The sequence below is a fragment of the Bordetella sp. 02P26C-1 genome, assembly GCF_009763255.1.
Lineage (GTDB): Bacteria > Pseudomonadota > Gammaproteobacteria > Burkholderiales > Burkholderiaceae_B > Bordetella_A.
Window position 1 is genome coordinate 1 of the sequence record NZ_WSJB01000025.1, and the last position, 57,043, is coordinate 57,043.

Here is a 57,043-nt window from a genome sequence, read left to right on the forward strand (position 1 = left end):
GCCGATGATAGTGAACATTCGTTTGTGAAAGTAGGTCATCGTCAGGCTCTTATCCTCAAAACCCCATCGGAGATCTCCGGTGGGGTTTTGTCTTTGCGGCGGTGCCTTAGACACGCCCAAAGACTCGGCATCTCCATGCCATAGAAAACCCCTCCCAATTCCATATAAAAAGCCCGACGAAACGACTCGTCGGGCTTTTTGTTTGCCTACCGGGGACCGTTAGTTAATCATTGTAAAAGCCGCTACCTTCCGCGTTTCACTTCGCTACTATGTCGGCGCTGTAAACAGTTCTCTCAATAATCAGAATGGATAAAGATTCATGGCAACTTATGAGACCAGCTTTGCGAGCGCACTGATGCGCATGGAAAATGGCAGCTTTACGGTGCTGGCCACCAGTGCTGCGCAAAGCACGGCAATCGAATCAGTCGGCGATGGCGTATTTGAGCAGGGTGAACTGGTAACGATCGACACCACCATTAACGACAGTCAAATTCAGACCACCATCGAAGGCTTGTTTGAAGACGGTTACGTTATTTATGCTGATGGCGGTTACGTCCTGTTTACCAACACTCAGTACGAAGAGGGCACGACTTTTACCCTGGAAAGCGGTGAGGAAGGTGGCACGCCTGGCTTGCCGGTCTGCTTTACTGCTGGGACATTAATTGACACTCCGCAAGGCCCCGTGGCAATTGAGGAGTTGAAGGTGGGTGACGTGGTATTGGGCGCTAGTGGTCTGCGCACAGTGAAGTGGGTGGGCTGGCGCCATTACCAGTTGCGTTCGCCGCGTTTGACCGAGGCCGATCGTCAGGACATTATGCCAGTGCGCATCAAGGTTCACGCGCTGGCCGATCAGGTCCCGGCCCGTGACATCGTGCTGTCGCCGTGGCATCACGTCTTCATCGACAATGTGCTGGTCAAGGCGAATCAGTTGATAAATGGCCACAGCATTGTCCAGGAAACCCAGCTGTCGCGAGTGACGTATTTCCATCTCGAACTGGATCAATTCGATGTGGTGCGCGCGCACAATCTGTATTCAGAATCGTGGGCCGATGGTGGCAACCGTGACTTCTTTGAAAACGTAGATGTGGCCACGCTGCGCCCTGAGGATCAGATGCGCCGTCGCGCCGTGCGTCCCGGGTTCACCGTTCTGAGCGGCAATGATGCGCGCTTGGCTGCGATCCAGGCGCGTATAGCGGCTCGTGTGGCAGACGTCGCCGGCGCGTCGCGTATGGAGAAGGCGGCGTAAGCTCAGCTCCGTTGAAGGGAGGGTGGCGGCGTAGGCACGTCGCCCACCTGCCGGTTCCCGCTCAGCCGGTAGCGCGAAATCGGCCCTTCGGTGCAGGGGGCTTGTCTCGTAGGAGAAACGAGCCCCAGAACAATGAGACCGTCGGTCTAGCTTAAGGGCCGCATCCTCGGATGCGACTTAAAGCTTATGGCTGTAATAAGACCTGTGGTCACAACGAATACGCAGAACACGCATACCGCCACATTCATCCCCCAATAGTCCGCGATCCAGCCTACCCCGATCATCGGAACCATGCTGCCGATATAACCGATGACGAGATAGGTGGCCAGCAGTCCGGCGCGATTCTCGGCGGTGGCGATGCGGTTGATCATGCTCATGCCAGCCAGCATGCACCAGCCGTGTCCGGTGGCGGTGAAAAGTACGCCGAGCGCGAACAATACGCCGGAGGATGCCCACAGGTTGGTCATCAGCAGCGCATTGCTGACGACGAGGCTGAGCAGACCCAGCATTCCGCAGAGATGGACGCGCAGTCGCCGGGATAGCATTTGCGTAGTGGCCGACGCGAGCAGTATCGATGCGATAGCCGTGCCGCTGACGACGGGGCCATGCCAGGCAACGAGTTCGTCCAGGAACAACGGCGACATGGCCGCGTACAGTCCGAATACGCCAAAGGCCAGGAAGGGCAGGCAAGACGTCAACGCGAACGCTTTGATATCTGAGGGCTGCGGCAGTGTCAGCTTGGGCAGTATGTCGCGCAGACCCACAGGTAAGCGTTTGTGGACTTGCGCAGAGTCCGGAAGCCGCAATCGGAGGATGCCCGCAATCGCGACTAAACCCAGCACTAATGTCGGGATATAGGTCGTGCGCAAGGGAGCCGGTGCCCATTGACCCATGATGCCGCCGACAAGAGGTCCCAGACCGAAACCGACCGCGAGTAGAAAGCCGCTCATCACGGCGGCGCGCTGCGTTTGCCCGGGCGGCGCGAGCCGCATCATGCCGGCGTTGGCGCTGGTGGTGACTATGCTCGAGGCCACGCCTACGATAATACGACCAAAGCATAAGCTGGCCACGTCCCAAGCGTAGAGGCTGATGGCTGTCCCGATGAACATGAGAATCAAACCGACAGACATCATCGGACGGAATCCCACGCGGTCTGACAAACGGCCCAGAAATAACAGGCCGCACATCGCGCCAGCCATGTACATTACATAGATCAGCGAAATATCGCTGGCCTGCAGCAGCCATGTCTCTCGGTAGAGTGCGTACAACGGGCTGATTAAGGCGGTGCCCATGACACCCACGATCATGGCGAAACTTAGCCACAGGAATGGAGAGAGGCGACGCTTCATTTGAGTTTAATGGCGGTACTGAAAGAAAGGGGAGAGATGCCGATCACAAGGCACAGCTTCAGGGCCAGATCGCGCAACCCGTTGTTCGCACACTTAGTCGCCAAGAGAATCGAAGCGCCGCGAAATACTGTGCAGGCTGCCGCGCGTGACGGACAACTGTTCGTCGCTCAGATCCGCCAGTATGGTCTGCTCGATCTCAAGACTACGCGCCAGAATCTGAGACGCGATATCAACGCCATGGGGTGTTAAGGCGATTCGTTTGCTACGGCGATCCGAGGGGTCGGTGGTCCAGTCAATAAAGCCGGCTTCCCTTAAAAACGCCAGTACCCGGACCAGGGACGATGTGTCCAAAAACAGCGCGTCGGCGAGGTCCTTCTGGCGCAGCGGTTCGCCGCGGGCGTACAGTTCGAGCAGCGGCATTCGGGTCGCGTCCGATAAGCCTAGCGGCTTAAAGCTGAGGTCGATTTGTCGACGCCACTGGCGATAGACGCTACCCAGCAGACTACCCAAGCGCGCATTGACGTGCTGGCTTGGCAACGGCGGCGTCGCGTCCGGAGTCGGGAGGGGCTTTGTTTGCATACAAAGCAGTTTACTACGGGTTTTCCCTTATATCCATAGTGAATTTTTATCCCCGCTGGCGGCCCGTCGTCAGGCGGGAGCAGCGAGGTAACCCGGAGGGCGTTGCTCGAGCCGCTTCACTCGTGCAGGCTAGGCGGCGTCATGACAATTCGATTTAGCGTTTGCCCGCAGCGCTGAATTGCTCGCACATCTGCGTGCGCTGTTGTGCGGTACCGCTGGCGATCTTCTTTTGAGTGGCCTGAAGGCCTTGTTGAAATGCGGTTTCGAATTCCGCAGCCGATAAGCCGCTGGTCGCCATACTGCGCTGCTGTTCGGCCTTCATCTCGCTGAGTTGGCTGGGCGTATAGTCGCCGCAGGCCACGGCAACAGCATGCATTTGACCACCGAATTCGGCAAGTTTCTGGGCCGTGGCGGCATCTTGAGCCAAGGCTGGGCCGGCAAGGCTTATCGTCACAGCAGCAGTCAGGAAATTAAGGCGAAGAGAAAAAGACATCGGGTCGTCCTTGAAAGTGAAGAGAAGAAGCAAAAAGTTTGGTTCCGACAGGGCCCGTGTGGCGCGTCACCCGGCCGCTTGTTCACTGAAACTCGCCATCGAGATAAAACCAGCGGCCTTCCAGCCGTTCGAAGCGGCTGTGTTCATGCAGGCGCGTAGCTTTGCCTGCCTGGCGGTAGCGCGCAACAAACTCGACGGTTGCGTGGTCAGCGTCCAGTTCGATGTGGTTTTTAATCTGCAAACCGAGCCATTTGATATCGGGTGGATTCGGTTCGAGGGTCGCGGGACGCGTCTGCGGGTGCCAAGTGTCCAGCAGATAAGACAAGTCATCCAGCACGAACGCGCTGTAACGGGATCGCATCAAGGCCTGTGCGGTGGGCGCTTGCAATCGTTGCGGTCCCTGATGCCAGCGTTGGCAGCATTGCGTATAAGGTAGAAGGCTGTCACAAGGGCAATTCGCCGGCATGGTTCAGGCGACCAGATCCTGGTATTCGGTGTGTCGTGCAATATAGGTGACGGCGTACGAGCATAGCGGCAGCACGCGCCAGCGGCGAGCGCGAGCGGTGTCGAGCGCGTGCCGCGTGAGCGCCGCAGCGATGCCGCGTCCACCGACTGCACCCGGTACGCCCGTGTGCTGGATGATCATGGTGCCATCGCGCAGTTGGTATTCCAATACGCAGGCATAACCGTCCACGCGAGCTTCGAAGCGGCCATTGGATTCGTCGTGCTTGATCGTCAGTGTGGTGTTAGTCATGGCGCGGTATTGTCAGGATCAGGGGCGGCCGGCCCTGGCGGTGACTCAACGATACATGAACAGGATAACCCATACGGCGATCATGGCGACCAAGCCTACCCAGCACGAGGCCCAGAATCCTACGATAGGAATCTTGATGCCTAGCGGCACGTCGCGCGGCTCGATATGTTTGAGCTGCTCGTTGGCGTACCGGAATACGCCGAAGTGAAAGCCGGGAAATGCCAGCCGGAAAAAATAGTCCTGCAGAATCGATGTCTTAATGACAAGAGGAAGCTGCCGGAACGAGCCATGCTTGAGCAAGGGATGCTTCAGCGTGTCGTTGACCTTGTCGGTATAGACAAAGAAGAGCAGCACACCACAGACACAGCAGACCAAAAAGCACAGCGTGACGAGACTAAATGCGTAAGCGAGAACTTGCGACGGCATGGGGTTCCAGAGTGCGATAACGTACTGACAACAGATGACAAACGGGGCTTAGCCGCGGGTTTGGCCTTCGCCCGTCAAGATCCATTTCAGGGTGGTGAGGCCTTCCAAGCCAACGGGGCCGCGTGCGTGCAAGCGATTGGTCGAGATGCCGATTTCAGCGCCCAGGCCATATTCGAATCCGTCCGCGAAGCAGGTCGGCAGATTCACATAGACCGAGCTGGAATCGACTTCGCGCTGGAACCGTTGGGCCACCGAGAAGTTCTCGGTGACGATGGAATCGGTATGGCCCGAGCCCCAGCGGGCGATGTGCTCGACGGCTTGGTCGTAGGTGTCCACGATACGTATGGCCAGGATGGGCGCCAGATATTCTTCGGCCCAGTCGTCCTCGGTGGCGGGTTTCGCGGCGGGGACGAGTTCGCGTGTGCGCTCGCAGCCGCGCAACTCTACTCCATGGGTGATGAGCGCGTCGGCGAGCTTGGGCAGGATGGTGGGGGCGACGCTGGCATCGACCAACAGGGTTTCCATCGCGCCGCAGATACCGTAGCGGTAGGTCTTGGCGTTAAAGGCGATGGTATGCGCTTTTTCCGGATCGGCGTCGGCGTGGATGTACACGTGGCAATTGCCGTCCAGGTGCTTGATCAGCGGGACGCGCGCTTCGCGCGACAGGCGGGCGATCAGACCCTTGCCGCCTCGCGGCACGATGACGTCGATATGCTCGGTCATGGTGATGAGCTTGCCGACGGCGGCGCGATCGGTCGTGCCCACGACTTGGACGGCCTCGGCGGGCAGGCCGGCCGCTTGCAGGCCGATTTGCACGATTTTGCCCAACGCGACATTCGAATGGAATGCCTCGCTGCCGCCACGCAAAATGGTGGCGTTGCCGGACTTCAGGCAAAGCGCGGCCGCATCGATCGTGACGTTAGGGCGCGATTCGTAAATGATACCGATGACGCCGAGCGGGACGCGCATCTGCGCGACGCGCATGCCATTGGGGCGTAGCGTGCTGGCGGTGGTGCTACCGATGGGGTCTGGCAGATTGGCGATCTGGCGCAGGCCTTCGGCCATTTTCGCCAGGGCCTTATCGGATAGGGTCAGTCGGTCGAGCAGTGCCGGTTCCAAACCGTTGGCGCGTGCCGCCTCCAGGTCGCGCGCATTGGCGGCCTGCAAGGTCTCGCGGTGTTCCAGCAAGGCGTCGGCCATGGCGAGCAGGGCCTGATTCTTGGCGGTGCCCGTGGCTTGCATCATGACTCGGGAGGCGCGCCGGGCGTTTTCGCCCAGGGCCAGCATGGCGTCGTCGATATCGGTATGGGACATGATGGTGTCTGACATGATTCGGGGGAAGGGCCTGGTGCGCCCTTCATAAAGTCTAAGTGTATCGTGCCGCGCGGCTCAGGCGCGGCCGCCAGCGGCAATGCGTAAGGCCAGACGGATCATTTCTTCCCACGGATCCGACAGGCGGCCGGCGACGGGCAGGCCTTTGATCAATCGGTCGACCTCGTGGGCATGCTGCACGGCCATCGGCCAACTGTTGGCGGGAACGCGCGCCAAGGCCTGCAGCGCGAGCTTTTCATGGGCGCCGAATATACGCAGGCGCCGCATCAGCGCGCCGCTGTCCTGACCAGCGGCGCGGGCTTCGGCCACGCGGGCAAGCAGGCGGATTTCGTCGCCGACTGCCCACAGAACTAGGGGCAAGGCTTCGCCTTCGGCGCGTAAGCCTTCCAGCATGCGCACGGTACGGGCCGCATCGCCCGCGAGCATGGCATCGCGCAAGCCGAATACATCATAGCGGGCGACATTGAGCACGGCGCGTTCGACGTCTTCGGCCGAGAGCTGCCCCTCGGGATAGAGCAGGGCGAGCTTTTGGATTTCCTGATGTGCCGCTAACAGGTTGCCTTCGACTTTGTCGGCCATCCATTGCAGCGTCGCGGAATCCGTGCGCTGCTGCTGACGGACCAGACGCGCGCCGATCCACGCGGGCAGCCGCGTGCGGTCGATGGAGGCGATGTCGACCATGATGCCGCCTTGCGCCAGGGCCTGCACCCATTTCGATTCGCGCGTGGCCTTGTCCAGCCGCGGCAGCGAGACGACGATCAGCGTATCCGGGTCTGCTTGTGCGGCGGCTTGGGTGGCGAGTTTGCCGAGCGTCTCGGCACCAGTCTTGCCGGGCTTTCCCGTCGGAAGTTTGATTTCAAGCAGACGTTTGTCGCCAAAAAGCGAGACGCTTTGGGTGGCCGCGAACACCGCGCTCCAGTCGCTGCGCGCATCCATTACCAGGGATGTGCGCTCGGTGTAGCCGGCTTGCCGCGCCGCGTGACGCAGGGCGTCGCCAGCTTCGACCACCAGCAAGGGCTCATCGCCAGACACCGTGTACAACGGTGCCAAGTGTTGTCCGGCTCGTTGCAGATGATCGATCAGTCGGTCAGCGTCTAGCGACTGCCCCATGTCTCACCACGAGCCCGTGCCGGGCGAACCGGGCGTGCGCCAGCTGTCGGGCCGATCGTCTTTGATCTCGACGTTGGGATCGTAGACGGGCGCGTCGGGGTTGTCTTCGCCGCGTTGAATGGCTTCGTAGCTGGCTTTGACTTCGGGGGCGGTGATGCGTCGGACCACGCGGCCCACCAGCGATTGCTGCATGGACTGGTAGAGGGTTTCCATTTGCACTTCCTTGGCCTGGACGAATTGATCGTCATAGGGCATGTCGCGGTACACAGACAGCGTGGTGTCGGGCAGGATGGTCGCACCCTTGTTGGTGATCAGGCGGAAGGAAAAGTCGATGCCCAGCTCGTATTCCTCCACGCGTCCTTGCGCGGTGAGCGACACTTCGCGCAGAGAACGCTCATTGCCGATCACCTGCAGAATGGCTTCGCCATCGGTCGGTTTGTCGACCAGGCGCGTATCGGGCGAGGCGGCACGGATAGCGCGCCGCAACTCCGCACCAAAGCGCGTATTGTCTGGCGCGCCGACATACAACGTCTTGAACGGGAGTGGCGTGACGCCACGCAGGGCAAAGCCGCAAGCCGCCAGCAGCATGACGGCCGCCAGGGCGGTGGCGCGCAGCCACCAGCGGGAGCGGAGATGGTGCAGGCGGAATGCGGCGTTTTGCATGCGTGGCCTCTTAACCGACGACGTTGACGAGTTTGCCTGGAACCACGATCACGCGCTTGGGCGGACGGCCTTCCAGGAAGCGAGCGACTTCCTCCTGCGCGGCGGCGATCTGTTCGATCTCTGCCTTGGAGGCCTGGGCGGCGACGCGGATGGAGCCGCGCAGTTTGCCGTTGACCTGCAGCATGAGTTCGACTTCATCGGCGACCAGTGCGGCCTCGTCCACCGTAGGCCATGGAGCGTCCAGCAGGTCACCGAAAGTGCCGGCGTAACCAAGATCGCGCCACAGCAACCAGGTGATGTGCGGGACGACCGGGTATAGCACGCGCAGCAGGATGCTGATCGCTTCGGCACGGGCGGCGTCGGCGTGATCGCCGTCGGGCAGCTCCGCGCCGTCGATCGCGTTCAGCATCTTCATGCTGGCGGACACCACGGTGTTGTACTGGATGCGTTGATAGTCGTAGTCGGCTTGCTTGAGCAGGCCATAGACTTCGCGGCGCAGATCCTTGACGGGAGCGGGGGCGCCGCTCCAGTCGATCTTGAGCGACTGCGCGCGGGCGATGGTTTCGCGTTGCCCATGGCAGAGCGCCCAGAGGCGACGCAGGAAGCGGTTCGCGCCGTCTACGCCGGAATCCGACCATTCGAGCGTTTGCTCGGGGGGGCTGGCGAACATGACAAACAAGCGCGCGGTGTCCGCGCCCAGCGTGTCGATCAGGGCCTGTGGGTCCACGCCGTTGTTCTTCGACTTGGACATGGTGCCCACGCCGCCGTACTGGACGTCGGAACCGTCGGACTTGAGTTTCGCCCCGATGATCGCGCCCTTGGCGTCGTATTGGTTCTCGACTTCTTCGGGCCAGAAATACTCGATGCCGCCCTTGGCGTTCTTGCGCGAGTAGATATGGTTGAGCACCATGCCCTGGCAGAGCAGCTTCGTGAACGGCTCGTCGAATTTAAGCAGGCCCAGATCTCGCATGACACGCGTCCAGAAGCGGGCGTACAACAGGTGCAGGACTGCGTGTTCGATGCCGCCGATGTATTGATCCATCGGCATCCAATAGTCGTTGCGGGCATCGACCATGGCTTGATCGTTGTCCGGCGACGTGTAGCGCATGAAATACCACGAGGAATCCACGAAGGTATCCATCGTGTCGGTTTCGCGACGCGCGGGCTTGCCGCAGCTGGGGCAGTGGCAGGACAGGAAGCCCTCGTGTTTGGCCAGCGGGTTGCCGCTGCCATCCGGGATGAGGTCTTCGGGCAGCACGACCGGCAGGTCTTTCTCGGGCACCGGCACCGGGCCGCAATCGGCGCAGTGGATGATGGGGATCGGGGTGCCCCAGTAACGTTGGCGAGAAATACCCCAGTCGCGCAGGCGCCACGTGGTCTGTTTTTCGCCCAGGCCCTTGGCCGACAGATCGGCGGCGATGGCGTCCACGGCGTCTTTGAAGGACAGGCCGTCGTATTTGCCGGAATTGATGGTGCGGCCGCTTTGCTTGTCCGCGTACCATTCTTGCCAGGCGTCGGTCGAATAGGTCTTGCCTTCGACGGCGACGACCTGCTTGATCGGCAATTGGTATTTCTGGGCGAATGCAAAGTCGCGTTCGTCGTGGGCGGGCACGCCCATCACGGCGCCGTCGCCATAGCTCATCAACACGTAGTTACCGACCCAGATGGCGATTTGTTCGCCGGTCAGGGGGTGTGTGACGGACAGGCCAGTGGGCATGCCCGCTTTTTCGCGAGTGGCGATCTCGGCTTCGGTGGTGCCGCCGAGCTTGCATTGTTCGATGAACGCGGCGAGCTCCGGATTGGTCTTCGCGGCGTGCGCGGCCAGGGGATGCTCGGGAGCGACCGCGCAGAAGGTCACGCCCATGATGGTGTCGCCGCGCGTGGTGAAGACGTAGAGCTTGCCATCCTGGATGAGATTGCCGTCTTCGCCCTTGATCTCGTGCGGGAAGGCAAAGCGCAGGCCCTCGGATTTACCGATCCAGTTGTCCTGCATGAGGCGTACGCGTTCCGGCCAGCCGGGCAAACCATCACGGACGTGTTCCAGCAGTTCCTCGGCGTAATCGGTGATGCGCAGGTAGTAGCCGGGGATCTCGCGTTTCTCGACGAGCGCGCCCGAACGCCAGCCGCGGCCGTCGATGACTTGTTCGTTGGCCAGTACGGTCTGATCGACCGGGTCCCAGTTCACGACCTGCGTCTTGCGATAGGCGATGCCTTTTTCCAGCATCTTCAGGAACAGCCATTGGTTCCACTTGTAGTATTTCGGATCGCAGGCGCACATTTCGCGCGACCAGTCGATTGCCAGCCCCATCGCCTTCATCTGCTTTTTCATGTAGGCGATGTTGTCGTAGGTCCACTTCGCGGGCGGCACCTTGGACTTGATGGCGGCGTTTTCGGCGGGCATGCCGAAGGCGTCCCAGCCCATGGGCATCAGCACGTTATAGCCGCGCATGCGCAGCTGGCGCGCCATCATGTCGTTGATGGTGTAGTTGCGGACATGGCCCATGTGCAGTTTGCCGCTGGGGTAAGGCAGCATGGAACACGCGTAGAACTTCGGCTTTTCGGAGCCATCGGCATTCACGGCGTGCTCGGTGACACGGTAAGCGTCGCGCGCCTGCCAGTCTTGTTGGGCGGCGGCTTCGACGGCGGTGGGGCTGTAACGTTCCTGCATGGGCTCGTGCACGTATCTCGAAAGAAAAGGGGCCGCGCTGCGATCTACAGCGTCGGTCAAACCGTTGATTATAAAGAGTCCCTAGCGCTCGGGGGCGGTGGGGTGGTTTTCGGGCAGGCGCGCCGATGGTGAGCAAAGGGCGTACACCAGGCCGATGACGCAAACGAGCGCGCCGCCGGCACACACGGCCAGCCAGCCCGCCGCTGCATAAAGCGCGGATGCGGCCATCGACCCGGCGGCGCCACCGAGAAAATACGAAGTCATATAACCGGCGGTCAGACGGCCTCGGGCCTCGGGCTGCAGGCGGTACAGGCTGGTTTGATTGGTGATGTGTACGCCCTGAATCATCATGTCGAGCACGACCACGCCGATGATCAGCGCGGCGAGGTAATGCGCGCCGAGCGCGAGCAGCAGCCAGGAGGCGGCCATTAGCGCCAGACCGAGTCGCGTCGCCAGATTGCCATGGCCCTGATCGCTTAGCCGTCCGAAGCGATTCGCCGCCAGGGCACCCGCCGCGCCCGCGAGGCCGAACAAGCCGATGGTGCCGTCGGAATAAGAATAGGGCGGCGAGGCCAGCAGAAACGTCAACGGTGTCCAGAACATGCTGAACGCGGCGAACGTCAGCGCGCCCAGCAGCGAGCGCGCACGGAACTGAGGCTCGCGCGCGTAGAGATGAAAAATCGAGGCGAGCAGGCCCGTGTAGCTGAGGTGGTTTTGCGGCTTATGTCGCGGCAGAACACGCCATAAGGCGCCCGTGGTTAACACCAATAACACGAACGCCACCCAATAAACGATCCGCCAGCTGCCCAGATTGCCCAACCCGCCCGCGACCGTGCGAGCGAGCAATATGCCTAGCAGCAGGCCGCTCATGACGGTGCCCACGGCTTTGCCGCGCTGTTCTGGCGCGGCCAGCGTCGCGGCAAAGGGAACGAGTACCTGTGCGACAACCGACAAAATGGCCGTCAATGCCGTGCCGATCAGCAGCATGGGAAAGCTGTTGGCAAAGCCCGAAATCAACAACCCGCACGCGCTCAACAGCGTCATGACCACGATCAGCGAGCGCCGTTCGACCATGTCGCCCAACGGCACCAGCAGCATCAGACCTAGCGCATAGCCCAGTTGCGCGGTCATGACGATGGCGCCGGCTGCGGTCTCGCTCAAGCCGAATTGCTGGCTGATCGTATGAAGCAAGGGCTGCGCGTAGTAATTGCTGGCCACAACCAGCCCCGTCGCGGTGGCCATGAGCAAGACGATGGGCGTGGTCAGTGCCGGCGTGGGCGTTTTTCTCGGTGTGGAAGCAGACATCGGTGGGCCAACTGTCAGAAAAAGAATAGCGCGCGTTGTCCCGCGCGCAAAAGCGGCAAGGCCCGTCGCTTGCGAGACGGGCCTTGTGGTGTAGCGTCAGAACGGCGACAGTTTATTGTGCAGCGTCTTTCAGTTTCTTCAGCGGGCGAACCTTAACCTTGACCGAAGCGGGCTTGGCCGGGAACCAGCGCTCTTCGCCGGTGAAGGGGTCTTTGCCGAAGCGCTTGGCCTTGGCGGGGACCTTTTGCACGGTCACTTTCATCAGGCCGGGCAGCGCGAACTCGCCAGCGCCTTTCTTGTTGACGGAACCCAGGACGGTTTCTTCCAGGCTTGCCAGAACGGCCTTGACCGCCTTGGCTTCGACGCCCGATTGCGCAACCAGGTGAGCAACCAACTGAGACTTGTTCAGCGCTTCTTTGACGACGGGGGTCTTCTTCACTGCAGCGGTCTTAGCGACGGTTGCCTTCTTTGCGGGTGCTTTCTTGGCCGCAGCCTTGGTGGCGGGGGCTTTGGCAGCAGTCTTGCTGACTTTCTTGGCGGGAGCTTTTGCTTTGGTAGCCATGGTCGAAATCCGTATGTTGAGAACACGAGATAGCCGGGTACCGACGGCCGGCACGGGACATCTCGCGGCCGATGATAGCGGAACTTCAGGTCTGTGCGCGCATTTCTTTGCGAAAACCCCTTAAAACATGTTGTTTTCGTGACATAGGTGCCGTTCTATGCCGTGTTTTCAGTGCGTTTGATGCGCCGTGATACGATAGTTTTCAGCAGTCGACTCGCGTTACGCTGACGGGTAGGTCATGAAGAGTCGGCCAATACCAATAGGGCCGATCATGGCTATCGATATACCGGGATATTCGTCACCCGCCGCAGGGCTGGATACGCCATTGGCGCTGCTGTCAGCCTGTCACGAACGTATGACGCGCCAGTGCGAAACGCTGCTGCGATTGGCCGCGCATGTCGCGCAACACGGATCCGACGAGGTGGCCCAAACGGCCGCGGCGAGCGTGATGCGCTATTTCGATACGGCGGCGCGGTTGCATCATCGGGATGAAGAAGAAGACCTTTTTCCTGCATTGATCGAGTCCATGTCGGGCAGCGATGCCCGCTGCATTCACGAGATCGTGGATGCCCTGACGCAGGATCATCGCCGGCTGGAACGGCTATGGGACGGCTTACATCCCGCGTTGGAGGCGATCAGCGCCGGCCGTCACGCACAAATCGATAAAGCTCATGCCGAATGCTTCTGCGCGGAATACGCCGCGCATTTACGCCGTGAAGACGAAGAGCTGTTGCCCATGGCGTCGCGTTTGCTGGACGATGTGGCGCTGTCGGATATGAGCCAGGCAATGCGCGCACGGCGCGGTGGCGATGCGAGTTGATCGAAGGGATGTGGCAGGTGTGAATAAGATCGCGAGTCGCTTGTTTGGCACGTGGGTTCAGGACGTAACGCCCGCCACATTGCGTGCCGACGTATTGGCGGGATTGTTGGGCGCGTTGCTGGTGCTGCCGCAAGGGGTGGCGTTCGCCACGCTCGCGGGTTTGCCGCCCCAGTATGGTTTGTATTCGGCTATTGTGCCTTGTGTGATTGCAGCGTTGTTCGGCTCCAGCCGTCACGTGATGTCGGGGCCCACGAACGCGAATTCGCTGGCTTTATATGCGGTGTTGGCGCCGCTGGCGCTTGCGGGCAGTCCTCAATATATCCAGATGGCGTTGGCCGTCACGATCTTGGTTGGCGTGCTGCAGTGGCTGGTGGGCGCGCTGCGTCTAGGGGCGCTGGCGAACTTTATTTCGCCTTCCGCGTTGTTCGGCTTTACCAGTGGTGCGGCGGTGTTGATCGCGGTGCACGCATTGAAAGATGCGGTGGGGCTGCGCGATGTTCATACACACGGTGCTTTTGGCGTGCTGCGTAGCGTGTTGGGCGGCTGGGCGCGATGGCAGGCGGGTGCGGTGCTGGTGGTGATCGTGACGATGGCGGTGGCGTTGTGGGCGCGGCGCTGGGATCCGCGCAAGCCGCATATGTTGATCGGACTCGTGGCGGGTACTGGGGTGGCCGCGATGCTCAACGCGTGGGTTTACGTTGATGCGGCGCAGGGAATCAGCACGCTTGGAGTTTTACCGTCGCCGATGCCGCCTTTTCATGTGCCGCGCATCGAGTGGAGCATGTTGCCGGATCTGCTAGGTCTCGCGTTTGCGCTATCGATCGTGGCGCTCGCGCAGTCGATTTCGATTGCCAAAGTCGTGGCGGCGCGATCGGGGCAGATCATCGATGCAAATCGTGAATTTCGGGGTCAAGGTCTGTCGAATATCGTGGGAGGATTTTTTTCTTCCTATCTGTCTTGCGGTTCGTTGAATCGTTCGATTCCGAATTTTGAAGCGGGGGCGCGCACGCCCCTGGCATCGGTGTTTTCGGCGGTGTTGTTGTTGGTGCTGGTCATGGTCAGTGCGCCGCTACTGGCGCGCATTCCGTATGCCGCGATCGCGGGTCTGCTGTTGTTAGTGGCCTGGAATTTGTTTGCGTGGCCCCAATGGCGGCGGTTGCTGCGGGTGCAGCGCAACGAGTTTTATATCGCGCTGGCGACCTTGATTGCGACCGTGACGATACGCATGGAAATCGCGATCTTGCTGGGCACCTTGCTGTCGCTGATGGCGTACCTGCATCGAACGTCGCACCCCGCGATGCGCGTCATGGGGTTTCGCGCCAGTGATCCGGATCGGCATTTTGTGGTGTTGGAAGGGCATCCGGACGAGTTGCCCGAGTGTCCGCAATTGAAGTTGCTGCGTATGGAAGGGTCTGTCTATTTTGGCGCCGTGGCGCACGTGGCGGATCGTTTGCAGGCGCTGCGCGCCGAGCCGGATGCGCCGAAGCATTTGCTCGTCATGGCGAAAAGCATGAACTTCATCGACCACGCCGGCGCCATGGTGTGGGAGGTCGAACTGCGCAAGCGGCGTGAAATGGGCGGCGATCTGTATTTCCATCGTCCGCGACCGGCCGTACTGGAGATGTGGCAGCGTACCGGTTTTATCGAGGAGTTGGGCGAAGACCATATTTTTCCCGACAAGGCGACGGCCATCGCGAGCATCTACGAACGGCTGGATCCGGGTATCTGCGCGGGCTGTACGGCGCGCACCTTTCGCGAATGTTCGCGCCGCGCTGCGCAGGCCCAGTCAGGGGTTTCGGTGTTGCTGGATCCCGCGCGGTTATCGTCACAATCCCATCGCTGAGCAGAGAGCGGCAATAGGCAAAAAAAAACGGCCTCGCAATAGCGAGGCCGCGGTGACTACGGACCACCGGCTGAATTACTTCAGCTTGGTTTCCTTGTAGTCCACATGCTTGCGAGCGACGGGATCAAATTTCTTGATCAGCATCTTCTCAGGCATGTTGCGCTTGTTTTTGGTGGTCGTGTAAAAGTGGCCCGTGCCGGCAGTCGACTCGAGCTTGATCTTTTCGCGGATACCTTTGGCCATGTCTTGCTCCTAGAATGTGATGGGCCGGATCAGGCCACTTCGCCGCGAGCGCGCAGATCGGCCAGGACGGCGTCGATGCCGTTCTTGTCGATGATGCGGATAGCCTTGGCGGAAACACGCAGACGAACCCAGCGGTTCTCGCTTTCAACCCAGAACCGGCGCGATTGCAGGTTGGGCAGGAAGCGACGCTTGGTCTTGTTGTTCGCGTGCGAAACGTTGTTGCCCGTCATCGGGCCTTTGCCAGTTACTTGGCATACGCGTGCCATGGTGTTTTACCTCTGTTCTGGCCGCGTATGGCGAAGCTGGGGAAGGAAAGTCAGGTAGATGGGCTAGGTGCCCGTGCTTATACCCGCTACCCGCCGCCCGCTGTACCTATACACGGGGTGCTGGTCGAAAGTGGTAGCTACAAAGCATAGTAGGCTACTCACGGGAAAAACTTCTTGCGAAGCTCGCCATTCTAGTATGAAAAGGGGAAAACAAGCAAGCGTTCCGGCGCGGAGTGTCTCGGGAAAGCCGCTGTGACGTTTCCCTGTGACAGGCGCGTGGGTCTGCTGTAGCACCCGCCTGTCTCTGTTTACACCGGTGTTGGCTCTTATCGCCGGGCAATGCGGCCCGACAACCAGGATAGCGTGGCGCAGAAGGCGAGCACCGTGGTCAGCGGCAACGGCCCGTCGGTCTGCCAGACGCTGACCGCGGCGCCGGCGAGGGCGCCGCAGCTCATCTGCAATGTTCCCAATAACGCGGACGCCGCACCCAGTCGCATGCCTTGTTCGGCCAAGGCGAGGGCGGCCGAATTAGGGTTGACGAAGCCCTGGCTGAACATATACCCGATCAAACACACCATGAGAACAGGCAAAGTCATGGCGCCGGTCAGCGTCCACGCCAAAGCGATCAGACCGGTGCCTGCCAGCGCGTACTGAGCCGCGCGTTGCAGTTCTGCGGGCTTGCGGTTGCGCAGCATGCGCGCGCTGACCTGCGAGCCGACAATCAGGCCGGCGGCGTTGGCTCCAAAGAGAAAGCCATAGTACTGAGGCGCCACACCATAGTGGTCGATGAATACGCGCGGCGAACAAATGATGTAGGCGAACATGCCCGCCGATCCCAGGCCACCCGCGAAGCTATGCGCCATGAATCGCCGGTGCCGTAATAAGGCCAGATAATTGCGCGCGATCGATCGCGCGCTCAATGGCTGCACGCGTGCGGGAGCAAGCGATTCATGCATGATGAAATGTGCCGCGATCAGCATGGCGAGTGATACGGCCGCCATCAGCCAGAACAAGCTGCGCCAGCCCATGAAAGCCAGCAACTGGCCGCCGGCGAGCGGCGCCAGGATTGGCGCCACGCCCATGATCAGCATCAGCATGGACAAGGCGCGCGCGGCGTCTTGGGTTTCGTAATGGTCGCGGATCACCGCACGGGGAATGACGATCCCGGCCGCGCTGCCCATCGCCTGCAGCACGCGGCAAAGGGTGAGCATGTGAATGCTATCGGCCATCGCGCAGCCCACGGACGCGGCGGTATAAACCGCGAGGCCACCGAGCATGGGCAGCTTGCGGCCATAGCGATCTGCCAGCGGGCCATAAAACACTTGCGCCAGCGCCAAGCCCACCAGATAGGATGCGAGGGTTCGTTCGACATCGCCACGAGAGACTTGCAGGCCCTCGGCGATGGCGGGAAACCCGGGCAGATACATGTCCACCGAAAACGGGCCGATGGCCGTGAGCACGCCCATCAGTATGAGCCAACCTGGCAGGCGACGCGACAAGGACTGCGATGGCATGAACGAGTAGGAGCGACCAGTGAGCGGGGATCGCACGGCACGCGCTGATCTGCATACAGGGGCCGCGCGGCGTGACCAATCCGAAAGCGAGTCAGGGATACTAGCACGCGTCAAGGGCTGGCCGATTCCGATCGTTTTCGGCTAGAGTTGCTGGGTTCGTTTACACAGGGGAGAAGCTGTGAATCCGTTGCTGTCCGTAGTTGAACGCAAGTTGAATGCCTTGCCCGTGACTGTGCAGTTGCAGATGCCCGATGGCGCTATCGTCGGGCCGAACGATGCTCAAGTGCGCTTTGTCGCGCGCGAAAAGTCCGCGCTGGCGCATCTGGCCGAGGGGTCGGTTGGTGTGTTGGGGCAGGACTATGTCGAAGGTCGCATCGACATACAGGGCAATATGCGCGATGTTATGGCCGCCGCGGCGGCGTTATTGCCGGGCTCGCCCGTCGAGGCGGCAAAAGGGGGATGGCTCACCGAACTAGTACGAAAAGTCGCATCGGTGTGGCGTCACTCCATCGAGCGTGATGCCAAGCAGATCGAGTTTCACTACGATCTGTCGGACGATTTCTATGCATTGTGGCTGGACCCGCGCCGGGTCTATTCCTGCGCGTATTATCGGACGCCCGAAATGACGCTGGCGCAGGCGCAGGAAGCCAAACTGGACCACATTTGCCGCAAGCTACGTCTGCAACCCGGCGAGCGCTTCCTGGATGTGGGCGCGGGCTGGGGTGGGCTGCTGCTGTGGGCCGCGGAAAACTACGGTGTGGACGCTACGGGTATCACCTTGTCGCGCAATCAACACGCCTATGTCAACAAGCTCATCGAAGAAAAAGGCTTGTCGGGCCGTGTGCGGATGGAGCTGCTCGATTACCGCAAGCTCGACGAGTCGCAGCCTTTCGACAAGCTGGCGTCGGTGGGTATGTTCGAGCACGTGGGTCGCGCACAATTGCCGGGCTATTTCGCCAAGCTGCGTCGCCTGGTCAAGCCCGGCGGGCTTATCATGAACCACGGGATCACCGCGGCCGGCGTCTATAACAGCGAGCTGGGCAGCGGGATGGGCGAGTTCATCGAAAAATATATCTTTCCCGGCGGCGAGCTGACGCATATCAGCTGCGTGATGGAGGCGATGACCCACGGTGGTCTGGAAGGCGTGGACGTGGAAAACCTGCGTCCGCATTACGCGCGCACCTTGTGGGCCTGGAGTGATGCCTTGGAGGCGCGCCTGGAAGAGGCCGCGCAGGTTCTCAAGGGTGAGCAAGGGCAGCGCTCGTTGCGTGCCTATCGCCTGTACCTCGCCGGGTGCGCGATGGCCTTCGAGCATGGCTGGATCGCGCTACATCAGGTGCTGGGCACAAGCCCGGCATTTGGACGTGCGGACGAACTGGATAATCCGCCGGATCTGGCGTATCCGTGGCGGCGGGCGTACATGTACACGGGCCAGTAAACCGTAACCACGACGTAACTCGTCAGCCCGCCCTCAAGCGCCCGATGCTCGGTTGTTCTTCCGATAGCCGGTCGCCTGAAAGGCGGGCTTTTTGCTGCCAGTACAGTAATGACTACGGTCAAAACGTAACTTTGTGTGTTTGTGACTTATTGCAATGCAGCATAGGTATGCCGGGGCGTTGTCGCTTGGGCGAGGCCGGCGTTGCGCCGAAATCTCATCCTATTTATGACTAAATGTGTCGATCTGGGCTTGGGCGTTTCGGGAAAATCCGTTAAGATGCTGTCTTCTTCATTTAGTTGTGCTCAATTTCTGTCAGCCTGCGCGTGAGATTTTTCACGCACGGGCTCGCTGTCCACGGGGTCGACGTCCGCTTTGACGCACGACCCTGCTGCTAGTGTCGGTTTGTATTGGCGGTTCTGCCCGTCTTCCGCACAACCCCCTTAGCTCCACGGCACCCACGGGCGCTTTGTCCGGCGTGGTGTCCCTGAACCTATGGAGGCAAAAGCCATGCAATTCAATGTTGTGAAAACCCTCTCCGCCGCGGCGGTGTTTCTTGCTTTCGCGGGCTCGGCTCAGGCCGCCGATGCGACTTGCGAGGTGAACCGGCCGGTGAAGTTCGGCGGTATGAACTGGGAGTCCAACCTCGTCTTAGTCGATGTCGAGCGTTTTATCCTGGAAAAAGGCTATGGTTGCGAGACCGAGACGCTGCCCACCGAAACGCTGCCCGCTTTGGCCGCGCTCGAGCGCGGTGATCTCGATGTGAACACGGAGATCTGGCTCAATAGCGTCGCCGAACCGTGGGAGAAGGCCGAGAAGACCGGTAAGGTCAAACGCGTTGGCGAACTCTATCTGGGTGGCGAGTCCTGGTTTATCCCGCGCTATACGGCCGAACGCCTGCCGGAGCTGAAGTCCGCGGCCGATCTGCCGAAGTTCAAGGACGAATTCAAAGATCCGGAAGAGCCCTCGAAAGGCCGTTTTTACGGCTGCCCGGCGGGTTGGGGCTGTGAGGTCACCAGCACGAACCTGTTCCATGCGTTAGGGCTGGACGATACGTATACCTTGTATTCGCCCGGCACGGGTGCAGCGCAGAAAGCGGCGCTGACCTCGGCGTATAAGCGCAAACAGAACGTGGTGTTTTACTACTGGTACCCCACGCCGCTGGTGGGCTCGATGGATCTGGTCAAGCTGGACCTGCCGGCCTATGACGCCGAAACGCACAAGTGCCTGACTTCGCCGGATTGCAAGGATCCCAAGCCTAGCGCCTATCCGGAAAACCCGGTGTTTACCGGCGTGAACACGAAGTTCGCCCGAGAGGCGCCCAAGCTGACCGAGTTCTTCTCCAAGGTGGCCGTGCCGTTGCCCGAGATGGACGCGACGCTGGCGCACATGGAAGAGTCCGGCGATGACGCCGCCGATGTGGCCCAATGGTTCCTCAAGAATAAGGCGGATGTGTGGACCAAGTGGGTGCCTGCCGAGGTGGCAGAGCGGGTGCAGGCCGCGCTGTAAGCGGCATTGATAAGAATGCGGCCGGGCACGCACTGGCCGCGTTGGAAAGCGTTGTCGGGCACCGCGCCGAAAGCGCCGTACGTGGCGATTCGTCTTCATTTGCGGGTATCGCCCCAGCGCTTTCCCTGAATCGTTTTTCGCTGCAGCACACTTTGCATAGCGCCGGAATGCCCGGAACGTTCTGTAGATGTTCGCAGTCGGGCGTGACTAGGGTCATGCGGCTGAATGCTTGTTTCTCGGCCGCATCGCTCTACGGCATGCCGTAAGGAGGTTTTTATGTTTCCAGAGATTATTCCACCACGCGCCGTGCGTGGTGCGATCGACGGGTTTGTCGATCATCTCGTCACGCAGTACGCCGATACCTTGGAGGCGTTATCCAAGCCGTTTCTAAGCGCGTTGGTCTGGCTCGAACAGGTATTGCGTGGCGCGCCTTGGTGGCTGGTCGTGCTGGCTACCATCGCGATTGCGTGGGGCGTGAGCCGGCGCATCGGGCTGAGCATCGCCATGGGGGCGCTGCTGTGTGTGATCGGTGTGTTGGGTCTGTGGGATGCTGGCATGCAGACCTTGGCGCTCATGATCATGGCGGCGGGCCTGTCGGTGATTATCGGCATCCCGGTCGGTATTCTGATGGCGCGGGTGAACTGGCTGCGCGCGGTCATGCTGCCGGTGTTGGACGTCATGCAGACGATGCCGAGTTTTGTGTATCTGATTCCGGTCGTGATGCTGTTTGGGCTGGGCAAGATTCCGGCCATCATCGCGACGGTGATTTACGCGGTGCCGCCGCTGATTCGTTTGACGGATCTGGGCATACGGTTGGTCGATCGCGAGGTGCTGGAAGCCTCGCGCGCCTTTGGCGCGAATGCCCGTCAGCAGTTGTTTGGCGTGCAGCTGCCGCTGGCACTGCCCAACATCATGGCGGGCATTAACCAGACGACGATGATGGCGTTGTCGATGGTGGTGATCGCTTCGATGATTGGCGCACGCGGCCTCGGTTATGAAGTACTGTTAGGTATCAATCGTCTGGAAGTCGGCCGAGGGCTCTTGGCCGGCCTGGGCATCGTGGTGTTGGCGGTGCTGTTTGACCGAATCACGCAATCTTACGGACATCGCGTCCGCCAAGGAGGCCAACGATGAGCAAGATTGAAGTCAAGAATATTTATAAAGTCTTTGGTCCGCATCCGGCAAAATGGCTGTCGGCCGCGCAGGGCGGCATGAGCAAGGAAGAATTGCTCGCCAAGAGCGGTCACACGCTAGGCTTGCGCGACATCAGCCTGTCGATTGAAGAGGGCAGTATCTACGTCATCATGGGCTTGTCGGGCTCGGGGAAATCGACCTTGATCCGGCACTTTAATCGTCTGATCGAGCCCAGCGCCGGGCAGATTCTGGTCGATGGCGTGGACGTGGTGAGTCTGGGCAAGCGCGAACTCGAGACCTTCCGTCAGAAAAAGATGAGCATGGTGTTCCAGCGCTTTGGGCTGTTCCCGCATCGCACGGTGCTTGAAAACGCGGCGTATGGGTTGACCGTGCAGGGCGTGCCTAAAGCGCAACGCGAGGAGCGCGCGCGTCACTGGTTGGATCAGGTGGGGCTCAATGGTTTCGAGGCGCAGTATCCGCATCAACTCTCCGGTGGGATGCAGCAGCGCGTTGGATTGGCGCGAGCGCTGGCCACGGATGCAGAGATTCTATTGATGGACGAGGCGTTTTCCGCGCTGGATCCGCTTATCCGTCGGGAGATGCAGGATCATCTGTTGCAGTTGCAGGCCAAGCTGAACAAAACCATTGTGTTCATCACGCACGATCTGGATGAGGCGCTGCGACTTGGCAACCGGATCGCGATCTTGAAAGATGGCGAGCTGGTGCAGGAGGGCACGCCCGAAGATATCCTGTTGAATCCGTCGAATGACTACGTTCAAGCGTTTTTGCAGGATGTGAACCGCACCAAGGTGCTCAACGCGGCGCATGCCGTGAACCCGACTCGCTTGACGCTGACGATGCGCTCGCGCCCGGCGCATGCGTTGGACCGCCTGCACGCATTGAACTACGAGTATGCGCCTGTTCTGGACGGCAAGCGATTGGCGGGGGTGCTGACGGAAGCCGCGGCGCAGCGCGCCGTGCAGGCTGGCGCGCGCGACGTGTCCGCCTATGTCGAGGACTTGGCATCGATTCCCGCGACTGCCGGGCTGGACGAAGTCCTGGCCCGACTCGTCCATAGCGATCAGCCGGTTGCCGTGACGGGCGAGGATGACGAGTTTCTGGGTATGCTTTCCCGGAAAAAAGTGGTCGATCTCGTCACCCCGGCCTTGCAGGAAGGCAGTACCGAGACGCCCGCGGCGGCGTCAACGCCATCGCCCGAGGCGGGCGCCGCTACAGAGCCTGCCGAGCCGATTTCCCGGCACGCTGCCTGAGCGATTTGATCGATCGCTGCACAGCGCTAACCTGCATCGATCGCGCGCTTTTTTCGCTATGATGACTGATGTTTTTCACCTAAACGCGGAAGTCGTATGCCTATCTTGAAAGTGCAAATCGTGCAGGGCCGCTCGGCCCAGCAGAAGCAAGCGTTGTTGACGAAGGTGTCGCAGGCGGTGGTCGATAGCATCGGCGCGCCCTTGCCGAGCGTGCGTGTGATGTTGACCGAGATCCCGGCCGAAAATGTGATCGTGGCCGGCGAGCTTGGCAAGGATGCGGCGCTGGTCATGGCGATGCTGATCTCTGGCCGCACGGAAGAGAAAAAGGCCGCGCTGATTGCGGCGGTAAGCCGTGCAGTGCATGAAAGCATCGACATTTCCGAGCAAGATGTGCGCGTGATCGTGCGCGATGTACCCAACACGGATATGGGTATGGCGGGCGGCGTCACCGCGAAGTCCGCGGGCCGCTAGCGCACAGGGCATAGGCGCGGGTCGCGGACTACGCGCCGCGCGTCGCCCGGCATGGAATACAAAACTGGAGGAACAACATGAATGAAGTCGTCGTAGTCGCGGGCGCCCGTACCGCCATCGGAGATTTTGGGGGCGCGTTAAAGGACGTGCCGCCGGCCGAGCTGGGGGCCACCGTTATCAAGGAAGCCCTGGCCCGCGCCAATGTGGGCGGCGGCGAAGTCGGCCATGTCGCGGTCGGACATGTCATCAATACCGAACCACGCGATATGTACCTGTCGCGCGTGGTCTCCATGAATGCCGGTATCGGCAAGGAAACGCCCGCGTTTAACGTCAACCGCTTATGCGGTTCGGGCTTGCAGGCCATTGTGTCGGCCGCGCAGACCATTATGCTGGGCGATGCGGAGATCGCGATAGGCGCGGGCGTGGAAAGCATGAGCCGCGCCCCGTATATTTCGCCGACCCAGCGCTGGGGCGCCCGCATGGGGGACGCGCAGCTCGTGGACATGATGACCGGTGCGTTGTCGGATCCGTTCGAGCGTATCCACATGGGCGTGACGGCGGAGAACGTGGCCGCGAAGTTCGGTATCAGCCGCGAGGACCAAGACGCTCTGGCGGTCGAGTCGCACCGGCGCGCCGCGGCGGCGATCGATGCGGGACACTTCCGGGACCAGATTGTGCCCATCGTGCGCAAGACCCGTAAGGGCGAGGTGGTGTTCGATACGGACGAACACGTGCGCCGCGATGTGACGGCCGATGGGCTGGCGGCGCTGAAAACCGTCTTCAAGAAAGAAAACGGCACCGTGACCGCCGGCAATGCTTCCGGGCTGAACGATGGCGCGGCGGCGGTTGTGCTGATGAACGCCAGCGTCGCGCGCGAACGTGGCGTCAAGCCGCTGGCGCGATTGGTGGCCTATGCCCATGTCGGCGTGGAGCCCTCCATCATGGGGATCGGACCGGTGCCGGCCACGCAAGCAGCCCTAAAGCGTGCCGGCCTGACCGTGGATCAACTGGACGTGATCGAAGCCAACGAGGCCTTCGCCGCCCAGGCGTGTGCGGTGTCACGCGAGCTGGGCTTGGACCCGGCCAAGGTAAACGCCAACGGCAGCGGCATCAGTCTGGGCCACCCCATCGGCGCCACGGGCACGATCATCACGATCAAGGCTTTGTACGAGTTGCAGCGCGTTCAAGGCCGTTACGCGCTGGTGACGATGTGCATTGGTGGCGGTCAGGGCATTGCGGCGGTGTTCGAACGCGTGTGATCTTTGTGCGGCGGCGGTCGCGGCGTTGGACGCCGCTCACTGTCGTGTTGCAGACGTGGCCGGCGGTATCAACCTGCCGCTGCGGGTTTGAGACCCACTTCTCGGGCGACACCTTCCCAAATTGGCCCTTCCTTTTGTAGGAAGTTGGCTAGCTCGACCGTCCCAAATGCTTGCATCGGTACACTGCCGCCCTGAACCAGCATCGACTGAATTGACGGGTCGCGCAGGGCCGTGGCCACTTCCCGAGAAAGACGCGCCACCGCGGCAGGTGACGTCCCGGGCGGTGCGAACAATGCTGTCCATGGCGTCAAGACGTCGTCTACGACGCCGGTTTGCTTGATGGTCGGAACATTGGGTGCGATGGCCAACCGCTGATTTGAACCGACCGCCAGCGCACGGAGACGTCCTTCCCGTACGAAGGGATCCACCGCCACCATGTAATCCGGCATCACATCCACGACCCCGCCCACAAGATCGTTGATTGCGGCAGCGCTGCCTTTGTAATGGACAGGGGTGGTCTTAATACCCACTTCGGATTGCAACTGCATAAAGGACAAGAAAGCGCCGGTGCCAGCCCCGGGAGACGCGACGTTGACCTTCCCAGGATTCAGGCGGGCGAACTCGATGAGCTCTGCTAGAGTGGAGTACGGCCTGTCTGGATTTGCGACTAATGTGATCGGATTGAGTGATACGCCATGCACGGGAAGGAGTGAGGCGACTCCCTGCGTTTGTTCGGGATAAATGATGCGATTGAGGAAAATGGTACCTTGCGTTCCCAAGATCAATGTATGGCCATCACTCGGCAAGCGCGACGCGTACTCCGTTCCGATCGAACCGCTGGCGCCCGCACGGTTTTCCACGATAACTGCCTGGTTTAACTGTTCGCTCAGCTTATGAGCGATTTTTCTGGCCTGAGTATCGGTGATGCCGCCTGGAGGGAACGGCACGACGAGACGTAATGGTTTTGTTGGCGCCCAATGGCTATCGCTGCTCGCCATTCCGGACGCCGCAAAAGCGGCCAATCCGAAGGTCGCTTGCAAAAGCTGTCTGCGCTTGAGAGAGGGTATCCCCCCGCGATTGCTTTGTTGTAAAGATTCCATGGTGTCTCCTGGTACCTGTTTCCCGCGCATTGGTCTAATCATTGGTGCACGGCACGACAGAGTCACGATCCGCGTGTTTAACGGATAAATCGATTGATGTAGTCTTCACCTAACCCGATTGAGCTGTAGTACTCGCGTGCTTTATCCATCTTCGTAAAGACGTCTTCGTAGCCCAATGCGTTTCCATCGACGTCGACGAAGACGTAGCCCGCCTTTACGTGAAAGAGCGTGACCATTTCGTCAACACCATCCGGCACGTACAGAGTGTGAGTCTCTCCTGGGGGCTCAAATACAAAGCTGCCTTCTTCGGCGACCCAGTCGTGTTCGAGATATTGCCAACGCCCTTTCAAGACAATGGCGTGCACAGTGCCAGAGTGCCGGTGACGCGAGAGGACGCCGCTGCGCTCGACGCGGATCAAATTGATGTAGAGCCCTTCAGATGGGGAGAAAACGACGGGCTTGAAGAAGGAGCCGCTTGGCGTGGGGACCCATAAATTGTCATGCTCGAGCCAATCCGTGGTCACCCCATGGTGGATCAAGTCAGGAATCATGCCTCGGGGCTGCTCGTGTCGGTAAGGCTCCTTTTTCAAGGGCGCACGCACGGGGACAGGGTGTTCATTCATCTCGGCTCTCTTATCTATTTCGTGGATTCGCAATGGCGTTATGTCGGCATACCGGCCAAGCTGGCTGACGCGGAAACGTATATTGCCACTCCTCCTGACGTGCTGTTGCGTTCTCTCACATATTGGACTCCACAGAGGGCGGCGAATTGGCGCGTGTGACGTGGCTACAATCACGCGATTCTTAACTGACTTTCCTCTGATGCCACCCCCCTCCCGCCCCGCTGCTGCCGATCAGCCCACACTTTCCGAATCTGACGGCATTCGTTATCTGCATTTTGGTACCGAATGGATCCAGGGTGCCATGCGCATCAAGGCGCCCGCCGAGTTGGTGCTGGAATACACGACGCAGATGATGGCGTGGCTGTTGTTCCTGGATCCGCCAAAAGACGAGGCCATTGGCCAGTTGGGTCTCGGGGCCGCATCCATCACGCGTTTTTGCATGAAGCACACGCGTAGTCCATTGACGGTGGTGGAGTGGAACTCGCAGGTCACGGCGGTCTGTCAGATGTTTTTCCGACTGCCGACAAGTTCGCGCTTGACGGTGCATCATGAGGACGCGGGTGCCTGGGTGGCAGATCCCCTCAATGCCGGGCGTTGCCCGGTGCTGATGGTGGACCTCTATGACGCGCAGGCGCGCGGGCCGGTACGCGACTCGGTGGCGTTTTACCGCCATTGCCGTCGTGTGTTGGGCGAGGTCGGCGTGTTGTCGGTGAATCTCTTCGGCCGCCACGAAAGCTTTGAGCCCAATATCGAAAATCTGCGCCGAGCGTTCGACGATCGTATCGTGTTGCTGCCCGAGATCGAAGAGGGCAATCAGATCGTGCTCGCATTCAGCGGCCCGCCCTTGGCGGTCACACCGGCGCAGTTGCTGGAGCGTGCCGAGGTGGTGGAAAGCAAGTATGGCCTGCCGGCCCGGCGCTGGGCACGTGCGTTGACCCGGCACGCGGTTGACGGAATGTTGCACTTTTAGGGTAACCCCTAACCGGGTACCCCCTATCCGGTCGCGCTCGGGATGGCTAAGATGAGGATTCCTATAATTATGAATTACAGGATCCCATTCCGGGCACGCCATGACTGCACCGATCGTCCGTCAAGCGCTGTACCTAGAGGTCGCGGACCGGCTGCGCGGCATGATCAGGTCGCGGGCGCTGGCCAGCGGCGCGTGGATCGACGAAGTGCAACTGACCCGCGTGCTGGGCATTTCGCGCACGCCCTTGCGGGAGGCTTTGAAAGTCCTGGCCACCGAAGGCCTAGTTCGCCTGGAGCCGCGTCGCGGGTGCTTCGTCAACGAGCTATCGCTACAGGATCTGGAAGACATTTTTCCGCTCATGGCGATGCTCGAAGGGCGTTGTGCCCATGAAGCGGCGGTCAAGGCAACGGACGCGGAGCTAGCCGGCCTGGAGGCGCTACACCGCGAGTTGCAACAACATGCGCGGGCGGGCGAGGTGGACGCTTATTACGAGACGAATGCGCGGATCCACGAAGCCCTGCAAGCCCTGGCCAATAATCGTTGGCTGTCAGACATGGTGGGCAATCTGCGGCAGGTCCTGAGTCTTTCCCGGCATAAAAGTTTGACCTTGCCGGGGCGCATTCTGGCGTCTTGCGCAGAGCATATGGCCATATTCGCCGCGCTGAAAGCGCGCGACCCAGACGCCGCCGAAGCCCTCGCCCGCGCGCATTTAATGCGCCAGATGGACGCGCTGCGGCGGCTCGCGCGCGCGTCGGAGGCAGAGCCGGCGGCACCGGGTTCCGGCCGTCGCACCGTTTCTTCATCATCCACGACTGAACACGAACACCGGGAGATCAACCATGACAGCCCAAGACTCCAGCGCGCTCGCGCGCCTCGCCCAGTCGCCTGATTCTGACACGGGAGCGGATGATAAGTCAGGCACCGAGAGTGCCGGGCTGATGGCGCGTTTGGGGCGCTTATGGGATCGTGAACGCTTGCCGGGTGTATCCGACATTCTGCCCATGTTCCGCGCGCGTCTGACCGATGTGGCGGCAAACAAGCTGGCGCGCAACTGGTGCTCGGTCTATTGCGCCGCCGATGGCAAGCGACGGCGCGAGATGCTGACGGCGCTTTCTCAAGTCGACGCACAACTACAACCGCGCGGCGACGGCGCGGTGCTGTTTTTCAAGCGACTCAATGCGCTGCCAGACGGGCTGCGATTCCTGGTGGCGTTGCGCGCGGACATGCTGCGCTGGCGCAAACAAGTCGCGGGTCTGCAGGCGCTGGATAAGGATCTGGAAGGACTGTTGTCGGCCTGGTTCGATGTTGGCTTGCTGGAGCTGCGTCCGTTGACCTGGGATTCGCCTGCGTCGCTATTGGAAAAGCTGATTATTTACGAGGCCGTGCACGAGATCCGTTCGTGGGATGACTTGCGCCATCGGGTCGCGCCGGATCGCCGCTGCTATGCGTATTTTCATCCGCAAATGCCGGATGTACCGCTGATCTTTGTCGAAGTGGCGTTCGACACCAAAATGGCCGACAACGTGCAGACCGTGTTGGATACCGATGCGCCGGAGCAGGATCTGGATAAAGCGCGGTGGGCGATTTTCTATTCGATTTCCAATACGCAGCCGGGATTGCGCGGGATCAGTTTTGGCAACTTTTTGCTTAAACGGGTCATCGAGTGTTTGCTCGATGAACTGCCGAAACTGCGCAATTTCGCGACCTTGTCGCCGATTCCGGGTCTGGTCGATTGGATGTCTCGTCTTAGCGCGGCCGAGGTCGAGGAGATCGTGCGCGAAAAGGGGCGCACGCGTTCGGGTGCGCCTGATGGCGCGCGCTGGGTTGAACGCTTGAGCAAGGCCGCCACGCGCAAGTCTTCTGAGGTCGTGCAGCGGGCCGCGATGAAGCTGGTGGTGCGCTATCTGACCACCATGAAAAACAATCAACCCCTCGATCCCGTCGCGCGTTTTCATCTGGGCAACGGGGCGCGTATCGAACGGATCAATTGGGCGGCGGATACGTCACCCAAAGGATTGGGCCAGTCGTGCGGGATCATGGTCAATTATCTGTATGACCTCGATGACCTGGATGCAAACCTCGAGCAACTGCATCAAGGCAAACCGCGCATCAGTCGCGGCATTGCGCGGATCGCTTCGTGAATGCGTAGAACCCGTTTACCGATATAGCAAAGGGTGTCATGAGCCAGTCAACGTTATCCAGCGCCATCGAGGGAGCCTGCGTGAGCCTTGAGAGGGAAGGCGGCCTGGCGTGGGTGACGCTGTCTAACCCGGGCCGCTTAAATGCGATCACGGTGTCGATGTGGGGACAGTTGCAGCAAGTGTTCGAGGCCTTGTCCCAGGATATGAGCGTGCGTTGCGTGATTATCCGTGGCGCGGATGGCAATTTCGCGGCCGGCGCGGATATCCGCGAGTTTCCCGAGCTGCGGGGCGATACGGCGGGGGTGCGGCACTATCACCAGGAGATTCTGGCGCCCGCGCTGCATGCCGTTGCCGAATGCCCGCATCCGGTCGTCGCGCAGATCGAAGGCGTATGCGTGGGCGGCGGGTTGGAAATTGCCTGTCAAGCCGATCTGCGCATTGCCGGTGCTTCGGCGCGCTTCGGCGTGCCGATTAACAAACTCGGTTTTTCCATGGCGCCGGACGAAATGCGCGGACTGCTGGGGTTGGTCGGACGCGCGACCACGCTGGCGATTCTGCTCGAAGGGCGCGTGTTTGACGCGGCGGAGGCCTTGTCGTTGGGATTGTTGACGCGCGTGGTGCCCGATGCGGAGGTTGCCGACCAGACACTTGCAAGCGCCGAACGCATCATGCGAGGCGCGCCGTTGGCGGCGCGTATCAACAAGCGGCAATCGCGCCATATGGCCGCTGGCTTGCCGCTGACCGAATCAGATTATCAAGATTTCTTTTCTTATGCCGAAAGTCGCGATCACCGGGAGGGGGTAAGTGCCTTCCTCGCGGGGCGGACGCCGACATTTACTGGAGAATAAATAAGGTGAGCAACGCCAATCTGTATACCGTGTTGAGTAGCGGGTTCCCCGAGGATCGTAAGCAAATCGCATTGGAGACTCCCGATTTGCTCTACACCTGGGAAGACGTCGAGCAGGCCAGCGCCTGCCTGGCGAATTTGTTGGCGTCGTTGAATTTGCCGGAAGGCTCGCGTGTTGCCGTGCAGGTCGAAAAGTCGCCCGAGGCGTTGTTGCTATATCTCGCCACGCTGCGCGCGGGACTGGTGTATTTGCCGTTGAATACGGCGTATCGCGAAGCCGAGATCGCGTATTTTCTCAAGGACGCCGAGCCGGCCGTTGTCGTGTGCTCGAGCAAGAACCTGGAATGGGTGAGCAAGGTCGCCGAAGAAGCCGGCACCCGGCACGTGTTCACGCTGGATGAGGATCGTACCGGCACGCTGCTTTCGGCGGCGGCCCAGCAACCGCGCGAGTTCGAGACGGTACTGCGCGAGGCGGACGATCTGGCCGCCATTCTTTATACGTCTGGCACGACGGGTCGCAGCAAGGGCGCGATGCTCTCGCACGGCAACCTCGCATCGAATGCGCAAGTGCTGCATACCTACTGGGGTTGGCGCCCGGACGATGTGTTGCTGCACATGCTGCCGATTTTCCATGTGCATGGATTGTTCGTGGCCTCGCACGGTGCATTGCTGGCGGGCGCGCGCATGATCTGGCTGCCCAAGCTCGATGTCGAGCAGGCGCTGCGTTACCTGCCGCGTTGCACGGTCATGATGGGCGTGCCCACGTATTACGTGCGTTTGCTGGCCGAGGAGCGCTTTAACCGCGATGTCTGCGCGCGTATGCGCTTGTTTATTTCGGGGTCGGCGCCGCTCTTGATGGAGACGTTTAACGAGTTCAAGGCGCGCACCGGGCACACCATCCTGGAACGCTATGGCATGAGCGAAACGGTGATGCTGACCTCGAACCCCTACTATCCGGCCGCGGGCGAGCGCTTGGGCGGTACGGTGGGCAAGGCGCTGCCGGGCGTACATGTGCGTGTCGTCGATGATCGCGATGAGGTGCTGCCGGTGGGCGAGATCGGCAATGTGCAGGTGCGCGGGCCGAATGTGTTTTCCGGGTATTGGCGCATGCCGGAAAAGACCAAAGAGGAGTTCACGACCGACGGTTGGTTCCGCACGGGCGACGTGGGCCGGTTTGGCGGCGAGTCGGGCGGTGCGCAGGTGCCGGCGGATTATCTGTCGATTGTGGGACGCAGCAAGGACCTCATTATCTCGGGTGGCTATAACGTCTATCCCAAGGAGATCGAGCTGATCATCGACGAAATGCCGGGCGTGCTGGAGTCCGCCGTGATCGGCGTGGCGCATCCGGATTTTGGGGAAGCGGTGGTGGCGGTGGTCGTGCCGCGGGAAGGCGCGACCATCGATACCGACGCGATGCAGGCCGAACTGAAGACACGCATCGCGAACTTCAAGGTGCCCAAGCAGTTGCATGTGGTCGATCAGCTGCCGCGCAATACGATGGGCAAGGTACAAAAGAACGTCTTGCGTGAAACGTACAAGACTGCTTGAGTCAGATCGGCCCGCGTGCGTGAATGCGCGAGCCGACAACCCTGAAGAGGAGGGGGCGCACGTTTTCTGATGTGTTCTACCGCCCGGCAGCTTGGGCGGCGATAACCGTAATGCATTCATAAGAGCCAATAACAACGCCTATGGGTGTTGATTCATACGAGGAGACAACATGAAGCATTCCATTCGTGCATTTGGTGCGGCCGCAATATTCGGCGCAAGCATGGCGCTCGCCACGACCGCTGCGATGGCTGACTGGCCCGAACATCCCATTAACCTCATTGTGCCTTTCCCCGCGGGTGGCGGCACGGATACGTTCGCACGGCCGCTTGCGCAACAACTCGGCACACAGTTGGGGCAAAGCGTGGTGGTCGACAACAAAGGCGGTGCGGGCGGTACGGTGGGCGCTGGCGTGGCGGCCAAGGCCAAGCCTGATGGCTACACCTTCTTCATGGGCGGCGCGCATCACGCCGTGGCGCCATCGCTGTATAAGAATCTGAACTACGACATACAAAAGGACTTTGTGCCGGTGGCTTTGTTAGCGCAGCCGCCGCAGGTCGTGGTGATCAACAAGAACAAGCTGCCCGTCAATACGTTGCAGGAGTTCATTGAGTACGCCCGCGCGCGTCCTGGGGATATCAATTTCGGCACGGCAGGCAAGGGTAGTACGCACCATTTGGCGGGCGAATTGTTCGCCTTGCAAAACGGAATCAAGCTCGTGGATGTGCCGTATCAGGGCGCGGGTCCAATGTTGTCGGCTTTGATCGGCGGACAGGTGGATCTGGCGTTCGATGGCCTGGGCTCGTCGGCCGGACATATTCGTTCGGGCACCATCAAGCCATTGGCTGTCGCTGCCAAAGAGCGTTCGCCTTCATTCCCGAATGTGCCCACCGCCGCCGAAGCGGGTGTACCCAATTATGAGGTATCGACCTGGTACGCGTTATGGGCGCCGGCCGGTACGCCTAAACCTATCGTCGATAAGATGATCGCGGAAGTGACTAAAGCGCTGAACGCGCCCAAGGTCAAGGAGATCTGGGCGAACAACGGATCGGTCACACCGAATCTGACGGGCGAGCAGTTCGGCGAGTTCGTCAATAGTGAAATCGGCCGCTGGGGTAAGGTCGTGAAAGACTCTGGCGTGACGCTGGATTGATGCGAGTACAGGCGGCAGGCCGCAAGTTGGCCTGCCGTTTTCGCTGAAGCAGTGACCGGGTATAAGAGGGAGGTCAGGGATTACCCGCGCACCTGGATTCGCGCAACACGTTAGACTTCTCCTTCACGGGGGTGGTGAATCGGAGGTGTGGCATATGTTTCGCCACAGTCTCACCCTCAGTTAAACGGTGTAAGGAGTCATCCGATGCTGATCGGAAAAAAACGAATTCTGACCTTGGGAGCGGTCGCGCTCGCGCTGGCAAGCCAGGCCTATCCCGTGATGGCGCAGCAGAAATCCGTCGCGGTCACAGCCATTGTTGAGCACCCGGCGTTGGATGCCGTGCGCGATGGCGTGCTGGACGCGCTGAAGCAGGCCGGCTACGAGCCCGGCAAAAACCTCAAGTGGCAATATCAGAGCGCCCAGGGCAACACCGGCACGGCCGCGCAGATCGCCCGCAAGTTTGTTGGCGAACGCCCCGATGCGATCGTGGCCATCGCCACGCCCTCGGCGCAATCGGTCGTGGCTGCGACCAAGAATGTGCCCGTGGTGTTCTCGGCCGTGACGGACCCGGTTGCCGCGCAGCTGGTGCCCTCCATGGAAGCGTCGGGCACGAACGTGACGGGGGTTTCGGACTTGCTCGCCCTGGACAAACAGATCGAGCTGATCAAGAAAATCGTGCCCGAGGCCAAGCGAGTCGGTATGGTTTACAACCCCGGTGAGGCGAACTCCGTCGTCGTCGTGAAACAGTTGCAAGAGCTACTGCCGAAGTCCGGTATGACGCTGGTCGAAGCGGCCGCGCCGCGCACGGTAGACGTGGGTTCCGCCGCGCGCAGTCTGATCGGCAAAGTAGATGTCATCTACACCAACACGGATAACAACGTGGTCTCGGCCTACGAATCGCTGGTGAAAGTCGGTAACGATGCCAAGATTCCGTTGATCGCCTCGGATACCGATAGCGTGAAACGGGGGGCTATCGCCGCGCTGGGCGTTAACTACCGTGACCTGGGCGTGCAGACCGGCAAAATCGTCGTGCGCGTGCTCAAGGGTGAAAAGCCCGGCGACATCCCGACGGAAACCAGTTCGAAGCTCCAGCTCTACGTCAATCCGGGCTCGGCCGCCAAGCAGGGCGTGACCCTTCCCGAGGCATTGGTCAAGTCCGCGGCGGAAGTCATAAAATAAATCGCCGCTAGCCGCCGGCACCGGGCTGGCGGATTGGCTTTGCTCACCGAGCGTTTTTTTACGAGAAATGCCGGCCGTGCAGTGTGCACGGCCGGATAGATTCCATTCATGTCTTTATTCTCTTTGCTTGGCGCGCTGGAAATCGGCCTGATTTTCAGCCTCGTGGCGCTGGGCGTCTTTATTTCGTTCCGGTTGTTGCGCTTTCCGGATTTGACGGTTGACGGTAGTTTTCCGCTGGGCGGCGCGGTGGCGGCCACCTTGATTGCCGGGGGCGTCGATCCGTTCCTGGCGACGGCGGCGGCGACGGCCGCCGGGGCCGTGGCGGGGCTGATTACCGGATGGCTAAACGTCAAGCTGCGCATCATGGATCTGCTGGCCAGTATCTTGATGATGATCGCGTTGTATTCGGTGAATCTGCGCATCATGGGCCGGCCTAACGTGCCGCTCATCATGGAACCGACGGTCTTCACGATCCTGCAGCCCGAGTGGCTGAGCGACTATGTGGCGCGTCCCTTGATTCTGCTGGGTGTGGTGGTGGTGATCAAGGTGCTGCTCGACTGGTATTTCTCTACGCAGTCAGGTCTGGCGATGCGCGCGACCGGCTCTAACGGCCGCATGGCGCGCGCGCAGGGTGTCAATACAGGTGCCATGGTGCTGGGCGGGATGGCCTTGTCCAATGCACTGGTGGGTTTGGCGGGGGCGCTCTTTGCACAGACACAGGGTGGCTCCGATATTTCGATGGGCATAGGCACCATCGTGATCGGGCTGGCGGCGGTCATCATCGGCGAGAGCATTTTGCCGTCGCGCAAGCTGATGTGGGCAACGCTGGCCGTCATCATTGGTGCACTCGTTTATCGGTTCTTTATCGCGCTGGCCTTGAATAGTGACTTTATTGGTTTGCAGGCGCAGGATTTGAATCTGGTCACCGCCGTGCTGGTGACGATCGCGCTGGTGATTCCTCTCTTGAAACGCCGCCTGATCGGCAAAAAAGGAGCTTGATCATGCTGCGAGCGGATAATTTGCAGATCACTTTCAACGCCGGTACACCGATTGAGACTCGGGCTTTGCGCGGGCTGTCGCTGGAAATTCCCAGTGGGCAGTTCGTGACCGTGATCGGCTCCAATGGCGCGGGCAAATCGACTTTTCTGAATGCGGTGTCCGGCGACCTCGCGGTGGACTCCGGTCGCATCGAGATCAACGGCGAGGACGTTACCCGCAAGCCGGTATGGGATCGCGCCACCCGGGTCGCGCGCGTGTTCCAGGACCCGATGGCGGGGACCTGCGAGGACCTGACCATCGAGGAAAACATGGCGCTGGCGCAATCGCGCGGCTTGCGTCGCGGCTTCGGGCGCGCGGTAAAGGCCTCGATGCGCGAAGGGTTTCGCGAGCGGCTCGCCACGTTGGGGCTCGGCCTGGAAAACCGGCTGACCGACCGGATCGGTCTGCTTTCCGGCGGACAGCGGCAGGCGGTCAGTCTGTTGATGGCAGCCTTGCAGCCTTCGCAAATCTTGCTGCTGGACGAGCACACCGCCGCGCTCGACCCGCGCACGGCCGATTTCGTGCTGCGACTGACCGCGCGTATTGTTGCGGAAAGCAAGCTCACGACCATGATGGTGACGCACAGCATGCGGCAGGCGCTGGATGTGGGCGATCGTACGGTGATGCTGCATCAGGGGCAGGTCGTGCTGGATGTCTCGGGCGACGAACGCCGGGGCATGGATGTGGCTGACTTGCTTGCCATGTTTGAGCACGTGCGGGGGGAGAAGCTGTCGGATGATGCTTTGCTTCTAGGCTAGCCGCTGAGGGCGGGGTCTCATTCTGGGTTCCTTGCCTGTGGCCCCGCCTCTGCTATTGGAATGCAGACCGCCGCGCGGCGCCAAGGCGAGGAGGCCGCTAGGACAAGTTCATTTATTCCGTATTGGGCTATCAACGCGAATGAGAGTCTGTTGCATTTTGTCGCGCTTCAAGGCATGATGGCGTGTCCTTCTGCGGAGACTATCGTCATGAAACGCCTTGCTCTCGCCCCTGTGATGGCCGCCCTTGGACTTTTGTCCGCATGTTCGACCGGGCCGACGATACGCAGTGACTATGATCACAGCGCGAACTTCGCCCAGTATCACAGCTTCGGCTTTATGTCGCCGCTGGGTACGGATAAGGCGGGCTATACCACCTTGTTGACCGAGCGGCTCAAGACCGCCACGCGCAGTCAGATGGAAATGCGCGGTTACGTGTACAACGAGCAATCGCCGGACCTGCTGGTGAACTTCAACGCGAAGCTGCAGCAGAAAACCGAAGTCACGCCCGGCATGCCGATGCCCATGGCCATGGGCCCGTATTATGGATATCGCGCAGGCTTTTATGGTGGCTGGCCCGGTTATGGGTGGGGCGATGATGTCTTCCAATATACCGAAGGCACGCTCAACATTGATCTGATCGATGCACGGCGCAAACAGCTCGTCTGGGAAGGCATAAGCACCGGTATGGTGGACAATCCGGCCTCCGCTGATTCGTTGCAGAATGTAGCCGAAGAAGTCGCGCAAATCTTTCAGCAGTATCCCTTCCGTGCGGGTAGCGACGCCCCGCAGAAGGCGCAGGCCACTACCGCCGGGCAGGCGAAATAATCAGGGTGCCGGCCTGCGTGCGCCGGCGCATACTCATGGCCTTCGGCGTTTGTGCGTCGATGCGCTACTTTGTCGCAAATTAGACGCCTGTTTATCCCCCGGGTCACTAGGTTTGGTTACCAAATGGGGTTACATTAACGGGCTTGCCGAATGTGACTAGGCCATTCGGCGCCGCTGCGTGGTTGGGTGCGCGCGGCTCTACACCGTGAGGAATTCATGCGTTTTTCGCATCATCGTGTCTTGGGATTCGGTGTCGCTACGCTTTTGGCGTTGGCACTGGCTGGTTGCAAAGAGCAGCCTCAAATGAATCCTGGTATGCCGCAAGTCAGCGTCGTTACGGTTCAACCTCAGTCGGCTTCCATCGTCTCGGATCTGCCGGGTCGCGTGGATGCGGTGCGCGATGCACAGATTCGCGCGCGCGTCACGGGCATCGTGCAGAAGATCGAGTTCGAGCAGGGTGGCGAGGTCAAGGCGGGTCAGCTGCTGTTCAAGATCGATCCTGCTCAGTATCGCGCCGCGCGCGATCAGGCGGCCGCGCAGGTCAAACAGACTCAGGCTGACTTATATAGTGCGAAGGCGCTGGCCGACCGTTATGCGCCGCTGGTGAAGGCCAACGCGGTTAGCAAGCAAGAATACGATAACGCGGTGGCGGCCTATCGCCAGGCGCAGGCGTCGGTGGCTGCGGCTCAAGCCAATCTGGCAGCGGCCGACATCAATCTGGGCTACACCGATGTGACCTCGCCCATCGATGGTCGTATCGGCAAGGCGATGGTGACCGAGGGCGCGCTGGTCGAGGCGACCTCCGCCACGCAGATGGCCGTCGTGCAGCAGCTCGATCCCGTGTATGTGGATTTCACGCAAAGCACGGCCGAGCTGGCCAAGCTGCGTCAGGCGTTTGCCAAGGGCACGATTGAACGCGCCGGTGATAACGCCGCCCGCGTGCGTGTAGTCCTCGAAGACGGTTCCGAGTATGAGCATCCCGGCAAGCTGCTGTTTACCGGTATTACCGTTGATCCGACGACTGGACAAGTGAATCTGCGGGCCGAGGTGCCGAATCCCGACCATCTGTTGTTGCCCGGCATGTATGTGCGCGTGCGCTTGGATCAGGGCGTAGATCCAAAGGCCTTGCTTGTGCCTCAGCAGGCATTGCAGCGCACGGCTGACGGTCTGCAAAGCCTGATGCTGGTCAAGGACAACAAGATCGATCAAGTCGCCGTCACCACCGGTGGCGCGATTGGCGATCAGTGGCTGGTCACCAGCGGCCTGAAAGCGGGCGACGTGGTCGTGGTCGAGGGATTCCAGAAAATCCGTCCGGGTGCACCTGCCCAGACCCGCCCCTGGAATCCGGGCGGCGCGGGCAAGGCGCCGGCGTCCGGACAGGGTCCGCAGGATGGGGCGGGGGCTCCCGCCCAAGGCAAATCCGACGGCGGTGCGCCGCCCGCACAGCCCGCCACGGATCAAAAATCCTAAACGGCACGCGGCGCGAGACGCCGCGTGCCTGTTTCGTGAGCACTTTCCCGGTTAGCCCACAATGCCGCAATTTTTTATCGAACGACCAATCTTTGCCTGGGTAGTTGCCCTGTTCATCCTCATGGCGGGGATGCTGGCGATTCCCAATATGCCGGTCGCGCAATACCCCGACGTGGCGCCTCCGGCGATCACGATTACGGCGACCTATCCTGGTGCTTCGGCCCAAGAGGTCGCGGAATCCGTCACCAGTATCATCGAAGATCAGCTTAACGGCGCCAAGGGCCTGCTGTACTACGAGTCGGTGAGTGACTCCAACGGTCAATCCACGATCACCGCGACCTTTGCGCCCGGCACGGATCCCGATCTCGCGCAGGTCGATGTGCAAAACCGGGTGTCGAATGTGACCGCGCAGCTGCCCACGGCAGTGGCGCAGCAAGGCATCCAGTACCAGCAAACCAGCGCGGGCTTTTTGATGATTGTGACGGTGTCGTCGACCGACGGCTCCTTGGGCGAGACGGCGTTGGCCGACTACATCGCGCGCAATATTCAGAACCCGGTTTCGCGGGTGCCTGGCGTGGGGCAGTTCCAGTTGTTCGCGGCGCAGCGCGCCATGCGTGTCTGGATCGATCCGGCCAAACTGGTCGGGTTTAACCTGTCCGCCGCGCAGGTGAATAACGCGATCAGCCAGCAGAACGTGCTGATTTCGGCAGGTAGCCTGGGTGCGCCGCCGAACCCGGCAAGCCAGCGTTTCACCGCGACCGTGGTGGTCAATGGTCAGCTCTCCACCGTCGAGGCGTTCGGCGACATCGTGTTGCGCGCCAATCCCGATGGGTCCTCGGTGCGTCTGAAGGACGTCGCCCGCATCGAAGTGGGCGCCGACAATTATCAGTTCGGCGCGCGCCTGAACGGCAAGCCCACGGCGGCATTCGCGATCGTGCTGTCGCCGGACGCCAACGCGCTTCAGACCGCGCAAGGCGTGCGCGATCAGATGGAGAGCCTGTCGAAGTATTTCCCAGGCAATATCACGTACGAAATCCCGTATGACACCGCGCCCTATGTGAAGGTGTCGATCGAGCAGGTGATCCATACCCTGGTGGAAGCCATGGTGCTGGTGTTCCTGGTGATGTTCCTGTTCCTGCAGAACGTGCGCTATACCCTGATTCCGGCGCTGGTGGTGCCGGTGGCGATGATGGGGGCGTTCGCGGTGATGCTGGCGCTGGGCTTTTCGATCAACGTCCTGACCATGTTCGCCATGGTGCTCGCCATCGGCATTCTGGTCGATGACGCGATCGTGGTGGTTGAGAACGTCGAGCGGATCATGGCCACCGAGGGCTTGTCGCCCAAGGAGGCAACCAAGAAAGCCATGCCGCAGATCAGTAGCGCCATTGTGGGGATCACGCTGGTGCTGGTGGCGGTGTTCCTGCCGCTGGCATTCATGAGCGGCTCGGTCGGTGTGATCTATCGCCAGTTCTCGGTGGCGATGGCCGTGTCGATTTTCTTCTCGGCGTTCTTGGCTTTGAGCTTTACACCGGCCTTGTGCGCCACGCTGCTCAAGCCTATCCCGAAAGGACATCACGAAGAGAAAAAAGGCTTTTTCGGCTGGTTTAACCGCAAGTTCGATTCGACCACGCATCGCTATCAGAGCTGGGTCGCCCGCATTTTGCATCGCGGCGGCCGGATGATGTTTGTGTTCTTCCTGTTCGTGGTGCTGCTGGGTTGGCTGTATATGCGCCTGCCCTCGTCGTTCCTGCCCGAGGAAGACCAGGGCTATGTGGTCAGTAACATCGAGCTGCCCACGGGTGCTACCGCCAACCGTACGGTGGAGGTGCTGGAGCAGGTCGAAAACTACTTCATGAACCTGCCCACGACCGATAACGTGATTACCGTACAGGGCTATAGCTTTAACGGTAACGGTCTGAATGCGGCAATTGCCTTTACGACGCTCAAGCCGTTTGACGAGCGCAAGGCGGCCCAGGATTCCGCGGGCGCGATTGCATTCACGGCATTCCAGAAGTTGCTGATGGGCATCCCCGACGCCCTGGTGTACACCGTCGTGCCCCCGGCGATCTCGTCTTTGGGTAACGCGACCGGCTTTGACTTGCGTCTGCAGGATCGCGGCAATATGGGGCCAGCGGCGCTGGCGCAGGCCACCGCGCAGCTGATGGAAATGGCCAGCAAGAGTCCGATCCTGTCGCAGGTGCGCATCACCGGCCTGCAGCCCGGCCCGCAGCTGAACTTGCAGGTCGACCGGGATAAGGCCGCCGCGCTGGGAGTGGATTTCCAATCGGTCGCGACCTTGATTTCGACGGCAGTGGGTTCGAGCTACATCGACAAGTTCCCCAATATGGGACGCATGCAGAACATCTGGGTGCAAGCGGAGCCGAATTACCGCATGCAGGCCGACGATATCTTGCAGATGAACGTGGCCAATAACCAAGGTCAGATGGTGCCGCTCTCGAGCTTTGTGACCTATCGCTGGACACAAGGGCCGGTGCAGGTGATCCGTTACAACAGCTACGACTCGGTTCGTTTGGGCGGCGACGCCGCGCCGGGGTATTCCACCGGTGAGGCCATGGCCGAGATGGAGCGTCTGGTGGGCGAGTTGCCACCGGGCTTTGGCTACGAATGGAACGGTTTGTCCTACCAGGAACGGCAGGCGGGCAATCAGGCGCCCATCCTGCTGGGGCTGGCGTTGCTGGTCGTGTTCCTCGTGCTTGCCGCCTTGTACGAAAGCTGGGCGATTCCTTTGTCGGTCATGCTGGTCGTGCCGCTGGGGATGTTGGGCGCGGTAGGCTTGGTCTCGGCGCTGGGAATGTCCAACGATGTGTACTTCCAGGTCGGTATGGTGACCGTGATCGGCTTGGCGGCGAAAAACGCCATTCTGATCGTGGAATTCGCCAAGGATCAGTACGCACGGGGCATGGGCCTGTACGAGGCCACGGTTGAGGCCGCGCGTCTGCGTTTCCGTCCGATTCTGATGACGTCGCTGGCTTTCATTCTGGGCGTGCTGCCGTTGGCGATGGCCACCGGCGCAGGCGCGGCCAGCCAGAAGGCGGTGGGCATAGGCGTGCTGGGCGGGATGTTGGCCGCGACGCCGTTTGCCGTGATCTTCGTGCCGACGTTCTTTGTCGTGATGCTCAGTATTTTCAAAACCAAGCCCCGCCTGTTGGGTAGCGAACTTAAGGCCTGGGAGGCTGAACAAGCCGAGAAGCGCGCACGTGAAGCTGCCCAGTCGGCGCTGCCGAGACAAGAGCCCAAGCCGTCTACCGGCGCAGGCGAGGAGGGCAAGCAATGAGAGCCCTGATGGTTAAACGAACCGCGCTTTCTGTATGGGTGGCGAGCTTTTTGGCAGGCTGCTCGCTCGCGCCGGACTATCATCGTCCGGAATCGCCGGTGCCGCTGGATTGGCCGGCGCAGCCCAAAGTGCAATTCAACAAAGCGACGGGCGATATTTCGCTTTCCGGGCAGTCGGCGCAGACGGTGGCTCCGGCCTCGACCGTGCCGGCAGCGGATATAGGATGGCGGGAATTTTTCCGCGATCCACGCCTGCAGGCCTTGATCGAGCTGGCGCTGGTGAACAACCGCGACCTGCGCGTGGCGGTCGAGAGCGTGGAAGAGGCGCGTGCGCAGTACGGCATTCAGCGTGGCGCGCAGTGGCCCACAATCGGCGCAGGCGTCGAAGGGACGCGTCAGCGCATGCCGGCGAATATGCGCGTCGGCGGCGAGGCAGCGCCTTCGGTCTCGAATAGTTTCCAGGGCGGCCTGGCGATGACCTCGTTCGAGATCGATTTGTTTGGCCGTTTGCGTAATCTCTCCGAGGCGGCGTACCAGTCGTATCTGGCCAGCGAACAGGCACAGCGTAGCGTGCACATCACACTGGTTGGCGCGGTCGCGCAGTCGTATTTCAATCTGCGTGCCGCTGAAGTCCAGCTCGAGCTGACGCGCCAGACTTTGGCATCGCGTCAGGAATCGTTCAATCTGGTCAAACGTCGGTTCGAGGGCGGCGTGGCTTCGGAAATGGAGCTGAACCAGTCCAAGAGCCTGCTCGATTCGGCCTCCGCCGATCTGGCGCAGTTGGCGCGGCTACGCGCGCAGTCCATCAATGCGTTGACGGTGCTGATCGGTGTGCCCATGCCTACCGACCTGCCGCCGCCGGCGGAGTTTGGTCGGGATCAACTGTTGGCGACGGTTCCTGCCGGCCTGCCTTCGGATTTGCTTGAGCGTCGGCCTGACATCATGGCGGCGGAAAATAATCTCCGTGCCGCCAATGCGAATATCGGCGCGGCTCGGGCGGCGTTTTTCCCCTCGATCTCGCTGACCGGCATGCTGGGTTTCGCGAGTCCGACGCTTGGATCTTTGTTTGAAGGCAGCCAGCGGGCCTGGAGTTTCTCGCCGTCCATCACGACGCCGATTTTCTCGGGCGGCAGTATTCGCGAGGGTCTGAACCTGGCGAAGGCGCGCAACAACATTGCCGTCGCGCAGTACGAGCAAACGATTCAACAGGCCTTTCAGGAAGTCTCCGACGCGCTGGCGGGCGAGGCGACCTTTGGCGCGCAGTTAGACGCATTGCGTTCGTTGCAGGCATCGACGGCGCGCACGTTGGAACTGTCTAATCTGCGCTATGTGAACGGGATCGACAGCTATCTGCAAGTGCAGTCCGCACAGGTCGATTTCTACAGCGCGCAGCTGAGTCTGGTGCAGGCCGGATTGGCCGCGCTGAATAACCGCGTGGCACTGTATAAGGCGCTGGGTGGCGGCTGGGAGGATGAGACGGTCCCCGCGACTGACGCGCAGGCAGGTACGCCCGTGCCGACCGGGGCGGAGCCTTTGCCTTCCATCGAGCCGGTGAACGCGAAAACCAACTGATCGGGTGGGGCAGTCGGCACACGACATCGCATGGCGATTCGCCGCACTGCCTGTTTTCGCTAAACCACCGCGTTGCGCGGGCGAGTAGGGCTACACTTATGGAAGCCGGCGGATTCCTGATGATGGGAGCCCGTCGCCGCCCCTCTTGTTTCATGCGTAAAGGCATCATGATAGAACTCGGTGTCAACATTGATCACGTGGCGACGCTGCGTCAGCAACGCCACACGGCTTATCCCGATCCGGTACAAGCGGCGTTGCGCGCGGAAGACGCAGGCGCTGACTTGATTACCCTGCATTTGCGCGAGGATCGCCGGCATATCCAGGACGCCGACGTCCACGCCATCCGGCCGCTGCTGCGCACGCGGATGAACCTGGAATGCGCCATCACCCCGGAAATGCTGGACATCGCCTGCGCGGTGCGGCCTAGCGATGTCTGTCTCGTGCCCGAAAAACGCGCCGAGTTGACGACAGAAGGCGGCTTGGATGTGGCGGGCGCATTGCCGGCCGTCACCCATGCCGTGCAGCAATTGCAGCAAGCTGGTATCCGCGTGTCCTTGTTTATCGATCCGGATCCGGTGCAGATCCAGGCGGCCGTTCAAGCCGGCGCGCCGGTCATTGAATTGCATACCGGCGCCTACGCCGAGGCCGAGGGCGAAGAAGCCGACCGCGAGCTCGAGCGTGTAGACGCTGCCGTGGCTGAAGGCCTACGTCATGGCTTGCGCGTGAATGCCGGGCACGGGCTGCACTATGGCAATGTCGCCCGCGTCGCGGCCATTGACGGCATCGCGGAGCTGAATATCGGCCATGCGATTGTGGCGCAAGCCGTGTTCGATGGCTGGGATAAAGCCGTGCGCGATATGAAAGCCCTGATGGTGCAAGCGCGCGTGCAAGCCGTGCGCGGCCGTTGAACCCAGTACAAGCTAACCCGCGGCGTTGATGCTGAATGATGACTCCGACTCCCGCTGATTCGCCGCCGTCCGCCCCGCCACCCGCGCCGGGTGCGATTGCGGGCATAGGCATGGACTTGCTGCATGTGGACCGGATCGAGCGGGCGCTGGCCCGTCATGGCGATCGATTCGCGGAGAAAATTCTGGGTCCGGAGGAGCTGCTGAAGTTTCGCGCTCGCCGTGCTCGCGATCCCGCGCGTGGCATCCGTTTTCTGGCGACGCGATTTGCCGCCAAGGAGGCGTTTTCCAAGGCGATTGGCTTGGGCATGCGCATGCCAATGACTTGGACGCGCGTGCAGACGCTCAATGCGCCAGGTGGTCGTCCGATCCTTGTTATTGCGCCGAGTCTGCTGCCTTGGTATTCGGAGCGCTTTGGCGCGGCGCATGTGTCGATCACGGATGAATCCAACCTCGCGGCTGCCTATGTCATCGTCGAGCGCAAAGCCTGAGCACTTGGGCTTTGGGTACGCTTGCACCAACCGTTATCCCGATTAGATAGGACAAAGCCGTATGGCTGAAAAGATCAAAACGTCATTGCCCCGCGGCCCCGTCATGGTCGATGTGGCGGGCACAACACTCACGCGCGCTGAGCGCGCGCGATTGAAACACCCGCTGGTTGGCGGTGTGATTCTGTTCACCCGTAATTTCGAAAGCCGCGAGCAGCTGTGCGAGTTGACCCGGCAGATCCATCGCGTGCGCCAGGAACCCCTGCTGATTGCCGTGGATCACGAGGGCGGGCGCGTACAGCGTTTCCGCGAGGACGGTTTTACCGTGCTGCCCGCCATGCGCGATTTGGGCGTGGTCTGGGATCGTGATCCGCTCAAAGCCATGCGGCTGGCGACCGAGGCGGGCTATGTGCTGGCGGCGGAATTGCGCGCTTGTGGCGTCGACCTGAGTTTTACCCCGGTGCTGGATCTGGATTATGGCGTATCGAAGGTCATCGGTACGCGCGCTTTTCATCGGGATGCCCGTGTGGTGACGATGCTGGCCCGCGCAGTCGCACAGGGACTGGCGCAAGCCGGCATGGCCGCGTGCGGCAAGCATTTCCCGGGACATGGTTTCGTCGAAGCCGACTCGCATCACGAAATTCCGGTCGATCGTCGCCCGCTCAAACGCATTCTCGAGGAAGACGCCGCGCCCTACGCGTGGCTGGGTGACGCCGTGCTGCCTGCGGTGATGCCGGCTCACGTGATTTATCCCAAGGTGGATAAACAGCCCGCCGGGTTTTCGCGCCGCTGGGTGCAGGAAATCCTGCGGCAGCGCCTCGGCTACGATGGCGTAGTGTTCTCGGACGACCTGACCATGGAAGGCGCCACCGTCGCGGGTGATATCCTGGCTCGTGCGCAAGCCGCGCTGGGCGCCGGATGCGATATGGTGTTGGTATGCAACCGGCCGGACCTGGCCGACGACTTGCTGTCGCGTCTGGATGTGACGCATGCGCCGGAATCGGTCGCGCGGATTCGCCGATTGATGCCCCGTTACGCCGCGCCCGACTGGAACACTCTGCAGGCCGAGACCCGTTATCAGAATGCCCGACGACTTCAATCTCAAATCGTTTCTGGCTGACCTGCCGCATCTGCCCGGCGTCTATCGACATTTAGACGCCGAGGGTGTGGTGATGTATGTAGGCAAGGCGCGTGATCTGAAAAGGCGCGTCTCCTCGTACTTTCAGAAGAACCTGACCAGCCCGCGCATCGCGCAGATGGTTTCCAAGGTTGCGCGCGTCGAGGTCACGGTGACCCGGTCAGAGGCCGAAGCGCTGCTCTTGGAAAACAATCTGATCAAGAGCCTGCGTCCGCGATACAACATCCTGTTTCGCGACGACAAGTCGTATCCTTATTTGATGCTTTCCGGGCACGAGTGGCCGCGCGTGGCGTATTACCGGGGTTCGACGAATAAGCGTGGGCAGTTTTTCGGCCCCTTCCCGAATGCGTGGGCGGTGCGCGAGACGATTCAGATTCTGCAAAAGGTTTTTCGCCTGCGCAGTTGCGAGGATACGGTGTTCGCCAACCGTTCGCGGCCGTGCTTGCTGAACCAGATCGGACGCTGTTCGGCTCCGTGTGTGGAGGCGATTTCAAAAGAGGCCTACGCAAGCGATGTGAACCGCGCGGCACGCTTCTTGAACGGCGAGGCGCGCGAAGTCATGGGCGAGATCGAGCAGCGCATGCTGCAAGCCTCAACGGAGCTGAGGTTCGAAGAAGCCGCCGCGCTGCGCGATCAAATGGGATCGCTGGCGCGCGTGTTGCATCAGCAGACCATGGAAGACGTGGGTGGCGAGGACACCGATGTGATCGTCGTCGCGTCGGCGGGCGGCAAGGTCTGCGTGAATCTGGCCATGGTGCGGGCCGGACGTCATCTGGGGGACAAGCCGTTTTTCCCGGTGCATGTCGATGGTCAGGATGCACCACAGGTGCTGGAGGCGTTCATCGCGCAGCACTACACCGATAGCCCGATGCCGCCTGTGCTGGTCTGTTCGCATGCGTTGCCCGATAGCGATCTGATGGCGCTATTGGCCGAGCAGAACCAGGCTCGTCCCGCTCGCGTGCTGACGCGCCCGCATGGCGTGCGTCGGTCATGGCTGGAGCAGGCCACCAAGAATGCGGAAATGGCGCTAGCGCGGGCGCTGACTGAATCAGGCGCGCGTGCCGCGCGCACGCTGGCGTTGGCCGAGGCGTTGGATCTGGATAGCGACGAGACCGCGCTCGATGAATTGCGCATCGAATGTTTCGATATCAGCCATACCGCGGGCGAGGCCACGCAGGCCTCGTGCGTGGTCTATCTGCATCATGACATGCAGCCGTCGCTCTACCGCCGGTACAACATCGCGGGCATTACGCCGGGCGATGATTACGCGGCGATGCGCCAGGTGCTCACGCGCCGGTTCGGCAAGGTTGCCGATGGCGAGGCCCCGATGCCAGGGTTGGTATTGATCGATGGCGGCAAAGGCCAGGTAGAGGTCGCGCGGCAAGTGTTTGCCGAGCTGGGTTTGGATATCCAGACCCTGGTGGGCGTCGCCAAAGGCGAGGGGCGCAAGGTAGGACTGGAAACGCTGGTCTTCGCGGATGGCCGTCCGCCGGTGGCGCTGGGCGGAGAGTCCGCTGCCTTGATGCTGATCGCGCAGGTGCGCGACGAAGCACACCGTTTCGCGATCACCGGCATGCGCGCTCGCCGCGCCAAGGCGCGTAATGTCTCGCGTCTGGAGGAGATCGAAGGCGTGGGCGCGCGCAGGCGTCAACGTTTGCTCGCCCGCTTTGGCGGGTTTTCCGGGGTGGCTTCGGCCAGTATCGAAGACCTCGCGTCGGTCGACGGGATCTCGCACGAGCTGGCTGAACGCATCTACGAGGCGCTGCGGGGGTGACCGCAAGTGTGAGCGTCGCGGGATTAGGTGGCGTCTCGTATGTGGCGCCGCCAGCTCGGCCGCGCACGGCCGACATAACCCACGTTGTGCTATTTGATGATGCCCCCGGCGAGAGTTTTTCACGCCGGTGATGTAGCATACGGACATTATGCCAATCAATGTGCCGATTATCCTGACGTGGCTGCGCATCGCCATGATCCCGCTGGTGGTGGGGCTCTTCTATATCCCCGCCAGCTGGATGGCTGAGCCGACGAGAGACACCCTGGCCGCTTGCGCCTTTATCCTGGCCGCGCTGACCGACTGGTTTGACGGTTGGCTGGCGCGTCGGTGGAACCAGACCTCCGCCTTCGGCGCCTTTCTGGATCCCGTGGCGGACAAGCTCATGGTGTGCGCGGCGTTGATCGTATTGCTGGATCTGGGGCGCGTCGATGCGTTTATCTCGCTCATCATCATTGGCCGCGAAATCACGATCTCGGCGCTGCGTGAATGGATGGCGAAGATCGGCGCCAGCGCCAGCGTCGCGGTGCATCGTTTGGGCAAATTCAAGACGGCTGCTCAGATGGTCGCGATTCCTTGTCTGCTTTACGATCAACCGCTGGCAGGGTTGTCCAGCCGCTGGATGGGCAATATCTTGATCCTGGCCGCTGCGGTGCTGACCGTGTGGTCCATGCTGTATTACCTGCAGCGCGCTTGGCCGGCGATACGCGAGAAATCTCAGTAGTCGCGGTCACCGGGAGGGGTCGAGAAACCGGGCGAGGGCGCCTTCGCTAACAGCCCGCGACGATCCGATTCTCGACGATGTGCTTGACGTCAGGGCGTGACGCATAACGCGCCCGGCGAGGAGATGAGTTTTGACAGCTACGCAGTCCGCCGCGCCCGCGGCACCCATGGATTCCCCCGAGTTGCGTCGCCGCGACTGGCTGACGATTCTGTTGATCGGTATCGTTCATGCGTCGTCGCATTTCTTTCAGCTGGTGTTGCCCTCGTTGTATGTGTCCTTGGGCGCGGCGTTCAATCTGGACTTTGCCCGCCTAGGCTTGCTGGTGTCGGTGTTCTACGTCGTCTCTGGTTTCGGACAGGCGTCCTCCGGGTTCATCGTGGATCGCATCGGGGCACGGCCGGTGTTGTGGTTCGGGCTTGCATGCTTTGTGCTCTCGGGCGTGTTGATTGGCGCGGCTAATGGATATGCGATGTTGTTCGTGGCGGCCGTGATCGGCGGCATAGGCAACTCCGTTTTCCACCCGGCTGATTATTCGATCATGAATCATCGCATCAGTCCCGCCCGGCTCGGGCATGCGTTTAGTACGCATGGGCTCACGGGTAATCTGGGCTGGGCGTTGACACCTGTGTTCATTACCACGATAACCTTGCTGAGCAACTGGCGAGTGGCGGCGTTCAGTGCGGCGGGCTTAGTGGCGCTGGTGTTGCTGTTGACGCTGATTGGCCGTGATTTGCTCGGTGGCAAATTGCCGGTGCCTTCGGAATCCGAGCGTGAACCCGACGCGCGGCAGACGCCGGCCGCGCCCGCCCCGGCCGAGGGTGTGTGGGCCACGCTGACGGCTTTGCTCTCCCGGCCCGCGTTGTGGGGCGCGTTCCTGTTTTTTGGATTTTCCTCGATTGCATTGTCGGCGGTGCAGAACTACACGATCCCGTTGTTGGGAGAGTTGTATGACCTGTCGCGTGTCGTCGCCAGCTCGGCGTTGTCCGGGTATATGGTCGCATCCGCAGTGGGGATGGCGGCAGGGGGCTTTTTAGTGTCCGCCACGCCACGTACCGAATACACGGTGACCGTGGCCTTGCTGATGGCTGGCGCCACACTGGTGGTGCTAGCGTTGGGCTTGGTGCCTCCGGGCTGGGCGGCTTTGGTTGTGGGCCTGGCTGGGTTCTGCTCCGGCGTTGCCGCGCCCTCGCGCGATATGCTGGTGCGGCGCGTGACGCCCAAGGGGGCGACGGGGTCCGTCTATGGCCTGGTGTACTCCGGCATGGATGTGGGCTCGGCGTTAGGGCCGTTGAGCTTTGGCATTTTGCTGGATGCCGGGATGAATCACGGTCCCTGGATCGGCGCGGGGGCAGCGTTCGCGCTCGCGGCCGTGCTCGCGCAGTGGATCGCAGTGCAGGCGCGCAAGACGACGCGCCCGTTGGCGGTGGCCTGAGCGCGGCCGGGCGATGTTTATTGCCTCGCGGTACGTATATCCAGCGGCATCGTTGCGTCGGTATTGCTACGCCACGGGTTGATGTCCAGGCCGCCGCGACGGGTGTAGCGCGCATATACGGTCAGCTGTTCCGGCTGGCAGGCGGCCATGATGTCGGTGTAGATGCGTTCCACGCAATGCTCGTGGAATTCCGCATGGTCTCGGAACGACACGATATAGCGCAGCAGCGCCGCGCGGTCGATGGGGCGGCCACGATACCGGATTTGCACGCTCGCCCAATCGGGCTGGCCGGTGACCGGGCAGTTCGATTTCAAGAGGCGCGAAGCCAAGGTTTCCGTTACTACGTCGCCAGACTGGCATCGCAGCAGGCTGGCGTCTGGCATATAGGCGGTGACCTCGACATCGAGCTCATCGATATCGTCTCCCTCCAGCTCGTCGATCCGCTGGCGCGCGAAATCGGCGGGCAGAATCAGGTGCACGCCGACGTTGCCCCCGGCAGCGGCGGACAGATCGCGCACCAGATGATTGCGCAGCTCGTCGGCGCCCGCCAGTCGTGTTTGGTTGAAGGAGTTCAGATAAAGCTTGAACGACTTCGACTCGATGATGTTGGGACTGTCGGCCGGAATCGTGAAGGTCGCCATGGCGACTTCGGGCTTGCCCTTGGCATTGAGCCAGGACAGTTCATACGCGTTCCAGATGTCGACGCCGCGAAACGGAAGCTCGCCCGTCAATCCGAGCCCGGCCCGGTTGTGCGCTCGCGCGATGGGAAAGAGTAGCCCCGCATCGTATTGGGAGGGATAGGCAACGTGTTGGCCCAAAGGCGCGTTGGTCAAAGACATAATCGGCACGATCGAAAAACAAGCATTGAAGCCTGCATTGTAGGCCGAGGCGCAGCGCGTATTTTTTGAATGATGAAATTCGATTCTCGCCATATGGAAGACGATGCTGCAAAGCAGCGTGAGTCTATTTCACGGCGTGCTAGTACCGCGCCATAATGCGAAACTAGGCTCGTAAGTCATTGAACTAGAAAGAAAATAATTTATTGATGTCTACGGTCGTTGATTGACCTTGCTCTGCAGCATAACTCTAGACTTTAAGCCATCCAGACACGGCAAACGGCACACGCCGCAGCGCCTTCGGTCACCGGCTTTCCCAACGTTGTTATGTCTATTCAGGAGCATGTCATGAACTCTCGCGAGACCGAAATCAATCGACTTCAGCAGGATTGGGCAGCAAACCCTCGTTGGCAGGGCATCGAGCGTGGCTATCGCGCCGAGGATGTGGTGCGTTTGCGCGGCTCGGTGCAGGTGGAACATACACTGGCCCATCGCGGCGCCACGCGTTTTTGGGAGCTGCTGCACAGCGAACCGTTCGTGAATTCCTTGGGCGCGATGACCGGCAATCAGGCGATGCAGCAGGTCAAGGCCGGCTTGAAAGCCATTTACCTGTCGGGCTGGCAGGTCGCGGGCGACGCCAATCTGGCCGGGGAGATGTATCCGGACCAATCGCTTTATCCTATCAACTCCGTGCCCCAGGTCGTGCGACGCATCAACAACGCGTTGTCGCGCTGCGATCAGATTCAATGGATGGAAGGCAAGCAACCGGGTGACGAAGGCTATATCGACTACTTCGCGCCCATCGTGGCCGATGCCGAGGCGGGTTTTGGCGGCGTGCTCAATGCGTTCGAGTTGATGAAGGCGATGATCGACGCGGGCGCGGCGGGCGTGCATTTCGAGGATCAGCTGGCCTCGGTGAAAAAGTGCGGCCACATGGGCGGCAAGGTGCTGGTGCCCACGCGGGAGGCGGTGTCTAAACTGATCTCCGCGCGTCTGGCCGCGGACGTCATGGGCACGCCTACCGTGCTGCTCGCACGCACCGATGCCGATGCGGCTGATCTGGTGACCAGCGATGTGGATGAAAATGATCGCCCCTTCATCACGGGCGAACGCACGGTGGAAGGCTTTTTCCGCACGCGGGCCGGGATTGAGCAAGCCATATCGCGCGGCCTGGCCTATGCGCGCTATGCCGATCTGATCTGGTGCGAAACGTCCACGCCGAATCTGGAGTATGCGCGCCGCTTTGCCGAAGCGATTCATCGTGAGTTCCCGGGCAAGTTGCTGGCCTATAACTGCTCGCCCTCGTTTAACTGGAAAAAGAATCTGGACGACGCCACGGTGGCGAAGTTCCAGCGCGAATTGGGCGCCATGGGCTACAAGTTCCAGTTCATCACGCTGGCGGGCTTTCATGCCTTGAATTACGGCATGTTCGAGCTGGCCCACGGCTACGCCCGTCGTCAGATGAGCGCCTTCGTGGAACTGCAGCAGAAAGAATTCGCGGCGGCCGACCTGGGATTTACCGCGGTCAAACATCAGCGCGAAGTGGGTACGGGCTACTTCGATGCGGTCACGCAGACCATCGAGGGCGGCAAGTCTTCCACGACGGCGTTGACGGGCTCCACGGAAGAGGCGCAGTTCGATCATCACGAGCCGGCCTTGCACGTGGCGTGATGGCTGCCGGGCTTTAAGGTTTTTTTGTCGTAGTTAGCTGTAGTAGGGTGATTTAGGGATGCCTCATGGGCATCCCTCTTTTTTTAGGCGGTCGGCAGGGTTGCCAGCACGATTCAACACCACCCCGTAGAATGATCCGGTCTATCGCTTAATCGTTGAGGCTTGCGTGTCACCGATCATCTCTGTGCAAGACCTGTCCAAGACTTATGCCTCCGGGCATCAGGCGCTGAAACACATTAATCTGGAAATACGCCGGGGCGAAATATTTGCCTTGCTGGGGCCGAATGGCGCGGGCAAGACGACGTTGATCAGCATTCTGTGCGGCATCGTGAATCCAGGCGAGGGCCGCGTTCACGCCGATGGCTATGACATCGTGACGCAATTCCGCGAGGCGCGTTCTCGTATCGGGCTCGTGCCGCAGGAGATTTCGACGGATGCGTTCGAGACGGTGTGGAATACGGTGACCTTTAGCCGTGGCCTGTTCGGCAAGCCCGCGAATCCCGCCTATATCGAAAAAATCCTGCGCGACCTGTCGTTGTGGGAAAAGAAGGACAGCCGCATCATGGCGCTGTCCGGCGGCATGAAGCGGCGCGTGATGATCGCCAAGGCGCTCTCGCATGAGCCGGACATCCTGTTTCTCGATGAGCCTACCGCCGGTGTGGATGTGGAATTGCGCCGGGGCATGTGGGATATGGTGCGGCAGTTGCGCGCCCGTGGCGTCACCATCATCCTGACCACGCACTATATCGAGGAAGCGCAGGAGATGGCCGACCGCGTGGGCGTGATCCGCAAGGGCGAAATCATCCTGGTCGAGGAAACCGAAGCGCTTATGAAAAAACTGGGCAAGCGCGAACTGACCTTGACGCTAAAGACGCCGTTGAGCGAGGTGCCCGCGTTGCTCTTGCCCTATGGTCTGCAACTGGCCCAGGACGGTTATCAACTCGTCTACACCTACGATAACCAGGAGGGCGGTGGCGAGATTGCCCGGCTCTTGCGTCAACTGGACGAATCGGGGATCGAGTTCACCGATTTGCGCTCAAAAGAAAGTTCACTCGAAGACATCTTCGTTAGCCTGGTGAGTGCCTGATATGAATTTCTATGCGATTCGCGCCATCTATTTGTTCGAAATGGCCCGTGCCCGTCGCACGCTCATGCAAAGCGTGGCCTCGCCTGTCGTCTCGACGGCCTTGTACTTCGTGGTGTTTGGTTCGGCCATCGGCTCGCACATGGTGCAAATCGAGGGCGTGAGCTATGGCGCCTTTATTGTGCCGGGCATGATCATGCTGTCGCTGCTCACGCAAAGCGTGGCAAACGCGTCGTTCGGCATCTATATGCCCAGGTTCAGCGGCACGATCTATGAGATTCATTCGGCGCCTATCTCTTATATCGAGATCGTCACGGGGTATGTGGGCGCGGCGGCGAGCAAGTCGGTGATACTCGGGCTGATCACGCTGGCGGTGGCGCGCTTGTTCGTGGATTTCGAGATCCTGCATCCGTTCTGGATGATAGGCTTTCTGGTGCTGACTTCTGTGACGTTCAGTTTGTTTGGCTTCATCATCGGCGTGTGGGCCGATGGCTTTGAGAAACTGCAAATCATTCCCTTGATGATCATCACGCCGCTGACGTTCTTGGGCGGTACGTTTTATTCCATCGAGATGTTGCCGCCATTCTGGCAAACCGCGACCTTGTTTAACCCGGTGGTGTATCTGGTCAGCGGGTTCAGGTGGAGTTTCTATGGCGTCTCGGATGTCAGTGTCGCGATCAGTCTGGGGATGACGCTGGCGTTCTTGGTCGTGTGTCTGATCGCGGTGCGTTGGATCTTCAAGACGGGATATCGGTTAAAGACCTGATCGCGGACGATCTCGCAGAGATCGTCCGTTGAAGCCGAATGCGGGCAAATCAGATCAGGGCGCCGGATTTGGATGCTTTTTGTGGATGGCGTTCACGGCCTGCACGAGTTCATCCGACAGCGTCACGTCCACGGTGTCGATGTCTTCCTTCAATTGCGCAAGCGTCGTGGCGCCGATGAGGTTACTGGCAACGAAGCGCTGTTGATTGACCCAAGCCAGCGCCAACTGAGTGGGCGACAAACCGTGGTCGCGCGCGAGCTGCACGTATTGCTTGGTAGCGGCTTGCGCTTGCGGGTTGCTATAGCGATCGAAGCGCGTAAACAGTGTGAGCCGGGCGCCTTCAGGCCGCGCGCCATTCAAATACTTGCCGGACAACACACCCATGGCGAGCGGCGAATAGGCCAGCAAGCTGACTTGTTCACGATGACTGAATTCCGACAAGCCAGCCTCGTAGGTGCGATTGAGCAGGCTGTAGGGATTCTGGATCGTCGCGATGCGCGGCAGGCCCTTGATCTCGGCATATTTCAGGAACTGCGCGACACCCCACGGCGTTTCGTTGGACACACCGATGTGACGCACTTTGCCCGCGCGCACGAAGTCTTGCAGGACTTCCAGCGTGTCTTCGATGGGCACGGTGTAGTCATCATCGATCCATTTGTAATCAGCCCCGAATGTCGCCGTGGTGCGATCGGGCCAGTGCAGCTGATACAGATCCAGATAGTCCGTTTGCAGGCGCTTGAGGCTCGCGTCCAGCGCGGCGGTGAGGTTCTTGCGATCCAGGAAGGTCTTGCCATCGCGGATATGGCCGGGGCGCTTCGGATCGCGCGCGGGGCCCGCTACCTTGCTGGCCAGGACGATCTCTTGACGGCGACCGGTCTTGGCAAGCCACGTGCCGATATACGATTCGGTGCGTCCTTGCGTTTCCGCTTTGGGCGGCACGGGGTACATTTCGGCGGTGTCGACCAGATTCACGCCACGAGACAGGGCATAATCCAGCTGTTCATGGGCCTCGGCTTCGCTGTTCTGCTCGCCCCAGGTCATGGTGCCCAGTCCGATCAAACTGACCTCGATATCGGTGTGACCAAGTTTGCGTGTTTTCAAGAGTCGCTCCTGCAAGGAAGGTAAGCTAGCGATCTTACTGCGACTGGCTCCATTGGGGAGCGAAATGCACGCAGCTGCTCGAATAAGGGAAAGCCCCCGGGCATGGGCGAGGAACTTGGGCCACCCGTTCGAACACTAAATTGCTTATTTCGCGGGGTGGTCGCCACGTTTCGACAACCCGCCTACTGATTCGCAGGAGCTAAGCCTATGTGTCGTTGGATGGCCTATTCAGGCAACCCCATGCAGTTGGATACGGTGATCTTCAAGGCCCAGCATTCGCTGATCGATCAAAGCCTGCACTCCCGTCTTGGAGCAACGACGACCAACGGCGATGGGTTTGGCGTCGGCTGGTATGGTCCCGATCCTGACGAGGCGCCGTTTCGCTATCGCAGTATCCATCCCGCGTGGAACGATCGCAATCTGCGCGAGGCCGCACGGGCGATTCGTGCTTCGATGTTTGTGGCGCATATCCGTGCGGCGACCGATACGCCCGCACAGGAAACGAACTGTCATCCCTTCCGGCACGAGAACTGGCTGTTCGTGCACAACGGCTTGATTCGGGAATATCCGCTGTTGCGGCGCGAACTATTGATGCAGGTGGATCCGCGTTATTTCTTGTCGCTCGAGGGCTCCACGGATTCGGAGGTGATGTTCCTGCTGGCCCTCACGTTTGGCTTGAATCAGGACCCTTTGCCCGCGTTTGAAAAAATGGCGGCAACGGTTGAGGACGCGGGCCGGCGTCATGGCGTGGAGTTTCCGCTGAACATGACCATCTGCGCCCAGGATGGAGAACGCATGATCGCGGTGCGATATTCCAGCGAACGCAGTTCCCGCACGCTGTTTCACAACGATGATGTACGGCATCTGAAACAACTCTATCCTGACGAGCCGCGTATCGCCGCGTTGGGGGACGATAGTTATATGCTGCTATCCGAGCCGCTGAGCGAACTCCCGGGCGTTTGGCAAGAGGTGCCCGAGGCTACTGCGGTCATCGCGCATAGAGGCGATGTGCGGTACTTTCCTTTTGTACCGGGCGGCTTGTAGTCTGCAGGGGGTAGCTGTTTTCCGCTGGGCGTGGATCTGTCGGCTGCCGAGCGGCGTTGGTTCAAGGTATGTGTACTTCTAACGGGAGGAATGACTATGTTCGTAGTGGTGGTGCAGTTTGAAGTAAAGCCTGGCCATGCGCAGGACTTTTTATCTGCGCTAAAGGAGAATGCGCGCCTGTCCGTCGAGGGGGAACCCGGCTGCCGGCAGTTTGATGTCTGCACGACGCCGGGTAAGCCCGAATCCATCTTCTTGTACGAGGTCTACGACAGCGAGGACGCGTTCAAAGCGCATTTGGCGACGGAACACTTCTTGCATTTCGACCGCGAGACCGCGAGCTGGGTGGCGAGCAAAGAGGTCAAAACCCTGTCCCGGGTCTTTCCCTCCGTGAGCGCGTAGACGCTGTCTTAATCGACGCTGGCGCCTGACTTTTTCACCACCTCGGCCCAGCGCGGAATCTCGCTGGCCATCAGGTCGCGCAGCTGCTCGGGCGTACTGCCCACCAGCTCCATGCCCATGGTTTTACCGAGCTTCTCTTGCACATCCGGATCCTTCAGGATCTGCGCGATTTCTTGGGAAAGGCGGTCAACGATGGGCTTGGGCGTGCCTTTGGGTGTGTACACGGCCTGCCAGGATGCCATCTGGAATCCCTTTACGCCGGCTTCTTCCATGGTGGGCGTATCGGGCGCGAGCGCGATGCGATTGGGTGTGGTGACGGCGATCAGTTTGAGTTTGCCGTTTTGCAATAGCGGCAGGGCGGCCGTCATTTGATCGAACATGAAGGTCACCGCACCCGATGACACATCGACCATGGCGGGCGGTGTGCCCTTGTAGGGCACGTGCGTGAGAGGCACGCCTATGGTGTCGGCGAAGAGCTCTCCGGCCAGATGGGTCGAGGTCCCCTGGCCCGAGGATGCAAAGGTGCGCTTGCTCGGATCGCGCTTGAGGACTTCAATCAGCTCGGCGACGTTATTGACCCCGAGATTGGGATCGACGAGCAGGACGTTGGGCAAGGTCGCGATCAACGAAACCGGTTCGAAATCGTTGATCGGGTCGTAGCGCAGGTTCTTGTACAGACTGGCGTTGATCGCGTGTGTGCTGATCGTCCCGCCAAACAAGGTGTAGCCATCCGCGGGCGCTTTGGCTACATAGGTCGCGCCGATGCCGCCAGCCGCGCCGGGCTTGTTTTCTACGACCACGTTTTGCTTGAGGCGCTCGCTGAGCTTTTGGGCGAGCGTGCGGCCGACGACGTCGGTGGAGCCGCCTACGGTGAAGGGCACCACATAGGTGATGGGCTTTTCAGTCGGCCACTCGGC

53 protein-coding genes (1 of these 53 cut by a window edge) are annotated in these 57,043 nt (G+C 60.7%); 33 read left to right on the plus strand and 20 right to left on the minus strand.

Annotated elements, in window-relative coordinates:
- Nucleotides 1–319 precede the first annotated feature (319 nt).
- Entirely contained in the window at nucleotides 320–1,246 is a 927-nt protein-coding gene (locus GOQ28_RS14920) for a Hint domain-containing protein (protein ID WP_160357042.1), read from the plus strand.
- A 146-nt stretch (nucleotides 1,247–1,392) separates the two neighbouring features.
- Here GOQ28_RS14920 and GOQ28_RS14925 read toward each other — a convergent pair whose 3' ends face one another.
- The 12 genes from GOQ28_RS14925 to GOQ28_RS14980 all read right to left on the minus strand — a co-directional run bounded on the left by GOQ28_RS14925 (nucleotide 1,393) and on the right by GOQ28_RS14980 (nucleotide 12,487).
- Nucleotides 1,393–2,595, minus strand: a complete 1,203-nt coding sequence (locus tag GOQ28_RS14925) for an MFS transporter (protein WP_160357043.1) — start codon at nucleotides 2,593–2,595, stop codon at nucleotides 1,393–1,395.
- 93 nt (nucleotides 2,596–2,688) lie between these two features.
- A complete protein-coding gene (locus GOQ28_RS14930) occupies nucleotides 2,689–3,105 on the minus strand; it encodes a MarR family winged helix-turn-helix transcriptional regulator (protein WP_272898856.1) in 417 nt (138 codons plus the stop codon).
- 223 nt (nucleotides 3,106–3,328) lie between these two features.
- Nucleotides 3,329–3,700 carry a hypothetical protein gene (locus GOQ28_RS14935; RefSeq protein WP_236844380.1) on the minus strand — a complete coding sequence of 124 codons (372 nt, stop codon included), beginning with the start codon at nucleotides 3,698–3,700 and terminating at the stop codon, nucleotides 3,329–3,331.
- A gap of 49 nt (nucleotides 3,701–3,749) precedes the next feature.
- On the minus strand, nucleotides 3,750–4,133 hold the full coding sequence (locus GOQ28_RS14940; RefSeq protein ID WP_160357044.1) for a YchJ family protein: 384 nt from the start codon (nucleotides 4,131–4,133) through the stop codon (nucleotides 3,750–3,752).
- Between the two features lie 3 nt (nucleotides 4,134–4,136).
- Nucleotides 4,137–4,421 carry a GNAT family N-acetyltransferase gene (locus tag GOQ28_RS14945; RefSeq protein WP_160357045.1) on the minus strand — a complete coding sequence of 95 codons (285 nt, stop codon included), beginning with the start codon at nucleotides 4,419–4,421 and terminating at the stop codon, nucleotides 4,137–4,139.
- 45 nt (nucleotides 4,422–4,466) lie between these two features.
- On the minus strand, nucleotides 4,467–4,847 hold the full coding sequence (locus GOQ28_RS14950) for a hypothetical protein (protein WP_160357046.1): 381 nt from the start codon (nucleotides 4,845–4,847) through the stop codon (nucleotides 4,467–4,469).
- Between the two features lie 48 nt (nucleotides 4,848–4,895).
- Nucleotides 4,896–6,176, minus strand: a complete 1,281-nt coding sequence (locus GOQ28_RS14955) for a glutamate-5-semialdehyde dehydrogenase (protein WP_160357047.1) — start codon at nucleotides 6,174–6,176, stop codon at nucleotides 4,896–4,898.
- A 60-nt stretch (nucleotides 6,177–6,236) separates the two neighbouring features.
- The gene (holA, locus tag GOQ28_RS14960; protein ID WP_160357048.1) at nucleotides 6,237–7,289 is read right to left on the minus strand and encodes a DNA polymerase III subunit delta; all 1,053 of its coding nucleotides are present in this window, start codon (nucleotides 7,287–7,289) and stop codon (nucleotides 6,237–6,239) included.
- Between the two features lie 3 nt (nucleotides 7,290–7,292).
- Nucleotides 7,293–7,952 carry an LPS-assembly lipoprotein LptE gene (locus tag GOQ28_RS14965; protein WP_160357049.1) on the minus strand — a complete coding sequence of 220 codons (660 nt, stop codon included), beginning with the start codon at nucleotides 7,950–7,952 and terminating at the stop codon, nucleotides 7,293–7,295.
- A 10-nt stretch (nucleotides 7,953–7,962) separates the two neighbouring features.
- Nucleotides 7,963–10,620 carry a leucine--tRNA ligase gene (leuS, locus tag GOQ28_RS14970; protein WP_160352068.1) on the minus strand — a complete coding sequence of 886 codons (2,658 nt, stop codon included), beginning with the start codon at nucleotides 10,618–10,620 and terminating at the stop codon, nucleotides 7,963–7,965.
- An 81-nt stretch (nucleotides 10,621–10,701) separates the two neighbouring features.
- Nucleotides 10,702–11,925: an MFS transporter gene (locus GOQ28_RS14975; RefSeq protein ID WP_160357050.1), complete on the minus strand. Its 1,224-nt coding sequence runs from the start codon at nucleotides 11,923–11,925 to the stop codon at nucleotides 10,702–10,704.
- 112 nt (nucleotides 11,926–12,037) lie between these two features.
- Entirely contained in the window at nucleotides 12,038–12,487 is a 450-nt protein-coding gene (locus tag GOQ28_RS14980; RefSeq protein WP_160357051.1) for an HU family DNA-binding protein, read from the minus strand.
- A 271-nt stretch (nucleotides 12,488–12,758) separates the two neighbouring features.
- Between GOQ28_RS14980 and GOQ28_RS14985 the strand changes: the two genes are divergently transcribed.
- Nucleotides 12,759–13,307, plus strand: coding sequence for a hemerythrin domain-containing protein (locus tag GOQ28_RS14985; RefSeq protein ID WP_160357052.1), 549 nt, complete (start codon nucleotides 12,759–12,761; stop codon nucleotides 13,305–13,307).
- 19 nt (nucleotides 13,308–13,326) lie between these two features.
- Entirely contained in the window at nucleotides 13,327–15,150 is a 1,824-nt protein-coding gene (locus GOQ28_RS14990; protein WP_336603785.1) for a SulP family inorganic anion transporter, read from the plus strand.
- A 75-nt stretch (nucleotides 15,151–15,225) separates the two neighbouring features.
- On the opposite strand, the gene rpmG is transcribed toward GOQ28_RS14990, so the two are convergent.
- The 3 genes from rpmG to GOQ28_RS15005 form a co-directional block, all read right to left on the minus strand.
- A complete protein-coding gene (gene rpmG / locus GOQ28_RS14995) occupies nucleotides 15,226–15,393 on the minus strand; it encodes a 50S ribosomal protein L33 (RefSeq protein ID WP_003810296.1) in 168 nt (55 codons plus the stop codon).
- 29 nt (nucleotides 15,394–15,422) lie between these two features.
- Nucleotides 15,423–15,659: a 50S ribosomal protein L28 gene (rpmB, locus tag GOQ28_RS15000; protein WP_028354123.1), complete on the minus strand. Its 237-nt coding sequence runs from the start codon at nucleotides 15,657–15,659 to the stop codon at nucleotides 15,423–15,425.
- A gap of 326 nt (nucleotides 15,660–15,985) precedes the next feature.
- Entirely contained in the window at nucleotides 15,986–17,173 is a 1,188-nt protein-coding gene (locus GOQ28_RS15005) for a multidrug effflux MFS transporter (protein WP_202109550.1), read from the minus strand.
- 178 nt (nucleotides 17,174–17,351) lie between these two features.
- Here GOQ28_RS15005 and GOQ28_RS15010 point away from each other — a divergent pair, with 178 nt between their 5' ends.
- From GOQ28_RS15010 to GOQ28_RS15035, 6 genes are all read left to right on the plus strand, one after another.
- A complete protein-coding gene (locus tag GOQ28_RS15010; RefSeq protein WP_336603786.1) occupies nucleotides 17,352–18,611 on the plus strand; it encodes a class I SAM-dependent methyltransferase in 1,260 nt (419 codons plus the stop codon).
- A 507-nt stretch (nucleotides 18,612–19,118) separates the two neighbouring features.
- The gene (locus tag GOQ28_RS15015) at nucleotides 19,119–20,117 is read left to right on the plus strand and encodes an ABC transporter substrate-binding protein (RefSeq protein ID WP_160357054.1); all 999 of its coding nucleotides are present in this window, start codon (nucleotides 19,119–19,121) and stop codon (nucleotides 20,115–20,117) included.
- Between the two features lie 276 nt (nucleotides 20,118–20,393).
- The gene (locus tag GOQ28_RS15020) at nucleotides 20,394–21,251 is read left to right on the plus strand and encodes an ABC transporter permease (protein WP_160352074.1); all 858 of its coding nucleotides are present in this window, start codon (nucleotides 20,394–20,396) and stop codon (nucleotides 21,249–21,251) included.
- A complete protein-coding gene (locus GOQ28_RS15025) occupies nucleotides 21,248–22,522 on the plus strand; it encodes a quaternary amine ABC transporter ATP-binding protein (RefSeq protein WP_160357055.1) in 1,275 nt (424 codons plus the stop codon). Before GOQ28_RS15020 ends, GOQ28_RS15025 begins: the two co-directional genes overlap by 4 nt.
- Before the next feature lie 96 nt (nucleotides 22,523–22,618).
- The gene (locus GOQ28_RS15030; RefSeq protein WP_160352076.1) at nucleotides 22,619–22,993 is read left to right on the plus strand and encodes a tautomerase family protein; all 375 of its coding nucleotides are present in this window, start codon (nucleotides 22,619–22,621) and stop codon (nucleotides 22,991–22,993) included.
- A gap of 77 nt (nucleotides 22,994–23,070) precedes the next feature.
- On the plus strand, nucleotides 23,071–24,252 hold the full coding sequence (locus GOQ28_RS15035; protein WP_160357056.1) for an acetyl-CoA C-acyltransferase family protein: 1,182 nt from the start codon (nucleotides 23,071–23,073) through the stop codon (nucleotides 24,250–24,252).
- Nucleotides 24,253–24,320: 68 nt separating this feature from the next.
- Here the strand turns inward: GOQ28_RS15035 and GOQ28_RS15040 are convergent, their stop codons facing one another.
- Nucleotides 24,321–25,352, minus strand: coding sequence for a Bug family tripartite tricarboxylate transporter substrate binding protein (locus GOQ28_RS15040; protein WP_160357057.1), 1,032 nt, complete (start codon nucleotides 25,350–25,352; stop codon nucleotides 24,321–24,323).
- A 77-nt stretch (nucleotides 25,353–25,429) separates the two neighbouring features.
- The gene (locus GOQ28_RS15045) at nucleotides 25,430–25,975 is read right to left on the minus strand and encodes a 2,4'-dihydroxyacetophenone dioxygenase family protein (protein WP_202109744.1); all 546 of its coding nucleotides are present in this window, start codon (nucleotides 25,973–25,975) and stop codon (nucleotides 25,430–25,432) included.
- Between the two features lie 199 nt (nucleotides 25,976–26,174).
- Between GOQ28_RS15045 and GOQ28_RS15050 the strand changes: the two genes are divergently transcribed.
- The 19 genes from GOQ28_RS15050 to GOQ28_RS15140 all read left to right on the plus strand — a co-directional run bounded on the left by GOQ28_RS15050 (nucleotide 26,175) and on the right by GOQ28_RS15140 (nucleotide 49,225).
- The gene (locus GOQ28_RS15050; protein ID WP_160357058.1) at nucleotides 26,175–26,945 is read left to right on the plus strand and encodes a spermidine synthase; all 771 of its coding nucleotides are present in this window, start codon (nucleotides 26,175–26,177) and stop codon (nucleotides 26,943–26,945) included.
- A gap of 100 nt (nucleotides 26,946–27,045) precedes the next feature.
- Nucleotides 27,046–27,834, plus strand: coding sequence for a GntR family transcriptional regulator (locus GOQ28_RS15055; protein ID WP_160357059.1), 789 nt, complete (start codon nucleotides 27,046–27,048; stop codon nucleotides 27,832–27,834).
- Nucleotides 27,785–29,086: a malonyl-CoA decarboxylase domain-containing protein gene (locus GOQ28_RS15060; RefSeq protein ID WP_160352081.1), complete on the plus strand. Its 1,302-nt coding sequence runs from the start codon at nucleotides 27,785–27,787 to the stop codon at nucleotides 29,084–29,086. Before GOQ28_RS15055 ends, GOQ28_RS15060 begins: the two co-directional genes overlap by 50 nt.
- Before the next feature lie 38 nt (nucleotides 29,087–29,124).
- The gene (locus GOQ28_RS15065; RefSeq protein ID WP_160357060.1) at nucleotides 29,125–29,934 is read left to right on the plus strand and encodes an enoyl-CoA hydratase/isomerase family protein; all 810 of its coding nucleotides are present in this window, start codon (nucleotides 29,125–29,127) and stop codon (nucleotides 29,932–29,934) included.
- Between the two features lie 5 nt (nucleotides 29,935–29,939).
- Nucleotides 29,940–31,481, plus strand: coding sequence for an AMP-binding protein (locus tag GOQ28_RS15070; protein ID WP_160357061.1), 1,542 nt, complete (start codon nucleotides 29,940–29,942; stop codon nucleotides 31,479–31,481).
- 169 nt (nucleotides 31,482–31,650) lie between these two features.
- The gene (locus GOQ28_RS15075) at nucleotides 31,651–32,631 is read left to right on the plus strand and encodes a Bug family tripartite tricarboxylate transporter substrate binding protein (RefSeq protein WP_160357062.1); all 981 of its coding nucleotides are present in this window, start codon (nucleotides 31,651–31,653) and stop codon (nucleotides 32,629–32,631) included.
- Between the two features lie 204 nt (nucleotides 32,632–32,835).
- The gene (locus GOQ28_RS15080; RefSeq protein WP_160352085.1) at nucleotides 32,836–33,810 is read left to right on the plus strand and encodes an ABC transporter substrate-binding protein; all 975 of its coding nucleotides are present in this window, start codon (nucleotides 32,836–32,838) and stop codon (nucleotides 33,808–33,810) included.
- A gap of 108 nt (nucleotides 33,811–33,918) precedes the next feature.
- Nucleotides 33,919–34,809 carry an ABC transporter permease gene (locus tag GOQ28_RS15085; RefSeq protein ID WP_160352086.1) on the plus strand — a complete coding sequence of 297 codons (891 nt, stop codon included), beginning with the start codon at nucleotides 33,919–33,921 and terminating at the stop codon, nucleotides 34,807–34,809.
- Nucleotides 34,810–34,811: 2 nt separating this feature from the next.
- A complete protein-coding gene (locus GOQ28_RS15090) occupies nucleotides 34,812–35,606 on the plus strand; it encodes an ABC transporter ATP-binding protein (RefSeq protein WP_160357063.1) in 795 nt (264 codons plus the stop codon).
- A 207-nt stretch (nucleotides 35,607–35,813) separates the two neighbouring features.
- A complete protein-coding gene (locus tag GOQ28_RS15095; protein WP_160357064.1) occupies nucleotides 35,814–36,431 on the plus strand; it encodes a DUF4136 domain-containing protein in 618 nt (205 codons plus the stop codon).
- A gap of 216 nt (nucleotides 36,432–36,647) precedes the next feature.
- Complete coding sequence (locus tag GOQ28_RS15100; protein ID WP_160352089.1) at nucleotides 36,648–37,901, plus strand: efflux RND transporter periplasmic adaptor subunit; 1,254 nt, start codon at nucleotides 36,648–36,650, stop codon at nucleotides 37,899–37,901.
- A 61-nt stretch (nucleotides 37,902–37,962) separates the two neighbouring features.
- A complete protein-coding gene (locus tag GOQ28_RS15105) occupies nucleotides 37,963–41,196 on the plus strand; it encodes an efflux RND transporter permease subunit (RefSeq protein ID WP_160357065.1) in 3,234 nt (1,077 codons plus the stop codon).
- Complete coding sequence (locus tag GOQ28_RS15110; RefSeq protein ID WP_160357066.1) at nucleotides 41,193–42,767, plus strand: efflux transporter outer membrane subunit; 1,575 nt, start codon at nucleotides 41,193–41,195, stop codon at nucleotides 42,765–42,767. Before GOQ28_RS15105 ends, GOQ28_RS15110 begins: the two co-directional genes overlap by 4 nt.
- Before the next feature lie 167 nt (nucleotides 42,768–42,934).
- Complete coding sequence (gene pdxJ, locus GOQ28_RS15115; RefSeq protein ID WP_160357120.1) at nucleotides 42,935–43,675, plus strand: pyridoxine 5'-phosphate synthase; 741 nt, start codon at nucleotides 42,935–42,937, stop codon at nucleotides 43,673–43,675.
- Between the two features lie 38 nt (nucleotides 43,676–43,713).
- Nucleotides 43,714–44,163, plus strand: a complete 450-nt coding sequence (gene acpS, locus GOQ28_RS15120; RefSeq protein WP_160352106.1) for a holo-ACP synthase — start codon at nucleotides 43,714–43,716, stop codon at nucleotides 44,161–44,163.
- A 61-nt stretch (nucleotides 44,164–44,224) separates the two neighbouring features.
- Nucleotides 44,225–45,280 carry a beta-N-acetylhexosaminidase gene (nagZ, locus tag GOQ28_RS15125; protein WP_160357067.1) on the plus strand — a complete coding sequence of 352 codons (1,056 nt, stop codon included), beginning with the start codon at nucleotides 44,225–44,227 and terminating at the stop codon, nucleotides 45,278–45,280.
- The gene (gene uvrC, locus GOQ28_RS15130; protein ID WP_160357068.1) at nucleotides 45,243–47,072 is read left to right on the plus strand and encodes an excinuclease ABC subunit UvrC; all 1,830 of its coding nucleotides are present in this window, start codon (nucleotides 45,243–45,245) and stop codon (nucleotides 47,070–47,072) included. Before nagZ ends, uvrC begins: the two co-directional genes overlap by 38 nt.
- Before the next feature lie 148 nt (nucleotides 47,073–47,220).
- Nucleotides 47,221–47,793 (plus strand): CDP-diacylglycerol--glycerol-3-phosphate 3-phosphatidyltransferase, encoded by a 573-nt coding sequence (pgsA, locus tag GOQ28_RS15135; RefSeq protein WP_160357069.1) that lies wholly within the window; start codon nucleotides 47,221–47,223, stop codon nucleotides 47,791–47,793.
- 166 nt (nucleotides 47,794–47,959) lie between these two features.
- Entirely contained in the window at nucleotides 47,960–49,225 is a 1,266-nt protein-coding gene (locus GOQ28_RS15140) for an MFS transporter (protein ID WP_160352107.1), read from the plus strand.
- Nucleotides 49,226–49,242: 17 nt separating this feature from the next.
- Here GOQ28_RS15140 and queF read toward each other — a convergent pair whose 3' ends face one another.
- The gene (gene queF / locus GOQ28_RS15145) at nucleotides 49,243–50,064 is read right to left on the minus strand and encodes an NADPH-dependent 7-cyano-7-deazaguanine reductase QueF (protein WP_160357070.1); all 822 of its coding nucleotides are present in this window, start codon (nucleotides 50,062–50,064) and stop codon (nucleotides 49,243–49,245) included.
- 345 nt (nucleotides 50,065–50,409) lie between these two features.
- Here queF and aceA point away from each other — a divergent pair, with 345 nt between their 5' ends.
- From aceA to GOQ28_RS15160, 3 genes are all read left to right on the plus strand, one after another.
- Nucleotides 50,410–51,732 (plus strand): isocitrate lyase, encoded by a 1,323-nt coding sequence (gene aceA / locus GOQ28_RS15150; protein WP_160357071.1) that lies wholly within the window; start codon nucleotides 50,410–50,412, stop codon nucleotides 51,730–51,732.
- Nucleotides 51,733–51,898: 166 nt separating this feature from the next.
- Nucleotides 51,899–52,819, plus strand: coding sequence for an ATP-binding cassette domain-containing protein (locus GOQ28_RS15155; RefSeq protein ID WP_160357072.1), 921 nt, complete (start codon nucleotides 51,899–51,901; stop codon nucleotides 52,817–52,819).
- A gap of 1 nt (nucleotide 52,820) precedes the next feature.
- A complete protein-coding gene (locus GOQ28_RS15160; protein ID WP_160357073.1) occupies nucleotides 52,821–53,582 on the plus strand; it encodes an ABC transporter permease in 762 nt (253 codons plus the stop codon).
- Between the two features lie 54 nt (nucleotides 53,583–53,636).
- On the opposite strand, the gene GOQ28_RS15165 is transcribed toward GOQ28_RS15160, so the two are convergent.
- Nucleotides 53,637–54,683: an NADP(H)-dependent aldo-keto reductase gene (locus GOQ28_RS15165; protein WP_160357074.1), complete on the minus strand. Its 1,047-nt coding sequence runs from the start codon at nucleotides 54,681–54,683 to the stop codon at nucleotides 53,637–53,639.
- 207 nt (nucleotides 54,684–54,890) lie between these two features.
- Between GOQ28_RS15165 and GOQ28_RS15170 the strand changes: the two genes are divergently transcribed.
- Complete coding sequence (locus GOQ28_RS15170) at nucleotides 54,891–55,727, plus strand: class II glutamine amidotransferase (protein WP_160357075.1); 837 nt, start codon at nucleotides 54,891–54,893, stop codon at nucleotides 55,725–55,727.
- A 90-nt stretch (nucleotides 55,728–55,817) separates the two neighbouring features.
- Complete coding sequence (locus GOQ28_RS15175) at nucleotides 55,818–56,126, plus strand: putative quinol monooxygenase (protein ID WP_202109745.1); 309 nt, start codon at nucleotides 55,818–55,820, stop codon at nucleotides 56,124–56,126.
- A gap of 8 nt (nucleotides 56,127–56,134) precedes the next feature.
- On the opposite strand, the gene GOQ28_RS15180 is transcribed toward GOQ28_RS15175, so the two are convergent.
- On the minus strand, nucleotides 56,135–57,043 hold the 3' portion of the coding sequence (locus GOQ28_RS15180) for a Bug family tripartite tricarboxylate transporter substrate binding protein (protein ID WP_160357076.1). The gene runs 81 nt beyond the window's last position; only the last 909 of its 990 coding nucleotides appear in the window; its start codon lies off the right edge, out of view; its stop codon occupies nucleotides 56,135–56,137.

Coding starts and splice junctions, on each gene's coding strand:
- GOQ28_RS14920 (WP_160357042.1), top strand. CDS start 320: ATGGCAACTTATGAGACCAGCTTTGCGAGCGCACTGATGCGCATGGAA.
- GOQ28_RS14925 (WP_160357043.1), bottom strand. CDS start 2,595: ATGAAGCGTCGCCTCTCTCCATTCCTGTGGCTAAGTTTCGCCATGATC.
- GOQ28_RS14940 (WP_160357044.1), bottom strand. CDS start 4,133: ATGCCGGCGAATTGCCCTTGTGACAGCCTTCTACCTTATACGCAATGC.
- GOQ28_RS14945 (WP_160357045.1), bottom strand. CDS start 4,421: ATGACTAACACCACACTGACGATCAAGCACGACGAATCCAATGGCCGC.
- GOQ28_RS14950 (WP_160357046.1), bottom strand. CDS start 4,847: ATGCCGTCGCAAGTTCTCGCTTACGCATTTAGTCTCGTCACGCTGTGC.
- GOQ28_RS14955 (WP_160357047.1), bottom strand. CDS start 6,176: ATGTCAGACACCATCATGTCCCATACCGATATCGACGACGCCATGCTG.
- holA (WP_160357048.1), bottom strand. CDS start 7,289: ATGGGGCAGTCGCTAGACGCTGACCGACTGATCGATCATCTGCAACGA.
- GOQ28_RS14965 (WP_160357049.1), bottom strand. CDS start 7,952: ATGCAAAACGCCGCATTCCGCCTGCACCATCTCCGCTCCCGCTGGTGG.
- leuS (WP_160352068.1), bottom strand. CDS start 10,620: ATGCAGGAACGTTACAGCCCCACCGCCGTCGAAGCCGCCGCCCAACAA.
- GOQ28_RS14975 (WP_160357050.1), bottom strand. CDS start 11,925: ATGTCTGCTTCCACACCGAGAAAAACGCCCACGCCGGCACTGACCACG.
- GOQ28_RS14980 (WP_160357051.1), bottom strand. CDS start 12,487: ATGGCTACCAAAGCAAAAGCTCCCGCCAAGAAAGTCAGCAAGACTGCT.
- GOQ28_RS14985 (WP_160357052.1), top strand. CDS start 12,759: ATGGCTATCGATATACCGGGATATTCGTCACCCGCCGCAGGGCTGGAT.
- rpmG (WP_003810296.1), bottom strand. CDS start 15,393: ATGGCCAAAGGTATCCGCGAAAAGATCAAGCTCGAGTCGACTGCCGGC.
- rpmB (WP_028354123.1), bottom strand. CDS start 15,659: ATGGCACGCGTATGCCAAGTAACTGGCAAAGGCCCGATGACGGGCAAC.
- GOQ28_RS15005 (WP_202109550.1), bottom strand. CDS start 17,173: ATGCCATCGCAGTCCTTGTCGCGTCGCCTGCCAGGTTGGCTCATACTG.
- GOQ28_RS15015 (WP_160357054.1), top strand. CDS start 19,119: ATGCAATTCAATGTTGTGAAAACCCTCTCCGCCGCGGCGGTGTTTCTT.
- GOQ28_RS15020 (WP_160352074.1), top strand. CDS start 20,394: ATGTTTCCAGAGATTATTCCACCACGCGCCGTGCGTGGTGCGATCGAC.
- GOQ28_RS15025 (WP_160357055.1), top strand. CDS start 21,248: ATGAGCAAGATTGAAGTCAAGAATATTTATAAAGTCTTTGGTCCGCAT.
- GOQ28_RS15030 (WP_160352076.1), top strand. CDS start 22,619: ATGCCTATCTTGAAAGTGCAAATCGTGCAGGGCCGCTCGGCCCAGCAG.
- GOQ28_RS15035 (WP_160357056.1), top strand. CDS start 23,071: ATGAATGAAGTCGTCGTAGTCGCGGGCGCCCGTACCGCCATCGGAGAT.
- GOQ28_RS15040 (WP_160357057.1), bottom strand. CDS start 25,352: ATGGAATCTTTACAACAAAGCAATCGCGGGGGGATACCCTCTCTCAAG.
- GOQ28_RS15045 (WP_202109744.1), bottom strand. CDS start 25,975: ATGAATGAACACCCTGTCCCCGTGCGTGCGCCCTTGAAAAAGGAGCCT.
- GOQ28_RS15050 (WP_160357058.1), top strand. CDS start 26,175: ATGCCACCCCCCTCCCGCCCCGCTGCTGCCGATCAGCCCACACTTTCC.
- GOQ28_RS15055 (WP_160357059.1), top strand. CDS start 27,046: ATGACTGCACCGATCGTCCGTCAAGCGCTGTACCTAGAGGTCGCGGAC.
- GOQ28_RS15060 (WP_160352081.1), top strand. CDS start 27,785: ATGACAGCCCAAGACTCCAGCGCGCTCGCGCGCCTCGCCCAGTCGCCT.
- GOQ28_RS15065 (WP_160357060.1), top strand. CDS start 29,125: ATGAGCCAGTCAACGTTATCCAGCGCCATCGAGGGAGCCTGCGTGAGC.
- GOQ28_RS15075 (WP_160357062.1), top strand. CDS start 31,651: ATGAAGCATTCCATTCGTGCATTTGGTGCGGCCGCAATATTCGGCGCA.
- GOQ28_RS15080 (WP_160352085.1), top strand. CDS start 32,836: ATGCTGATCGGAAAAAAACGAATTCTGACCTTGGGAGCGGTCGCGCTC.
- GOQ28_RS15085 (WP_160352086.1), top strand. CDS start 33,919: ATGTCTTTATTCTCTTTGCTTGGCGCGCTGGAAATCGGCCTGATTTTC.
- GOQ28_RS15090 (WP_160357063.1), top strand. CDS start 34,812: ATGCTGCGAGCGGATAATTTGCAGATCACTTTCAACGCCGGTACACCG.
- GOQ28_RS15095 (WP_160357064.1), top strand. CDS start 35,814: ATGAAACGCCTTGCTCTCGCCCCTGTGATGGCCGCCCTTGGACTTTTG.
- GOQ28_RS15100 (WP_160352089.1), top strand. CDS start 36,648: ATGCGTTTTTCGCATCATCGTGTCTTGGGATTCGGTGTCGCTACGCTT.
- GOQ28_RS15105 (WP_160357065.1), top strand. CDS start 37,963: ATGCCGCAATTTTTTATCGAACGACCAATCTTTGCCTGGGTAGTTGCC.
- GOQ28_RS15110 (WP_160357066.1), top strand. CDS start 41,193: ATGAGAGCCCTGATGGTTAAACGAACCGCGCTTTCTGTATGGGTGGCG.
- pdxJ (WP_160357120.1), top strand. CDS start 42,935: ATGATAGAACTCGGTGTCAACATTGATCACGTGGCGACGCTGCGTCAG.
- acpS (WP_160352106.1), top strand. CDS start 43,714: ATGACTCCGACTCCCGCTGATTCGCCGCCGTCCGCCCCGCCACCCGCG.
- nagZ (WP_160357067.1), top strand. CDS start 44,225: ATGGCTGAAAAGATCAAAACGTCATTGCCCCGCGGCCCCGTCATGGTC.
- uvrC (WP_160357068.1), top strand. CDS start 45,243: ATGCCCGACGACTTCAATCTCAAATCGTTTCTGGCTGACCTGCCGCAT.
- pgsA (WP_160357069.1), top strand. CDS start 47,221: ATGCCAATCAATGTGCCGATTATCCTGACGTGGCTGCGCATCGCCATG.
- GOQ28_RS15140 (WP_160352107.1), top strand. CDS start 47,960: ATGGATTCCCCCGAGTTGCGTCGCCGCGACTGGCTGACGATTCTGTTG.
- queF (WP_160357070.1), bottom strand. CDS start 50,064: ATGTCTTTGACCAACGCGCCTTTGGGCCAACACGTTGCCTATCCCTCC.
- aceA (WP_160357071.1), top strand. CDS start 50,410: ATGAACTCTCGCGAGACCGAAATCAATCGACTTCAGCAGGATTGGGCA.
- GOQ28_RS15160 (WP_160357073.1), top strand. CDS start 52,821: ATGAATTTCTATGCGATTCGCGCCATCTATTTGTTCGAAATGGCCCGT.
- GOQ28_RS15170 (WP_160357075.1), top strand. CDS start 54,891: ATGTGTCGTTGGATGGCCTATTCAGGCAACCCCATGCAGTTGGATACG.
- GOQ28_RS15175 (WP_202109745.1), top strand. CDS start 55,818: ATGACTATGTTCGTAGTGGTGGTGCAGTTTGAAGTAAAGCCTGGCCAT.